Genomic DNA, 56,034 nt, shown 5'->3' with positions numbered 1-56,034 from the left:
TCGGCGCCAAGGCGCATCACTGGCAATGCCCGAGCTGCAAGAACTGGAGCACGATCCGCCCGATCCACGGTGTCGCCAGCGAGTGACATGAGCATGTACACGACCATCGGATGGTTGCTGAGCAGCTTCCTGATCAGCGTGCTGCTGGTGCGCGGCGCGATCGGCTACGCGCGCCGGCGCGGGATGCTCGACCAGCCCGGCCAGCGCCGCTCGCACAGTCTGCCGACCCCGCGCGGCGGCGGCATCGGCATCGTCGTGGCGATGCTGGTCTGCCTGCCGGGCGTGCTGTGGAGTCTGCCGGCGGCATGGCCGGCTGAGGTGATTGCAAGCCTGTGCGCCGCGCTCCTGCTGGTGGCGCTGGCCGGCTGGTGGGACGATCACCGCTCGCTGCCGGCGCTGCCGCGACTGGCTGTCCAGCTGCTCGGAGTCGGCCTGTTTTCATCGACCTTGCTGGCAACCGGCCCGTCGGTATGGTGGCTGCCGCTGCTGCTGCTCGGGGGTGCCTGGAGCATCAACCTGCACAACTTCATGGATGGCATCGACGGCCTGCTGGCGCAGCAGGCGATCTTCGTCGGGATCGGCATCGGCCTGCTGGCCTGGTCCTCGGCCCAACCGGCGCTGGCACTGGCGGCCGGCTTGCTGGCGGCGGCCGCGCTGGGCTTCTGGTGCTTCAACCTGCCGCCGGCGCGGATCTTCATGGGCGACGTCGGCAGCGGCAGCATCGGCTTGCTGGTCTTCGCTTTCAGCGCGATGCTGTGGCGGGTGGACCATGCTTTGCTGTGGCCGGCGCTGATCCTGTCCTCAGCCTTCGTGGCCGACGCCAGCCTGACCTTGCTGACACGCATGCGCCATGGACGGCGCTGGTACACTGCACACCGCGAACACCTGTACCAATGGCTGGTGCGTCGCGGGGGAACGCATGCCGGCGCGGGAGCGGCCTATCTGGGCTGGAACCTGCTGATCGCCGCACCACTGGCCTGGTTGGCGTGGAGTCATCTGTACATGGCGCTGCCGATTACCATAGCGCTTTATCTCGGCGCGACGGCCGCATGGCTGTCGCTGAAACGTCGCTGCCTGCGACGCCACCAGCCCAAGGGGCGTCATGTCGCTGCGTAGGTTCGTCGGCTTCATCCATCCGCGCATCGCCGTCGTGCTGCACGACCTGGTGGTGACTGCGCTCGCCTGGTGGATCGCCAAGATCCTGCGCTACGCGCTGAAGCCGGATGAGCTCGTCCACTTCAGTGCGCTGGAATTCCCCATCGTGTTGCTGGTGCAGGGCCTCATCTTCCGCTGGACCGGGTTGTACCGCAGCGTCTGGCGCTTCGCCAGTTTGCCGGATCTCTGGAACATCGCGCGCGCCGTGGTGATCGGCGCCCTGCTCATCGGGGTGGCGCTGTTTCTGCACAACCGCCTCGATGGCGTGCCGCGCTCGGTATTGGTGCTCTATCCCATACTGCTCGCGGTCCTGCTCGGCGCTCCCCGGCTGGCTTATCGCTACTGGAAGGACAGCCGCAACGACCTGCTGCACAACCAGTCGGTGAAGCGGGTGCTGATCGTGGGTGCTGATCGGGCCGGCGAAGTGCTTTCGCGCGACCTGCGCCGCGACAGCCGCTACGTGGTGGTCGGCTTCGTCGACGACGAGCCCAGCCTGCGCGGTGCCAGCATCAATGGGCATCCGGTACTGGGACGTTTCGAGCAGTTGCCCGAAGTGGCCCGCGAAGCCGCCGTCGACATGTTGCTGATCGCCTTGCCCGGGGCCACGACGGCCGAGATGCGGCGGGTGGTGGCCTTGTGCGACACCACCGATTTGCCGTACCGGACCGTGCCGCGGCTGGAGGACGTGGTGGCCGGCCGCGCCCAGTTCAACCAGATCAAGGAAGTGGCGATCGAGGACCTGCTCGGCCGCGACGCGGTGGAGCTGGACTGGACCGCGATCCGCGAAACCCTCAGTGGACGCCATGTGCTCGTCACCGGCGGCGGCGGTTCGATCGGCTCGGAACTGTGCCGCCAGGTTGCCCGTCTGGGTGCGCAATCGCTCACCGTGGTGGAGCAGAGCGAATACAACCTGTACCGGATCGGCCAGGAGCTCCGCGCGGATTTTCCCGAGATGGTCTTCGACGGCATCCTGGCCAACTGCGGCGACCAGACCGCGATGGAAAAGGCGTTTGCGGCCGCGCGGCCGCAGGTGGTGTTCCACGCTGCCGCGTACAAGCATGTACCGATGCTGCAGGGGCAGCTGCGTGCGGCGTTCCGCAACAACGTGCTGGGCACCTGCACGGTGGCCGATGCGGCTTGCGCGAACGGGGTCGAGTGCTTCGTGCTGATCTCCACCGACAAGGCGGTCAACCCGACCAGCGTGATGGGCGCCTGCAAGCGCGTTGCCGAGATCTACTGCCAGAATCTCGATGCGCACACCGATACGCGCTTCATGACGGTGCGTTTCGGCAATGTGCTGGATTCGGCCGGCTCGGTGGTGCCGCTGTTCCGCCGGCAGATCCGCGAAGGCGGCCCGGTCACCGTGACCCACCCGGAGATCTCGCGCTACTTCATGACGATCCCCGAGGCCTGCCAGCTGATCCTGCAGACCGCCAGCATCGGCAAGGGTGGCGAGATCTACGCGCTGGACATGGGCGAACCGGTGAAGATCCGCGACCTCGCCGAACAGATGATCCGTCTCGCCGGCAAGAAGCCGGGCAGCGAGATCCCGATCGTCTACACCGGCCTGCGCTCCGGCGAGAAGCTGTTCGAGGAGTTGTTCCACCCGCTGGAAAATTACAGCGCCACCGCCCACGCCAAGATCTTCCTGGCGCAGCACCGCGAGGTTTCGTGGGAGCTGCTGCGGGCACTGCTGTCCAAGGCCGCCGAGGCGGTCGACGAATTCAACGAAGAAGAGCTTCGCCGCTGCGTGTCCAGCCTGCTGCCGTCGTTCCGCTGGAGCGAATCGGCGCAGCCGGACAACGTGGTGTCGATCCGCCGCATCAACCCGGAGAGCAATGAGTGAGCAAGCCCCTGCGCAAAGTGGTGTTTCCCGTGGCCGGACTCGGCACGCGCTTCCTGCCGGCGACCAAGGTGGTCGCCAAGGAAATGCTGCCGGTCCTCGACAAGCCGCTGATCCAGTACGCCGTCGACGAGGCGGTGGACGCAGGCGCCGACACCCTGATCTTCGTCACCAACCGCTACAAGCACGCGATCGCCGACTACTTCGACAAGGCCTACGAGCTGGAGTCGAAACTGCATGAGAAAGGCAAGGCCGAACTGCTGGCACTGGTGCAGGGCACCTTGCCGCGTCATGTGCGGGCGATCTTCGTGACCCAGCCCGAGGCGCTCGGCCTGGGCCACGCCGTACTGTGCGCCAAGCCTGTGGTCGGCGACGAGCCGTTCGGCGTGATCCTGCCGGACGACCTGATCTGGAACGGTGCCGGCAAGAGCGCGCTGCGGCAGATGGCCGAGCTCGCCGATGCACAGCAGGCTGGCGTGATCGCGGTGGAGGAAGTTCCGCACGACCAGACCGACAAGTACGGCATCGTCGATGCCGTGCCGGTCGACGGGCGCAGCGCGCGGATCCGTCACATGGTGGAGAAGCCCAGGCCCGCGGACGCGCCGTCGAACCTCGCGGTGGTCGGTCGCTACGTGCTGCCGGGCCGCATCTTCCAGCTGCTGGAGCAGACCACGCCCGGCGCCGGTGGCGAGATCCAGCTCACCGACGCGATCGACGCGCTGCTGAAGGAACAGGGCAAGGTACTGGCCTATCGCTTCGAAGGCATCCGCTTCGACTGCGGCAACAAGGCGGGGCTGGTGCGTGCCACCATGCACATGGCGATGCAGGATCCGAAACTCGCGCCCACCGTGCGAGAATTCCTCGGCCAGCTTTGAGTCACCCGGGCTCGAGCGGCCCCACGGCATGAAATCCTCCGCCTCCGCGTCCTATTACCGCGCCACGGCGACGCCGTACGCGGCGTATGCGCCGCTGCAGGGCAACGCGCACGCGCGTGTCGCCGTGATCGGCGGCGGCTTCGCCGGCCTGAACACCGCACTCGGGCTGGCTGAGCGCGGCATGCGCGACGTGGTGCTGCTGGAGCGCGAGCAGGTCGGCTTCGGCGCCTCCGGCCGCAACGGCGGCTTCGTCTTCGCCGGCTATTCGCTGGGCGAACGGTCGCTGCTCGAGCAGTTGGGCGAGGCGCGCGCGCGAGCGTTGTTCAAACTCACCACCGAGGCGGTCGGGCGGATCCGCCAGCGCGTCGCCGATCATTCGATCGCCTGCGACATGGTCGACGAGGGGGTGATCTGGGCGAACTGGTTCCGCGATCCGGCCGTGTTGCGCCAGCGCCAGCAGTTGCTGGCCGACCATTACGGCGTGCATTGGCAGTGGCTGCCCGAGACCGAATTGCGCGCACGTATCCGCAGCGAGCGTTACCACGACGGCCTGTACGAGCGCGATGCGCTGCATCTGCATCCGCTCAATTATGCGATCGGCGTGGCCGCCGCGGCGGCCGCGCAGGGCGTACGCATCCACGAACACAGCGGCGTGCGCAGCCTCGTGCGCGAAGGCCTGCAGTGGCGCCTGCGCACGGCGCACGGCGAGCTGCTGGCCGACCAGGTGGTGCTGGCATGCGGTGGCTACCTGGCCGGCCTGCGCAAACCGATCGACCGGGCGATCCTGCCGATCGCCACCTACGTGATGGTGACCGAGCCGCTCGGCGCCCGCCTGGACGACTGCCTGCACACCCGCGCGGCGATCTACGACAGCCGCTTCGCCTTCGATTACTACCGTGCGCTGCCGGATACGCGGCTGCTGTGGGGCGGACGCATCTCGGTGCTCAACCGCTCGCCGCGCGGAGTGCAGCGGCTGCTGACGAAGGACCTGCTGCGGGTGTTCCCGCAACTGGAGGGCGTGCGAGTCGACCACGCCTGGTCGGGCCTGATGAGCTATGCGCGGCACCAGATGCCGCAGATCGGCGGTGACGGCCAAGGCCTGTGGTGGGCGCAGGCGTTCGGCGGGCACGGGCTGGCGCCGACCTGCGCCGCCGGCGAGCTGCTGGCGGCGGCGATCGCCGAAGGCGACGACCGCTGGCAACAGTTCGCCGGCTACGGCCTGGGCAACACCCATCGCCCATTCGGTTATCTTGCGGCACAGGCCAGCTACTGGTGGCAGCAGGGTCGCGACTGTCTGAAGACGAGGCTGGAAGGATGAGTGAAACGGACCACCCCGGGATCAGCTGGGCCGATTTCGAGAAGGTGCTGATCGTCGCCGGCACGGTGACGAAGGTGGAACCGTTCCCCGAGGCGCGCAAGCCGGCGTGGAAGGTATGGGTGGATTTCGGCCCCTACGGCGAGAAGAAGACCAGCGCGCAGGTCGCCGCGCTGTACCGGGCCGAGGATCTGCTGGGGCGGCAGGTCGTGGGCGTGATCAACTTCCCCGAAAAGCAGATCGGACCGTTCCGCTCGCAGTTCCTGCTCACCGGCTTTCCCACCGACGAGGGCGTGGTGGTCACCGCGATCGAACGCCCGGTACCGAACGGCACGCGGCTGGCCTGAACCGGCGGTGCGTTGCCCGCGATTTGCCTGCAATACGCCAGCGCAGGTTCGCCACCGTCCGCCACCATGACGGTTTCGTCCCCGCCATGGAGCCCTGCATGAACCCATTCATCCGCACAACGTTGATCGGCGCCAGCCTTTTCCTGGCCAGCCTGGCGCATGCGCAGGAGGCGAGCTGGAGCCAGCCGCAACAGCCATTTCGCATCTACGGCAACAGCTGGTACGTGGGCACGCGGGGGCTGAGCGCGATCCTGGTCACGTCGCCGCAGGGTCATGTGCTGATCGACGGCACGCTGGAAGATAATGCGGCGCAGATCGAGGCGAACATCCGCACACTCGGTTTCCGCCTGCGCGACGTCAGGCTGATCCTCAACTCGCATGCCCACTCCGACCACGCCGGGGCGATCGCCCGGCTGGCGCGCGACAGCGGCGCCACCGTAGCGGCCAGCGCGACCGGGGCGAGGGAACTGGGCCTCGGCGGTGACGATCCGGACGACCCGCAGTACGGCATGGCGCCGCGCTATCCGGCGGTCGCGCCGGTCGAGGTGGTCGCCGATGGTGCCGCCGTGCGGGTGGGGCCGATCGCGATGGTGGCGCACTACACACCCGGCCACACGCCGGGCAGCACCTCGTGGACCTGGCGTTCGTGCGAAGCGGGGCGCTGCCTGGCGCTGGCCTATGTCGACAGCCTCACCGCGCTCGGCCGCGACGGCTTTCGCTACGGCGATGAGCCGGCCCGGGTCGCCGCTTTCCGCCACTCCTTCGCGACTGTCGCCGGCCTGCCTTGCGACATCCTGATCACCCCGCATCCGGAGGCCAGCGGCTTCATGCAGAAGGTTGCCGCACGCGATCGCGGGCATTCGTCCGCCGCCCTGGTCGATCCTGGCGCCTGCCGCGCCTACGCCGCGGCGGCGGAGCCGCGCTTCGAGGAACGCCTGGCCAAGGAACGACAGGAAGCACGCACAACGGGCAAGTGAGCGTCTGCCGATCAGCGGTCCAGCCATACCTCCAGCCCCTGCGCGTTCAACTCGATGTCCATGCCCAGCAGCTGGCGCAGCGCGTCGCGGCTCTGCTGCCAACCATGGGCTTCGGCGCGGGCGGCGTAGAGATCGGTGAGCGATTCCAGCAGCGCGGCATGCCGGTCGGGCCGGCCGTGCGCGGTGCGGGCCAGCGCGACCATCGCGTCGATCTGCACGTGCAGGTCGGCCGCCAGCCGTCCGACGTCCTCCACCCGGCCATAGTGGGTGAGGTACATCGCGGCGGGCTGCAGCGCGAGCAACCGCTCGATCGACGCATGCAGCGCCGGCGGATCGAATTGCACCGGCGACGTGGTGGGCAGGATGAACGGGCCCTTGGCGGTATCGAAATCGCGATAGGAGAGGCCGAACACGTCGCCGGTGAAACACGCGGCGGCGCGCTCGTCGTACACGGTGAGGTGATGCTTGGCATGGCCGGGGGTGTCGATGCAGCGCAGCGGCCGGCCGGCCAGATCCACCACGTGCCCGTCCGGCGCCTCGGTCACCCGTTCGACCGGGACCGGACGCAGCCGGCCGTAGGTCTGCTCCATCACCGACTCGCCGTACACCGCACTGGCGCCTGCCCACAGCACCGAGGGGTCGACCATGTGCCTGGCACCTCGCGGATGCACCACCAGTTGCGCGTTCGGCAACTGCGCGATCAGCTCGCCGGCGCCGCCGGCATGGTCCAGGTGCACGTGGGTGAGGATCAGCCAGTCCACCGCCGCGGCGGAAATCCCGGCTTGGTCGAGTGCCGCCAGCATGCGCGGCACGGCGAAGTTCGTGCCGCAGTCGATGAAGGCGCCGCGGCCGTTCTCCACCAGCAGGTAGGCCGCATCGAACTGCGGCCGCACGAAGCCGGTGTCGATGGTGTGGATGCCGTGGGTATGTGCCATGCCTGCCTCGCGAACCGGACGATCCGTCGAGGGTAGCAAGCCGTAGCGGCGCGGGCACTTGCACCAAGGTCGAGTGGAGCTCGACCGAAAAGATCGAGTGGAGTGGCCGGTACCGGTTGGCCGTCAGCCTGCCGTCCGCCTGGCGGTCTTCGGCGGCCGCGGCACGCGCCACAGGTACCAGGCGGCTGCGGTGCGATGCGGACTCCATCTTGCGCCGATTGCCGCCAGCGCCTTTGGTGCGGGCGCCGTGTCCAGCGATTTCAGCAGGCGATAGCCCTCGCGTACGCCGAAGTCGTCCACCGGCAGGATGTCGGGCCGGCCCAGGCTGTAGATCAGGAACATTTCCACGGTCCAGCGGCCGATGCCTTTCAGTGCGCCGAGCCGGGCGACGAGCTCCTCGTCTGACAGCGCCAGCGCCGTGCCCAGGTCCGGCACCACGCCATCCTGCGCGGCGGCGGCGATGCCGCGGATCGTCTCGGTCTTGCGCGCCGAAAACCCGCAGCCGCGCATCGCGTCGATCCCGGCATCGAGCAATTGCGCCGGCAGCGGAAACGCCTGTTGCGGGTACAGCGCCAGCAGCCGGGCCAGGATCGCGTCGCCGGCTTTCACATGCAGTTGCTGGTAGGCCACCGCGCGCACCAGCGCCTCGTACGGCTCGCGCGTCGGTTTCGGTTCGTGCCCGCAGGGGCCGACCTGCGCGACGAGGCGCGCCCAGTCGGCGTCGATCGCAGCCAGGAAGGCCGCGGCGTCAGTCGGCACGACGGAACGTCAGGTTGATGCGGACATCGCCCAGCGCCGCGTGGTGGTTCGGCTTCAGCGGCAGCACGCCGTGGTAGCGCAGCCGCGCCGGGCCACCCCATACCACCACGTCGCCGTGCGCCAGCGGCACGCGCTGCGGACGATCGGAGCGTTGCAGTCCACCGAACAGGAACATCGCCGGGATGCCCAGCGAGACCGAGACGATCGGCTCGCCCATGTCGCGCTCGTCGCGGTCCTGGTGCAGGCTCAGCCGGGTGCCGGCTTCGTAGCGGTTGACCAGGCAGGCATCCGGCACGAAACCGGCAAAGCCGGCGTGCGCGGCGGCGGCATCGGCCAGTTGCAGGAAGGCCGGCGGCGTCGGCGGCCAAGGCCGGCCGCTGTCCGGATCGATCGGATCGTAGCGATAACCGCGGCGGTCGCTGATCCAGCCCAGCGACCCGGCATTGGTCATGGCCACCGACATGCGCAGGCCGCCGGGCGTGACCAGGTGGCGGAACGGTGCCTGTGCCGCGATGTCCGCGATGGCCTGCAGCAGTGGCGTCTCGCCGGCCAGCGCAAACCCGCGCAACACCACCGCGCCCTCGCACAGCGCTTCATCCCGACGGGCAGGGGCGGAGATGGCGGCGAACAGGTCGGCCGTGATCATGTGGCGTCGTGGAAGATGATGCCGAGCGTGTGCCGATGGCCGCTGCGCACACGGCTGACGCCGTGGCGCATGGTCACCCGGTAACTGCCGCGCGTGCCCTGCAGCGGCCGCTGGTGCACCGCGAACACCACCGCGTCGCCTTGCCGCAGCGGCACCACCTCGACACGCGACTGCATGCGCGGTCGCTGCTCGGTCAGCACGAACTCGCCGCCGCCGAAGTCGCGTCCCGGCTCGGACAGCAGGATGGCCAGCTGCAGCGGGAATACGTGCTCGCCGTACAGATCCTGGTGCAGGCAGTTGTAGTCGCCCGCACCGTACTGCAGCAGCAACGGGGTAGGGCGCCGTTGGCCGGCGGCATGGCAGCGTGCCATGAATTCGGCATGGCTGGCGGGGTAGCGTACGGGCAGCCCCATCGATGCGTTCCAGCGGTTCGCGATCGGCGCCAGCCGCGGGTAGGCCGCGCTGCGCAATTCCTCCACCAGTTCCGGCAGCGGATAGCTGAAATAGCGGTATTCGCCGCGGCCGAAGCCGTGGCGGCCCATCACCACGCGGCTGCGGAAACCCTCATCCCCGGCATACAGCCCGGCCAGCGCCGCGCATTCCTGCGGGCACAGCAGGGCTTCCAGCATCGCGCAGCCGTGCGTGTCGAGTTCGCCGGAGATGCGCGCCCAGTCGAAGGCCTGCAGCCGCGCGTCGGCTTCGGGGGCAGGGCGCAACTGCGCGTTCATGCCTGCGCCTCGCGATCCAGCAACGCGCGCTTGCGCGGCACGCCCCAGCGGTAGCCGGACAGGCCGCCGTCGTTGCGCACCACGCGATGGCACGGAATCGCCACCGCCAGCATGTTGCTGGCACAGGCCTGGGCCACTGCCCGCGTCGCCGTGGGCGAGCCGATACGCCGCGCGATCTCGCTGTAGCTGGCGGTGCTGCCGGCGGGGATCTCGCGCAGCGCCCGCCACACGCGCTGCTGGAACGCGGTACCGCGCACGTCCAGCGGCAGGTCCAGGCCGATGGCGGGGGCTTCGACGAAGCCCACCACCTGCGCCACCAACTTTTCATAGTTGCGATCGCCGCCGATCAGGCGAGCTTTCGGGAAACGATCCTGCAGGTCGCGGGCCAGCGCGTCGGGGTCGTCGCCGAGCAGGATCGCACACACGCCGCGTTCGCTCTGCGCGACCAGGATCGAGCCCAGCGAGCATTCGCCGATCGCGAAGCGGATTTCGCTGTCGGCGCCGCCGGCGCGATAGCTGGAGGGCGTCATGCCCAGCACCTCGCCAGCGCTTTCGTAGAAGCGGCTGCTGGCGTTGTAGCCGGCGTCGAAGATCGCCTCGGTCACGCTGTGGCTGCGCTCCAGCTCGTTGCGCACGCGACGGCTGCGATGTGCCGTGGCGTACTGCTTGGGAGTCACCCCGGTGACCGCCTTGAACACGCGGTGGAAGTGGAACGGGCTGAGCCCGCTCGGTTTCGCCAGTTGCTCCAGCGTGGGCTCTGTCTCGGCCTGCTCGATCGTGCGGCAGGCGGTAGTGACCAGTGCCGCGTGCTGCTCAGCCAGCGACGGCCGGTCGGGCCGGCAACGCTTGCACGGCCGGAAACCGGCACGCTCCGCCGCGGCGGCGGTGGCGTGGAACGCCACGTTCTCGGGCCGGGCCGGGCGCGCGGCGCAGGATGGGCGGCAGTACACGCCGGTGCTGCGCACCGAATAAAAAAAGCTGCCGTCGGCATGCGCGTCTCGCGCCCGTACCGCTACCCAGCGTGGGTCGGCGAGAGTGGTGGCACGTGCCGCCTGTTTGTCGAAGGTCTTCATGGCTGTTCCTTCCGTCGGATTATCGCTCAAGGCGCAATCTACGGACCGGCCACCGCCGTGGCACTCCGGGTCTTGCGGTCGAATTCGCGCCGGCTTGCCACGCCGGCACGAACCGGCCGCCATGCATGCTGTTTTCCATCGGCGCTTGCATCCGGGTCGCCGCGGCTGCGGGTCAATGGCATTGATTGGCACTGGCACGTGCGATATCAAGTTTCCCCAACACACGGGCGGAGGCTCGACACGTGTCTGTGGTCGCATTTACCGTTGCCCCGATCGCGTATACCTTCACGAAGCCGTTGCCACCGCAAATCCGCAACGACGCCACGATTCCACGGCCAAAGGTTTGCGCATGACGAAGCACAGGACGCGACCGGGCAGGCATGTTCTGCCGATTGCCGCGGTCACCCTGAACGGGCTCATGGCCGTGCTGGTCCTGTTCGCCGGCGCATGCCGTGCCGGCCCGGCCCCGGCAACCGACTCGCAGACGCTCGCGACAGGCTGGCATTTCCGCCTCGTGCCGGACTCTGCCGCCGTGCGCGCGCACCCGGAGGCGGCAGCATGGCGTACCGCCCATGTGCCGGGCAGCGTGCAGACCGACCTGCTGGCCGCCGGCGCGGTCGGCGACCCGTTCTGGCGCGCCAACGAGGCCGCGCTGCAGTGGATCGGCCTGGCCGACTGGCAGTATGAGCTGCCGCTCGCGATCGATGCGGCGACGCTGCGGCACGATCATGTCGAACTGGTGTTCGACGGCCTGGATACCTTCGCGGACGTTTCGCTCAACGGCCACCGGCTGCTGGCCGCCGACAACATGTTCCGGCGCTGGCGCGTACCGGTGAAGAACGTGCTGCGCGCGGGCGGCAATACCTTGCTGGTCACGCTGCATTCGCCGATCACCCGGATGCAGCCCTGGCTGCTGAGGCAGCCGTACGCGTTGCCGGGCGAATTCGATTCCGCGTTCGGCGACGAGCCGAAAGGCCGGCAGACGTCCAACTACGTGCGCAAGGCCAGCTACCAGTACGGCTGGGACTGGGGTCCGCGTTACGTCACCGAGGGCATCTGGCAGCCGGTGCGCCTGGAAACCTGGGACGACCTGCGGCTGGCGGATTTCCACATCGCCCAGCGGCACGTCGATGCGGACGTTGCGCAGTTGCTCGCGCAGTTCGATATCCGTGCCGACCACGCCGGCCAGGCCCGGCTGCGGCTGACGTGGAGCGGGCCAGACAACAGCCGTGGCAGCGTGATGCAGGAAGCCTCGCTGGCAGCGGGCGACAACCACCTCGAACTGCCCGTACGCATCGGGCACCCGCAACGCTGGTGGCCGGCCGGCTACGGCGCACCGAACCTGTACCGTTTCCGTGCCGATGTCATTGTTGCCGGCAAGGTCGTCGCCAGCATCGAGCGTGATACCGGGCTGCGCAGCGTGGAGCTGCGGCGGCAGCACGATCGCTGGGGCCGCAGCTTCACCTTCGTGGTCAACGGGGTGCCGATCTTCGCCAAGGGTGCCAACCTGATTCCGCTCGACAGTTTTCCCGAACGCGTCACCGGGGCGCGGATGCAGCAGGTCCTCGAGTCCGCGCGCGACGCCAACATGAATATGTTGCGGGTGTGGGGCGGCGGCTACTACCAGAGCGATGCGTTCTACGCGATGGCCGACCGGCTCGGCCTGATGATCTGGCAGGATTTCATGTTCGGCGGCGCCGTGCCGCCGTACGACGCGGCGTTCCGCGAGAATGCGCGGATCGAGGCGACCGAACAGGTCGTGCGCCTGCGCGACCATCCGAGCATCGTGCTGTGGTGCGGCAACAACGAGGTGGAGACGGGCTGGGAGTCCTGGCCCGACCGGAAGAAGTTTGCGCAGGCCATCGGGCCCACCGAGCGCGCGCGCGTCGAGCACGGCATGCGCACCCTGTTCGGCGAAACCCTGCGCGGCGTGGTGCGGCGCTACGCACCGGACGTGCCTTACTGGGCCACGTCGCCCGGTACGGATTTCGACGGACCGGCCAATGTGCCGGATGACGGCGACATGCACGTGTGGGACGTCTGGGCGGGCTCCGCGCCGATCGAGGACTACCTGAAGACCACGCCGCGCTTCCAGTCCGAATACGGGCTGCAGTCGTTCCCGGCGCTGGCGACGATCCGCAGCTTCGCCGCGCCGGCTGACCTGTCGCCGGATTCGCCGGTGATGCGCGCGCACCAGAAGTTCGACGGCGGCAACGGCAACCGGCGCCTGTTGTTCTACATCCGCAAGTACTACGGCGAGCCGAAGGATTTCGCTTCCTTCGTCTATCTCAGCCAGGTGATGCAGGCCGAGGGCATCGAGCTGGCCGCCGACCACCTGCGCAGCGCGCGGCCGCAAAGCATGGGCTCGCTGTACTGGCAGCTCAACGATGTGTGGCCCGGCGCATCGTGGTCCAGCATCGACTATTTCGGGCGCTGGAAGGCGCTGCAGTTCCACGCACGCCGCTTCTACGCGCCGCTGCGGGTGGTGCCGATCCGTCGTGGCGGACGTACCGAAGTATTCCTGGTGTCCGATCGCACCTCGCCGCTGCACGCGCGGTTGCGCACGCGCGTGATGGACATGGAGGGGCGGCTGCTGCACGAGCGGACAGACGAGGTGCAGGTGCCCGCGCTGGCCAGCACCCGCGCCGTTGGGCTGACCGATGCGGCGCTGCTGCAGGGTGCCGATCCGCACCGCAGCTTCGCCGTGTTCGAGCTGGTCGCGCAGGGCGGCCCGGTATCGCGCCATCTGCTTTTCTTCGAGCCCGCGCTCGCGCTGCAGCTGCCCGATCCTGGCTTGCATGCCGAGCTTGCCGACGACGGTCACGGCATCGTGCTGAGCCTGCGCGCGGAGCGCCTGGCGCGCGAGGTCTGGGTCGACTTCGGCCCGCTCGATGCGAAGGTTTCCGACAATGCGCTCGACCTGCTGCCCGGCGAACGTGTCGAACTGCGGGTCGGCAGCACAGCCGGCATCGCGTCGTTGCGCGATGCGCTGCATGTACATTCGCTGTTCGACGCCACGGCGCGCCACCGCGCGCCAACCACCCCGGAGAACGCACAGCCATGATCACCTCGCGCCGCTCCTTGTTGAAGTTGATGGCCGGCGCCGCCGGCGGCGTGATGCTGGGGCGCGTGCCGATGGCGCTGGCCGCACCGCGCTATGTGAGCCATCGGCCGCCGCCCGGCCAGCGCCGGTTCGTCAGCCCGGCGGTGGAGGCGCTGATCGCCCGAACCAAGGCGAAGATCGGCGACCCGGAACTGGCCTGGCTGTTCGAGAACTGCTACCCGAACACGCTGGACACCACGGTGCAGCTTGGCAGCCTGCGCGGCAAGCCGGATACCTTCATCGTCACCGGCGATATCGATGCGATGTGGCTGCGCGATTCTTCCGCACAGGTATGGCCGTATGTGCCGCTGGCAACACACGACGAACCACTGCGCCGGTTGTTCCGCGGCTTGATCCGGCGGCAGGCGCTGTGCATCTCGATCGATCCGTATGCCAATGCGTTCCTGCCCGACCCGAAGTCGAAGACACCGTTGTCGTGGGCGCAGCAGGATCTCACCGACATGCATCCAGGCGTGGCCGAGCGCAAATGGGAGATCGATTCGCTGTGCTATCCGATCCGGCTGGCGCATGCCTACTGGCAGGCCACCGGCGACCAGCAGCCGTTCGACGACGACTGGCGCGGTGCGATGCACGCGGTGCTGGCGACCTTCCGCGAGCAGCAGCGCAAGCATGGCCCGGGCCAGTACCACTTCCAGCGGCCCTCGGCCAACCCGACCGACACCCAGTTCCTCGGCGGCTACGGCAATCCGACCCGACCCGTCGGACTGATCCACGAGATGTTCCGCCCATCGGACGATGCGTGCATCTATCCGCTGTCGATCCCCGGCAACCTGTTCGCGGTGAGCTCGCTGCGACAACTGGCGGAACTGGCGGTGGCGGTGCACGGCGACCGCGCCTTTGCTTCCCAGTGCACCGCACTGGCCGACGAGGTCGAACAGGCGTTGCGGAAATTCGGCGTGATGCGCGACGAGCGCGGCAACGAGTTCTGGGCCTACGAAGTCGACGGCTACGGCAACCAGCTGTTCATGGACGATGCCAACGCGCCGGGGTTGTCGAGCCTGGCCTACCTGGGCTGCTGCCGCAGCGACGACGCGCGCTACCGGCGCAGCCGCGAACTGGCCTGGAGCCCGCGCAATCCGTACTTCTTCCGCGGCCGTGCGGCGCAGGGCATCGGCGGCCCGCACCAGGGCCTGCGCATGATCTGGCCGATGTCGATCATCATGCGCGGGTTGACCAGCGACGACGACGGCGAGATCCGCCAATGCCTGCACTGGCTCAAAACCACGCACGCCGGCACCGGCTTCATGCACGAGGCCTTCGATCAGGACGATCCGGCGCACTTCACCCGCGCGTGGTTCGCCTGGGCCAATACCCTGTTCGGCGAGCTGATCGTGCAACTGGCGACGCAGCGGCCGCAGCTGCTGCGGCGCGCATGATGGCCCGCAGCCATCCCGAATACGCAACGGAGAACGCAGCATGGTGACACGCAGACGTTTCCTGCAGGGCGCTGCCGCATTGAGCCTGCTCGGCAGTCGCCTCGAACCGCTGGCGGCGTCCGCGGCGCCCCGCCACGGCGAGGCGCCGTCGCCGGCACCGGAGCCCGACGGCTTTGCCCGACACGTCGATGTCTTCATCGGCACCGGTGGCCACGGCCACGTCTATCCGGGCGCCACGCTGCCGTTCGGCATGGTGCAGCTCAGCCCCGATACCCATGATGCGGGCTGGGATGCCTGCTCGGGCTATCACCAGGGCGACGGCTCGATCATGGGTTTTTCGCACACGCATCTGAGCGGCACCGGCGCCAGCGACATGCTCGACGTGCTGGTGATGCCGGCGCAGGGCCCGGTGCTGCTGCAGCCCGGCAGCCGCGGCCTGCCGGAACTGAACTACCGTTCGCGCCACGACGGCGCCGCCGGCATCGGGCTTCCCGCCGGCAGCGTGGCGCAGCCCGGGCCGGGCTACCGCTCACGTTACGACCATGAGCAGGCGCAGCCGGGCTACTACCGGGTGCACCTCAAAGACCACGACATCCTTGCCGAGCTGACCGCGACGTTGCGGGCAGGACTGCACCGCTACACGTTCCGGGGCGAGGGCGGTGGCCACCTACTGGTCGACCTCGCGCACGGCTACCACGATGACGCCACGGTGCCGTGCAAGGTCAGCGATGCGCAGCTGAAGCTGGTCGGCAACGACACCCTGGTCGGCGAGCGCCGCGTGCACCAGTGGGCTGGCGGCCGACACATCCATTTCGCGATGAGGCTGTCGCGCCCCATCGCCCAGGCCACCTTGTACAGCGAGGATGCGCCGCTCCCTGCGGGCACCCGCGAGGCGCGCGGCACGCACCTGAAGGCCGCGCTGCACGTCGCGGAGATCGCCGCTGCGCCGCTGCTGGTCAAGGTCGGCATTTCCGGGGTCGACGTCGCCGGTGCACTGCGCAATCTCGATGCGGAAATACCCGGCTGGGACTTCGAGCCGGTGCGCCAGGCCGCCGCCGCGTCATGGGAACGCGAACTCGGCCGCATCCTCATCGACACGGTGTCCGAGGATATCCGCCGCATCTTCTATACCTCGCTCTACCACACGATGCTCGCGCCGACCCTGTTCAGCGACGTCGACGGCCGCTATCGCGGCATGGACCTGGCCGTGCACCAGTTGCCAGAGGGTGCCAGCAACTACAGCACCTACTCGCTGTGGGACACCTACCGGGCGCAGCATCCGCTGCTCACCCTGTACCAGCCCGAGCGCGTGCCGGACCTGGTCAACGGCCTGGTGCGGATGGCCGGCGAAAGCCCCGACGGCCCGCCGGTATGGCCGCTGCAGGGCGTGGAAACCGGCTGCATGATCGGTTACCACTCCGCCGTGGTGGTGGCCGAGGCGCAGGCGAAAGGCTTCACCGGCATCGACTACGCGGCGGCGTGGCCGCTGTTTCGCAAGCGCGCCATGGATGACGATTACCGCGGCCTGCCGTACTACCGCAGGCTCGGCTACATCCCCAGCGACAAGGAAGGCGAGGCGGTCAGCAAGACCCTCGAATACGCCTACGACGACTGGGCCGTCGCGCATCTTGCCGCGGCCGCCGGCGCGCACGCCGATGCCACCCGGCTACGCCACCGCTCGCGCAATTACCGGCACGTATTCGACCGCAAGCTCGGCTTTGTGCGACCGCGCGCGAGCGACGGCCACTGGCTGGAACCGTTCGATCCTCGCGGCATGGGCCATGCCGCGAAGTGGCGCGACTTCACCGAGTCGAACGCGTGGCAGGCAAGCTTCCTCAACCAGCACGACCTGTACGATTACATGAAGCTGTTTGGCGGCGAGCGGGCGTTCGAACACAAGCTGGATGCGCTGTTCAGCACCAGCTCGGCGCTGCCGGCCGACGCGCCGCCGGACATCGCCGGCATGGTCGGCCAGTACGCGCACGGCAACGAACCCAGCCATCACGTGGCCTACCTGTATGCGTATACCGGTTCGCACCACAAGACGCAGGCGCGGGTACGCTCGCTGCTGGAAACCATGTACGAGGCGCAGCCGGACGGACTTGCCGGCAACGAGGACTGCGGCCAGATGAGCGCCTGGTACGTGATCAGCGCGCTGGGCCTGTACGCGGTCGATCCGGTCAGCGCGAACTACGTGTTCGGCAGCCCGCTGGTCGATCACGCGGAGATCGAGCTGGGCACCGGACGCAAGCTGACGGTCCTGGCGCCGGGCAACGGGCCCGGCAACCCGTACATCCAGTCGGTCAGCTGGAACGGCCGCCCATGGAGCCGCAGCTGGATCAGCCATGCCGAGCTGGCTGGGGGCGGCACCCTGGTGTTCCAGATGGGCAGTACGCCGAACCTGCAATTCGGCGCGGCCGCGGCGGATCGGCCGCCGTCGTTCGGCAAGGCTGCCGGCTAGCCTGACATGACGTAGCCGAGTCCGGACGTGTACCGGACCCGGCGCGTCGAAAAAGTGCAGAAGGACTTTTTCGATATTCTGCTAGGGCGCCGTGTCGACCAGCACCAGCTCGGCATCGTCGATCGCGGTGATGCGCAGCGTCGATTCGTTGCGGATCGCGGCGCCGTCGCGGGCGTCCAGCTTCACGCCGTTGAGGTCCACCTTGCCGGTGGCCGGCACCAGGTAGGCGTACCGACCGGGGCCCAGCGCGTACCCGGTGCTTTCACCGGCCTTGAGCGTGGCGCCCAGCACGCGCGCGTCGGTGCGCAGCGGCAACGCCTCGGTGTCCTCCTTGAAGCCGCTGGCCAGCGCCACGAAACGGCCGGAACGATCCCCCTTGGGAAACGGTCGCGCACCCCACGACGGCGGTTTGCCGTTCTCGTCGGGGATGATCCAGATCTGGAAGATGCGCGTGGTCACGTTCTCCAGGTTGTACTCGGCGTGGGTGATGCCGCTGCCCGCGCTCATCACCTGCACGTCGCCGGCCTCGGTGCGGCCCTCGTTGCCCAGGCTGTCCTTGTGGCTGATCGCGCCTTCGCGCACGTAGGTGATGATCTCCATGTCCGCGTGCGGATGCGGCGGGAAGCCGGTCTGCGGCGCGATGGTGTCGTCGTTCCACACGCGCAGCGCGCCCCAGCCCATGCGCTTGGCGTCGTGGTAGCTGGCGAACGAGAAATGATGCTTGGCGTCGAGCCAGCCATGGTTCGCCCCACCCAGGCTGGCGAAAGGTCTGCGTTCAATCACGGCGGTACTCCTCGATGTTCACTGCGCCAGCATGGCGCCGATGCAACATAAGGGTAGGCGTTCCCGCCTGAAACGGGCGCGAAGGAAACGGATTGTCGCCGCCGCCGAACGCCGCCGGCCGGCCGCCTACCAGTCGGTCGGCCGGTAGTCCTTCAGGAACTGGCCCCACACGTGCTCGCCGGTGTTGATGCCGTGGATGATCGGGTCGACGATGCGGGCGGCGCCGTCGACGATGTCCAGCGGCGGGTGGAAGCGTTCCTCCAGCACCTTCCTCGCGGCCAGCTCGGCCGGGTCCTCGTCGGTCACCCAGCCGGTGTCGACGCTGTTCATGTGGATGCCGTCGTTGTGGTAATCGGTGGCCGAGGTGCGCGTCATCATGTTCAGCGCGGCCTTGGCCATGTTGGTGTGCGGATGGCGGGTGGTCTTGAAGCTGCGGTAGAACTGGCCTTCCATCGCCGACACATTGACGATGTGCTTGTCGCGCTCGCCGGTGCGCAGCATCAGCGGCTTCAGCCGTGCGTTGATGATGAACGGCGCGATCGCGTTCACCAGCTGCACCTCCAGCAATTCCACCGACGGCACTTCGGCCATCAGCAGCCGCCACGAATTGCGCTGGCGCAGGTCTACCTGCTGCAGGTCCTGGTCCAGCCGGCCTTCGGGGAACAGGTGGCTCTGTGCCAGCAGTTCCTCCGGCAGCAGCGGCAGCTGGGACAGCTCGGCGGCGCGGGTCAGGCCCGGCAGGTTCGTCGCGGCGCCGGTCTCGGGCAGGATGTTCGAGCCGCGCAGGCCTTCGTAATGGCCGACGAGCCGGCGCACGTGCTCGGGCAGCTCGTGCAGCGCGGCGGTCTCGCCTTCCATCATGTGCGCGTAGAACTCCGGCGGCCGGCGCACGGTCTGGCAGGCGTTGTTGATGATGAAGTCCAGCCGCGGCCGGGTCGCTACCAGCTCCTGGCAGAACGCTTCGACGCTCGGCGTGTGGCGCAGGTCGAGGCCGTAGACCTGCAACCGGTGGCCCCAGTCGGCAAAGTCGGGCTCTTCCGCGTAGCGCGCCGCCGAGTCGCGCGGGAAACGGGTGGTGACGATCAGCTCGGCGCCGGCGCGCAGCAGCTTCAGCCCGGCCTGGTAGCCGATCTTCACGCGGCCGCCGGTGAGCAGCGCCACGCGACCGCTCAGGTCGGCCAGCTCGCCGCGCTTGGCGTAGTTGAACGCGGCGCAATCCGGGCACAACTGGTCGTAGAAGAAGTGGATCGCCGCGTATTTCTGCTTGCATACGTAGCAATGCTTCGGTTCGACCGACTCGCGCGGCTGCGCGGCATCGGCCTGGGGCGGGACATCGTGCGGCAGGAAGCCCTCCGGCACGAACACGTTCGGCGTGGTGAACACCGGCCTGCGGCGCAAGGTGCGGATGCCGGTCTGGTTCAGCACGGTTTCTTCGGCCTCCACCTTCGAGGCGTGGCGTGCCTTGTCGGCGGCCTTCAGCTTGATCCGGCGCGCCACCGGGTCGGGGTGGTAGACCTGCGCCACCGCCTGGTGCAGGCGCTGGCGATCCCCGGCCGGCAGCCGGTCCAGCAGTTGCCGGTCGGCCGCCACCGATTCCAGCAGCGTCGCCGCGGCGCGCAGGCGCTCCAGCAGATCGGTATCCGCGTCGTCGGGCGAGGGCAGGGGGCCGGGCTTGATGGTCAAGGAGGGATCCGTCGTGATGGGGCGAGGCGTCGCCAACCGCCTATTTTGCCTGTTTTGAACTGGTTTTCGGGGATCGCTGCGGTGGGGGTCATAGCCTTTGCCGGGTCACCAAGCAGAAACGGATTTTTGGAATTGGGATATTGCGCACACTTCGATGGCATGACTAATGCTGAACTAACACCGTAACCGCCTGGGCTGGGCGGTAGTGGTACCCGGGCAGAGTACGGCGCTGGCAGGATCGAGCGTCAGGCTGCCCACAGCAACGAAGGTCCCCGCGTGTCGATAGCAGCAAGTGCGCATATAGAAGAGGCCGCCACGGCCCGGTCGGTTGCTGTTTCCCTTCCCCCCGTCGATGCCCTGCTGGGTGACCTGCCCACGGCGCACCGTGCCCTGCCGATCGGCCACCGCGTGGCCGGGCAGGGTTGCCATGGCGCGAAAGTGGGCCACCGGTTACATGCGGCGGCACGCGTCCGCTTCGTCTACTTTCCGTCGGTGGACGGGGATGATGGTCGAGCGGTCTCCCACCCGCACCTGACGCTTGCCGAAGTCCTGCTGGACCGCGTGCTGGCTGCCCACGCCGCCGGCCTGCGGCCGATGGCTCCCTCGCTCGACTACGCCGCCGAGGCGCGCGCCACGGTGCGGCCGCCGCGCCGCATGTTCCACCCGGCCACGCTGGAGTACCGCCGCTGGTATCGCACGGATGGCAGCGCACGCACCCAGCCATTGACCCGCGAAGCGCTCGCGCTGCGGCTGGCGGCTACCGACGAGCTGTCGATGAAGGAGGCGCGGGCCCGCGTCGCACGGCGTTCGCATGCGCTGCCGGCAGCCGACCAGGCATGGCTGGTCGATCGCCGCCACACGCCGCTGGAGCGGCGCCCGCTCAACCAGGCGGAGTTCCGGATGCTGGTGAATGCCCTCGACGCCATCTGGGAGGCTTCGGGCGGCAGCTCGCACATGGACGGCGTGAACCGCCGGATCGCGTTGCGCGCGGTCGCCGTGCTGGGCAACCTGCTGGACGAGTACGTCGCCTCGCCATTCCAGTCCGCCGCGCTGGGTGACATCTTCAACGAGTACCACCTGGCGCACCTTTGCCGGACCATCGAGAACTCGCGGCAGGCCGAATCCGCCTCGTGCGTCCTGCTGGCCGGGCCCAAGGCCTGGTTCGCCGCCAAGTCGGCACGGATGCGCGCCGAACACCAGGTCGGCCTGGCCAAGTCACCGGCGGCTTCCGCCACGATGCGCCTGTCGGAGCGCCCGGTCGTCGCCGTGATCGGCGGCCGCCTGCACATGTTCGTGGGCGGCCGGCGACCTGGTGCCCTCGTAGCGCCGCCCGCACCGACCTACGCCACGTTCGGCTGAGCCGCCGGCACATCCACCGCTGAGCCAGCAACGCGCCGAGCTGACGTTGCCGGCCGCGGACGGCATCTAGGCCGTCAGCGGTTTCACTGATCCGGGATGAAGAAGAACGGCGCCGTATCACTACGGCGCCTTTCTCTTTCCCGCTGCCATCGCTCGCGGCTGGCCTGCGTTGATCGGTCTGGCCGCGAACAGACCGGAGCATTCATTGGACCCGCGTCGAAGCTCCTGCGCCGGGGCGGCGAACGTGGCCGGATCGGTCCGCTCACGGTCCGGCATGGTGCTCGCTGGCGGTTGGCCGGCTGCCTAAAGTGACGGCTCCCTCAACCATGGAGTCGCCCCATGCCTGATACCCCCGCCTTGTTGGTCATCGATGTGCAGCAGTCGTTCCTGCGTGCGCCGTACTGGCGTGAGGACGACGTGCCGGTGTTCCGCGAGAACTTGTTGAAGCTGATCGATGCGGCAGCCGCGCGCGGCTGGCCGGTGGTGCGCATCCTGCACGAGGACGGCGATGCGCATTTCACCGCGGCGTCGGGCCTGGTGAAGCCGATGGCGTGGGTGCCGGACGCGCACGACGTGGTGTTCCACAAGCAGGTGCACAACGCGTTTACCGGCACGAGCCTGGAGTCGTGGCTTCGCGAGCGCGGCATCGGCCGGGTGATCATCAGCGGCATCCGCACCGAGCAGTGTTGCGAGACCACCGCGCGGGTGGCCTCCGATCTCTGCTTTGCCGTGGACTATGTGACCGAGGCGACGCTGACGTTTCCGATGGTCCACGCCGGCAGCGGAAGCCACTACGATGCGAAGGACATCAAGCAGCGCACGGAACTGGTTCTGGATGGCCGCTTCGCCCGCATTCGCACCGTCGATGAAGTCCTCGCCGATCACTGAGGTGTGCTTCGTGCTGCCGCCGGCGCTGATCCTGCTGGATCTCGCCGGCGCCGCCGATGCGTTCCGCATCGCCGTCTCGATGGGCCTGCCGGTGCGCCTGCGCATGCTGGCACCGATTGCGGGCGGCGAAGCTGCCACGACGGCGCTGGGTTTGGGGTTGGCCGGCATCGAGCCGTTGCCGGCGCAGCTGGACGATCACGCGATGATCGTGGTGTGCGGCGCCACCGGCAGCGGCGAGGAGGTGTTGTCCTCGCCCGCCAGCAAGGCCCTGGTCGCATGGCTGCAACAACGTGGCGGCCACGGCCGGCGACTTGCCTGCGTGTGCTCTGGCGCATTACTGGCCGCGGCCGCCGGGTTGCTCGACGGTCGCCGGTGCACCACCCATCACAGCCTGCTCGACACGCTGCGCCTGCTGGCGCCGACGGCCGAGGTGCTGGACAGCCGCGTGTTCGTCGAGGACGGCGAGGTGTACACCAGCGCCGGCATCACCGCCGGCATCGATCTGGCGCTGCATCTGATCGCCGGCTTGGGCTCGTCGCGGCTGGCCGCCGCGGTAGCGCGCGAAATGGCCGTCTATATGCGGCGTGCGTCGGGCGATCCCGCGCTGTCGCCGTGGCTGGAAGGGCGCAACCACATGAACACGGCCATCCACCACGTGCAGGATGCGCTGACCAGGGCACCCGACCAGGAATGGCCGCTGGCGCGGCTGGCCGATATTGGCCATATGAGCGTGCGCAGCCTGACGCGGCATTTCCGCGAAGCCAGCGGCATGTCGATCAACCGCTACCATGCCCGCCTGCGGCTGGCGCTCGCCCGCCAGGCGCTGGCCAACGGCGACAGCGTGGAGCGCGCCGCCGAACGTGCCGGACTGGGGTCGGCACGCCAGCTACGCCGGTTGTGGTCGACCCATGCCAGCGACAGCCCGGCGTCGGCGCGTCGGCGTTGAGGGTGGCTGCGGCGTTCCACGGGCCGTAGCCGGAAACGGCGCCGTATCGCTACGGCGCCGTTCGTCGCTGCAGGCTTGTCAGGCGATTACAGCGCTTCGAACACGCCCGCCGCACCCATGCCGGTGCCGATGCACATCGTCACCATGCCGTACTTCTGCTTGCACCGGCGCATGCCGTGCACCAGCGTGGCTATGCGCACCGCGCCAGTGGCACCGAGCGGATGGCCGAGCGCGATGGCGCCGCCGAGCGGGTTGACCTTGGCCGGATCGAGCTTGAGGTCGCCGATCACGGCCAGCGCCTGGGCGGCGAAGGCTTCGTTGAGTTCGATCCAGTCGAGCTGGTCCTGGCTGATGCCGGTCTGCTTGAGCGCCTTGGGGATCGCTTCCTTCGGGCCGATGCCCATCACCTCGGGTTTCACGCCGGCGACGGAGAAGCCGACGAAGCGGGCCAGCGGTTGCAGGTTGTATTGCTTGATCGCCTTTTCGCTGGCAAGCAGCACGGCGCCGGCGCCGTCGGACATCTGGCTGGAGTTGCCGGCGGTGACGGTGCCGCCGAACTGGCCGTTGCGGAACACGGTCTTGAGCTTGGCCAGCACTTCCAGCGTGGTGCCTGCGCGCGGACCCTCGTCGTTCCCGATCAGGCGGCTGTCGGTGACGATGCCGCGGGTGGCGAGGTCGGGGTAGTGGTCGGCGAGCTGGAACGGGGTGATCTCGTCCTTGAATTCGCCAGCGGCCTGGGCGGCGAGCGCGCGACGGTGGCTTTCCACCGAGAACGCGTCCTGCTGCTCGCGGCTGACCTTCCACTGCTTGGCGACGTTCTCGGCGGTGATGCCCATGCCGTAGGCGATGCCGATGTGCTCGTTGTCGAAGATGGCCGGGTTCATCGCCACCTTGTGGCCCATCATCGGCACCATGCTCATGCTTTCGGTGCCGCCGGCGAGCATCAGGTCGTCCAGGCCCAGGCGGATGCGGTCGGCGGCCATCGCCACCGACTGCAGGCCGGAGGAGCAGAAGCGGTTGACGGTGACGCCGGGCACGGTGTCGGGCAGGCCGGCCAGCAGCAGGCCGATGCGCGCCACGTTCATGCCTTGCTCGGCCTCGGGCATGGCGCAGCCGATGATGACGTCGCCGATCTGGTGCGGGTCGATGCCGGGCGCCTGCGCCATCACGGCGCGGATCACGTGGGCGAGCATGTCGTCGGGGCGGGTGTTGCGGAACACTCCGCGCGGCGCCTTGCCGACCGGGGTGCGGGTGGCGGCGACGATGTAGGCGTCTTGGATTTGCTTGCTCATGGTTCTTGCTCCGTGGCGTCGCGCTTGATAGCGGCGACGCACTTCAGTTTTTGATCGTCATCCCTGCGCAGGCAGGGATCCAGTGTCGTAGACGTAAACCAAAGTCGCTGGGTCCCGGCCTTCGCCGGGACGACGAGCGGTCAGTTCCGCAGCGGCTTGCCGGTGGTCATGGTGTGGGCGATGCGGGCCTGGGTTTTCTCGGTTTTGGCGAGTTCCACGAAGTGCTTGCGCTCCAGCGCCAGCAGCCATTCCTCGTCCACCGCGGAGCCACGCTCGATCACGCCGCCGCACAGGGTGTCGGCGATGCGCCGGGCGATTTCCACGTCGTGTTCGGAGGCGAAATAGCCGGCTTGCAGGTTGGCCAGCGAGGCGCGGAAGGTGGCGGTGCCCACGTCGCCGGCCACCGGGATGGCGCGCTGGTACAGCGGCGGGCGGTAGCCGGATTCGGCCAGCGCATTGGCGACCTGCTTGGCCACGTAGAGCAGCTCGTAGGCGTTGAACACCACCACGTCGCTGTCGCGCAGCAGGCCCAGACTCTTCGCCTCGAACGCGCTGGCGGAGACCTTGGCCATCGCCACGGTCTCGAACACCTTCTTCAATTCCTCGAACGGATCGGCCGGATTGGCCTTCGCGGCGCGCACGGCCAGCTCGTGCAGGCCGCCGCCGGCCGGCAGCAGGCCGACGCCGGCCTCGACCAGGCCGATGTAGCTTTCGAGTGCCGCAACAGTCCGGGCGGAGTGCATCTGGAATTCGCAGCCGCCGCCGAGCGCCAGGCCGCGCACGGCGGACACCACCGGCACCAGCGCATGCTTGATGCGCATGCTGGTGCGCTGGAAGTTGGCGACCATCTTCTCGAAGTCGTCGAACCTGCCGGCCTGCAGCAGGCCCAGCGCGCCCTTGAGGTCGGCGCCGGCGGAGAACGGCTCGGAGTCCTGCCAGATCACCACCGCCTTGAGCTTCTCCTCGGCGATGCCGATGGCGTGCTGGATGCCGTCGAGCACCTGGTCGTTGACCGTGTGCATCTTGGTCTTGAACGAGATGATGCCGATGCCGTCGTCGCCCAGCATCCACAGGCGAATGCCGTCGTTCTCCCACACGGTGCTGCCGGTGTCGAACTTCTCGCCCAGGATCGGGTCGGGGAACAGCTGGCGCCGGTACACCGGGTGCTGCGAGCGCGGCTTGTCGGTGTTGGCGCTGGCCGAATACGAGCCGGCCTTGCCGTGCACGCCGCTGCGGCCGTCGGTGACCCAGGCGGGCAGCGGCGCCTTGCTCATGGCCTTGCCGGCGGCGATGTCCTCGGCGATCCAGCCGGCGACCTGCTGCCAGCCGGCGGCCTGCCAGGTCTCGAACGGCCCGAGTTTCCAGCCGTAGCCCCAGCGGATAGCGAAATCCACGTCGCGCGCGGTGTCGGCGATGTCGGCCAGGTGGTAGGCGGTGTAATGGAACAGGTCGCGGAAGGTGGCCCACAGGAACTGCGCCTGCTTGTCGCTACTGGCACGCAGCTTGGCGAACTTCTCGGCCGGATTCTTGATGGCGAGGATGGCGGCCACTTCGTCCGAGGCCTTCTGCTCGGAAACGCGGTAATCCTGCCTGGCCACGTCGAGCACGACGATGTCCTTGCCGGCCTTACGGTAGAAGCCCGCGCCAGTCTTCTGGCCCAGCGCGCCTTTCTCGATCAGGCCGGCCAGCCACACCGGCGCCTTGAAGTACGCGTGCCACGGATCGTCGGGCAGGGTGTCAGCCATGGTCTTGATGACGTGCGCCATCGTGTCGAGACCGACCACGTCGGCGGTGCGGTAGGTGGCGCTCTTGGGGCGGCCCACGGCCGGGCCGGTGAGCGCGTCGACCACGTCGAAGCCCAGCCCGAACTGTTCGGTGTGGTGCATGGTGGCCAGCATCGAGAACACGCCGATGCGGTTGCCGATGAAGTTGGGCGTGTCACGGGCGATCACCACACCCTTGCCGACGGTGGTGACGAGGAAGGCTTCGAGGCCGTCGATCACGTTCCGGTCGGTGAGCCGGGTCGGGATCAGCTCGACCAGGTGCATGTAGCGCGGCGGGTTGAAGAAGTGCACGCCGGAGAAGCGGTGGCGCATTTCTTCCGGCAGCGCCTCGGCCAGCGTGTTGATCGACAGGCCGGAGGTGTTGGAAGCGATGATCGCGGTCTTCGACAGGTGCGGGGCGATCTTCCGGTACAGGTCGAGTTTCCAGTCCATCCGTTCGGCGATCGCCTCGATCACCAGGTCGACATCTTTCAGGTGGTCCAGGTCGTCGTCGTAGTTGGCCGAGATGATCGCGCTGGCGAGGTTCCTGTCAGCCAGCGGCGCCGGCGACAGCTTGGCCAGGTTGGCGATGGCCTTCAGCGCGATGCCGCTCTTCGGGCCGTCCTTCGCGGGCAGGTCGAACAGGACAGTCTCGACGCCGGCGTTGGTCAGGTGCGCGGCGATCTGCGCGCCCATGACACCGGCGCCCAGCACGGCGGCCTTGCGGATGCGCAGCGCTGATGTGGGTGAGGATGCAGCGGTCATTGGCTTCTCCGAAATGGTGCAAGCGGGTTGGATCTGGGGATGAGGTCAGGGATGGCTGAGCCCGGCGACGGCAAAGCGAACCAGGTGCTGGACGGTCTGCTCGCGATGCGCGTGCTCGCTGACGTCGCTCTTGCGCTGGATCATGCCGAAGCCGGACATCGCGTGGGTCAGCGCGCCGGTGACGAGGTCGATGCGCCAGTACAGCTCCGGTTTGCTCAGCTGCGGCAGCAGGCGGGCGAATTCGGCGGTGAACTGGCGCATCACGTGGCCGTAGTTGGTGGACAGGAACTGGCGCAGGCTGTCGTCATGCTCGGCGAACGCGCGCGCCAGCACGCGCATGAAAAGCGCGCCGCTGTTGTCGTGGGACAGTTCGAGGGCAGGGCGGATGTAGGCCTCAAGCACGTCCTCGAGCGTGGTGCCCGGGGCGCCGGCGACCTTGGCCAGGGCAACCAGCCGGCTCTCGTTCAGTGCGTCCAGACGGCGCCGAAACACCTCCTCGACCAGCTTGTCCTTGGAGCCGAAGTGGTAGTTGACCGCCGCCAGGTTCACGCCCGCGGCGGCGGTGAGCTGGCGCAGCGAGGCGCCTTCGAAACCGCGCTGGGCGAACAGGAGTTCGGCGGCGCCGAGTATCCGTTCCTTGGTCGAGCCGGAGCTGTTCACGGGAGAACCATCCATCGGCCGCGGGCCGGTTCAAACGATCGTTTGAGCATACGCGGACAGTTCCGCGGTCGTCAAACGGTCGTTTGTTGCAAATACCCGCCGACTTGCGTATGAGTTAGAATCTGTCAAACTTTCGTGAGTTAAATCCGCAACCTCTGTCGGATTTAGCCGAATTCTCGCCGGCCGGGGGCCGGCCACGACCCCATTCCATCCATCCGTTTTCCCGGAGCAGACCCGCATGGCGCTGGAGCGCACCCTTTCCATCATCAAGCCCGACGCCGTTGCCAAGAACGTCATCGGCGAAATCTACGCTCGTTTCGAAAAGGCCGGTCTCAAGATCGTCGCCGGTCGGATGAAGCAACTGTCGCGCCTGGAAGCCGAAGGCTTCTATGCCGTGCATCGCGAGCGCCCGTTCTTCAAGGCGCTGGTCGAGTTCATGATCTCCGGCCCGGTGATGATCCAGGTGCTGGAAGGCGAGAACGCCGTGCTGGCCCATCGCGACCTGATGGGTGCCACCAACCCGAAGGAAGCCGCACCGGGCACGATTCGCGCCGACTTCGCCGATTCCATCGACGCGAATGCCGTGCACGGCTCCGACGCGGTCGAGACCGCCAAGGTGGAGATTTCCTATTTCTTCGCTGCGACGGACGTGTTGTCCAGGTAATTTTTGCGCTCGTCCGTGAGCGCGAAGATCAAAAAGCGGCCATCCGTGGCCGCACTCTTCAGAAAATCATGAATCAGGTCACTGCCACTTCATCCGGTCCGATGGCCGCCAAGGTCAACCTGCTCGATTTCGATCGCCAGGGCCTGCGTGATTTCTTCGCGCAGCTCGGCGAGAAGCCGTATCGCGCCGAGCAGGTGATGAAGTGGATCTACCATGATCTGGAAGACAACTTCGAGAACATGACCGACGTGGGCAAGGCGCTGCGCGCCAAGCTCACCGAGGCGTGCTACATCGGCGCACCGAACACCCTGCTGGACAAGGCCGCCACCGACGGCACGCACAAGTGGCTGCTGGGCATGGACAAGGGCAACGCGGTCGAGACCGTGTACATCCCCGAGCCGACCCGCGGCACCCTGTGCGTGTCCTCGCAGATCGGCTGTGCGCTGAACTGCCAGTTCTGCTCGACCGGCGCACAAGGCTTCAACCGCAACCTGTCCACCGCCGAGATCATCGGCCAGGTGTGGGTGGCGGCGAAGTACCTGGGCAACGTCACCCACCAGAACCGCCGCATCACCAACGTGGTGATGATGGGCATGGGCGAGCCGCTGGCCAATTTCGAGAACGTGGTGCGGGCGATGAAGTTGATGCGCGACGACCTCGGTTTCGGGCTGGCGTCGAAGCGGGTCACGTTGTCCACTGCCGGCATGGTGCCGTTGATCGACGAACTGTCCGATGCCATCGATGTGTCGTTGGCGGTGTCGCTGCACGCGGCCAATGACGAGCTGCGTACCGAACTGGTGCCGCTCAACAAGCGCTACCCGATCGCCGAACTGCTCGCGGCCTGCCAGCGCTGGATCGCGCGCAAGCCGCGCACCTCGATCACCTTCGAGTACACCCTGATGAAGGGCGTCAACGACCAGCCCGAGCACGCACGCCAGCTGATCAAGCTGATGCGCAAGCTGCCGACCTGCAAGGTCAACCTGATTCCGTTCAACCCCTTCCCGGGCACCCGTTTCGAGCGCTCGGACGCGGGCACGATCCACGAGTTCCAGACGCAGCTGCTCAATGCCGGCGTGCTGACCATGCTGCGGCGTACCCGCGGCGACGACATCGATGCGGCCTGCGGCCAGTTGGCCGGGCAGGTCACGGATCGCACCCGGCGCAGTGCCGGTCTGCGCAAACGGCAGGACGAGGGGACATTGCATGCGATTTGACCGGGCATTGCTGATTTGCCTGTCGCTGCTGCTGGCCGGCTGCGTCACCACGCGCACCGACAGCAGTTCGCTGGGCAAGAACATGCCGCAGGCCAGCAAGGCCGACCAGGCGCAGGATGCCGCCCGGATCCACACCGAACTGGGCCAGCGCTACCTGGCCTCCGGTGACCTGCAGACCGCCCTGGAAAAACTGACCAAGGCCCTGCAGTTCGACCCCAATTACGCGCCGGCGCACACCGTGATTGCGGTGCTGTACGAACGAATCAACAATTTGCCCGAAGCCGAGCAGCATTACCGCAGGGCTGTGGAGCTGGAACCGGCCAAGGGCGCGCCGAACAACAACCTTGGCGTGTTCCTCTGCCATGTGGGAAAGATCGCCGAGGCAAACGGCTATTTCCAGAAAGCCGTCGCCGACCCCTTCTACCAGACCCCGGACGTGGCGCTGACCAATGCCGGCGTGTGCCAGCTGCGCGCGCACGACGTCGCCGGGGCCGAAGCGAGTTTTCGTGACGCCATCGTGCGAAATCCGAAAAACGCAGAGGCACTCTTCCAGCTTGCCAACACGCTTTATCAGAACGGAAATGCGTTTCGCGCCAGGGCCTTCATCCAGCGGTTCGATGCGCTGGATCAGCCGACTGCCGCATCGCTCAAGCTAGGCCACGACATCGAATCCAGTCTGGGCAACACGGAAGGCGCCCACAACTACCGCAAGCGATTGCTCAGCCAGTTCCCGGACTCGGAGCAGGCGCACGCCCTTGACACTACCGCCAGCCAATGACTTCCATCCAGCCACATCCGACCGCGCAGGGTTCGAGTGAGCCCGAGTTGTTCGGCATCAATTTGTCCGACATGGATGTGTCGTCGACAAGCCCTCACACGGTAAGTTTCGGCAACCGCCTGCATGCGGCGCGTGAAGTTCGCGGCCTGGACCTGGAAACCTGCGCGCATCAGCTGAAACTGCCCGCCCGCGTGCTGCGCCGGCTCGAGCGCGACCAGTACGACGGCATCGATTCGAAGATCTACCTCGGCAGCTACATCGGCAAGTACGCCCGGCATCTCGGCCTCGACGAGGCGTCGGTCCAGGCCGAACTCGATCGCATCAAGCAGGTCGAGCCACCGCTGGTGGCCACCGGCGGCATTTCGCATTCGCGCTTCCTGCTGGATCGCTATGCCACGGCAGCGACCTATGTCGTGCTGACGGCGGTGATCGTTGTACCGATGATCTGGCTGGGCGTGCGCGGCACGCTGGATCGCGACCTCAGCCATTTTGCGCCGCTGGATGCCGCCCCGGTGGCACAGCTGGATGCGCCGTCGCCGCCCGCCGCCGCCGTCGATGGCGCCAGCAAGCCGGTGCTTTCGTCGCCGCCGAAGGTGACGCCGCCCGCTGAGCAGGATCAGCCGCTGCTGGCTTCGATGGCGCCGTTCCCGAATCTGGAAAACACCAATCTGGCCTCCGCCAAGCCCAGCAGCGCGCCGCCCACGCCGGCCGTCGATGCCGGCGCCGGCGGCCACAGTCTGAGCTTGCGCCTTTCCGCCGCCAGCTGGGTCGAGGTGGTCCAGGCCGACGGTTCGCGGTTGGAATACGGGCTGCTGCCGGCCGGCAGCAGCAAGACCTACCGCAGCGACCAGTCGCTGGACGTGCGCATCGGCAATGCAAGCGGCGCGCAGGTCAGCATCGACGGCGCATCGGTGGGCCTGGACGAATTCAGGCGCGCCAACGTAGCTCGTTTCCGCATGCAGATGCAGGACGGCAAGGCCTCCGCGGCCAGCCTCTGATCACCATCGGCGGCCGCTGCGGGCGGCCCATTTCGGTTATGCTTGCCCACTTGGTTCGCCCGGCAACGGGCGGGCACGACGGGCATTTCCTTTTTCTGTCCACCGCGCCGGCACGTGCACGCGTCCTCGGGTGCGCGGCCTCTTGAATGGTGATCGCATGGCATTTGAAGAATACGACAAGTACGAACAGAGCGAACTGGTTCAGAAGTGGCTGCGCGAAAATGGCATGTCGATCGTCGTGGGCATCGCGATCGGCCTGGTCGGCATCTTCGGTTGGCAGCAGTGGCGCAACCACCAGGCAAAACAGGAGGGTGACGCCGCGCAGCTCTATCAGCAGGCGCAGATCGCCACCGCCTCCGGCAAGCCGGACACCGCCGCGCAGCTGACCGACCGGCTGATGAAGGATTATGCCAAGTCGCCCTTTGCCGTATTTGCCGTCAGCGATCGCGCCAGGCAGCAAGTGCAGGCCGGCCAGCTTGACAAGGCCGAGGCATCGCTGGAGTGGGCCGAGAGCCATGCCGCGGCTCCCGAGCTGAAATCGCTGACGCTGCTGCGCATCGCCCAGGTGGAACTGGCGCGCGACAACGGCAAGCAGGCGCTGGCCACGCTCGACCGCATCCCGGCCGGCAGCTATCAGGGCCTGGCGCAGGAACTCCGCGGTGATGTGCTGGTCAAGCTTGGACGCTCCGACGAAGCGCGCAAGGCCTATCAGGCAGCCTTGTCGACGTTGGGCGAGGAAGCGCCGCAACGGGGTGCCTTGCAAATGAAACTCGATGATCTGGCCGTGGACGGGAAGCAGGGTGCATGAAACCTGAAATGATGAAACGTGTCTTGCTGATCACGCTGGCCTCATTGGTAAGCCTTGCCGGGTGTCATTCGTTCAAGAAGGAAAACGTCCAGCCGCCGACCCCGCTGGCGAAGGATTTCAAGCCCACCGTGCAGGTCACCCGCCTGTGGCGCAACAGCGTCGGCGATGGCGCCGGCACCAGCGGCGCGCGCCTGCGTCCGACCGTGGTGGATGGCGTGCTCTACGCCGACAGCACGGACGGCAAGCTGGCGGCGTTCGACGCCAGCAGCGGCAAGACGCTGTGGTCGAAGAGTTCGAGTACCCATGGCTGGTTCGGCTGGGGTGACAAGAAGCGCAAGGACGCGATGTACGCCGGCGGCCCTGCGGTCAATGGCGACCTGCTCGCCGTCGGCACGCTGGACGGCCACGTCTACGGCGTCAATGCGAAGGACGGCAGCCCGCGCTGGGAAGTCGAGGTGAATTCCGAGGTGCTGGCGTCGCCGGTGGTCGTCGACAATCTCGTGGTGGTGCGCACCAGCGATGGCCGTGTCTACGCGCTGGATGCCGCCAATGGCGAACGTCGCTGGGTGTACGACCAGGGCACCGTGCCGCTGCTCAGCCTGCGCGGCAATGGCGCGCTGCTGGTCGCCAACGGCGTGCTGTTCTTCGGCAGCGACGATGGCAAGCTGATTGCGCTGCGCCTGGACAACGGCACCAAGTTGTGGGAGCAGAAGCTCGCCAGCGGCGAAGGCCGCACCGAGATCGACCGCCTGAGCGACGCCGACGGCGCGATCTTGCTGGACGGCAGCACGCTCTACGGTGCCGCCTACCACGGCAACCTGATGGCGGTGGACGGCCCCAGCGGTCGCCCGCTTTGGTCGCACCCGTTCTCCAGCTTCGGTTCGCTCGCGGTCAGCGGAAATGCCGTGTTCGGCGCCAACGACGAGTCGGTGGTGTGGGCGTTCGACAAGAGCGGCGGTTCCGATCTCTGGAAGAACGATGCATTGAAGTACCGCTGGGTCACCGGTCCGGCGGTGCAGGGCAACTATGTCGTGGTTGGCGACCTGGAAGGCTACGTGCACTGGTTGCAGACCGGCGACGGCGCGCTGGCAGCGCGCGAGCGACTGTCGAAGAAGGCGATCCGCGCCCAGCCGCTGGTGGTGGGCGATGTCGTCTACGTCGAGGACGTTGAGGGCCGCATCGGCGCCTACCGTCTGTCCTCGCCCTGATTTTGCCTTAACGTAGTCCTCATCATGCTGCCTGTCGTTGCGCTGGTCGGTCGTCCGAATGTCGGTAAATCGACCCTTTTCAACGTGCTGACGCGCAGCCGTGACGCCTTGGTGGCCGACATGCCGGGCGTTACCCGCGATCGTCACTACGGCGTATGCCGCACCGGCGGGCGGCCGTTCGTGGTGGTCGACACCGGCGGGTTGTCCGGTACCGAAGACGCCATGGACGTGCTGACTGCGAAGCAGGTGCGGCTGGCGATCGAGGAAGCGAACGTGCTGGTGTTCGTGGTCGACGCCCGCGATGGCCTGCTGCCGCAGGACTACGTGATCCTCGGCGAGCTGCGGCGCAGCGGCAAGCCGATCGTGGCGGTGGTCAACAAGACCGACGGTCTCGACGTGCAGACCGTGCTGGCCGAATTCTCCGCCTTCGGCATCGGCAGCACCCTGCCGCTGTCTGCAGCGCACAATCGCGGCACCGATGAGCTGATTCACGTCCTGCTGCCGCTGCTGCCGGCCGACGAGGCAGGTGCAGCTGCCGAAGAGGGCGAGGACGACAGCATCCGCGTCGCCATCGTCGGCCGCCCGAACGCCGGCAAGTCGACCCTGATCAACCGGCTGCTGGGCGAGGAGCGGCTGATCGTTTCCGACGTGGCCGGCACCACGCGCGACCCGATCCGGGTGCCGCTGGAGCGCGACGGCAAGCGTTACACCCTGATCGACACCGCCGGCATCCGGCGCAAGTCGCGGGTCGAGGAGGCGGTGGAGAAGTTCAGCGTCATCAAGACGCTGCAGTCGATCGCCGCGGCCCAGGTCGTGGTGGTGATGATCGACGCCCGCGAGAACCTCGCCGACCAGGATCTCACCCTGATCGGCTACGCGATGGACGAGGGCAGGGCGCTGGTCATCGCGATCAACAAGTGGGACGACATGGATTCGTACCAGCGCGACGAGTGCCGCCGCGCGCTGGATCGCCGGCTGGTGTTCGTCGACTGGGCCAAGCAGGTGCAGATTTCCGCGCTGCACGGATCGGGCCTGCGCGAGCTGATGCGTGCGGTGGTGCGCGCGCATGCGTCGGCGACCAAGGTGCTGGTGTCTTCCGACCTCACCAAGACGCTGGAAAAGGCCTACGAGAGCTACCAGCCGCCGCTGGTGAACGGCCATTCGCCGAAGCTGCGCTTCGCCCATCCCGGCGGCACCAATCCGCCGACCATCGTGATCCACGGCACCCGCACCAAGCACATCGCGCCAGCCTACCAGCGCTACCTGGAAAACTTCTTCCGCAAGCGCTACAAGCTGGAAGGCACGCCGATCCGCATCGTGTTCCGCGAGGGCGAGAACCCGTATGCCGGGCGCAAGAAAGTGCTGACCAAGGAGCAGCAGCACAAGGCGCGGCGCCGTCTCAGCGAACTGATCAAGCGCACGCGCTGAGTCGCGCGGTGCCGCGAGCCGGCGGGTAAACTGGTGCGATGAGCGAATCGTTGAATCGCGAAACCTGGCTGGACGCATTGCGCGGTCGCATCGTCGAGATCGCGCCGGCCCAGGCGCTGGCCCGCCAGGCGCAAGGCGCCCTGCTGATCGACGTGCGCGAGGATGCCGAACGCGCCGCCGGCATGCCTGCCGATGCGCTGGGTCTGTCGCGGGGCTTCCTCGAGTTGCGCATCGAACAGGTCGAGGCGAGCCGCGACCGTCCGTTGCTGCTCCTGTGCGGCAGCGGCCAGCGCTCGCTGCTGGCGGCCGAAGCCCTGCAACGCCTCGGCTATCGCGAGGTCTGCTCGGTGGCTGGCGGTTTCCAGCGCTGGAAGGCCGAAGGCCTGCCGGTTTCCGCCAGCATGCTCGATGCGGACGCCGCCGAACGCTACGCCCGGCAACTGTGCCTGCCGCAGGTGGGGGAGGCCGGGCAGGCGCGTCTGGCAGCCGCGAAAATCGTCCTGCTCGGTGCGGGCGGCCTCGGTGCGCCGGCGGCGTTGTACCTGGCTGCCGCCGGGGTCGGCCAGCTCACCCTGATCGACGACGACAGGGTCGAGCGTTCCAACCTGCACCGCCAGGTGATCCATGCCGACGCCCGCGTCGGCATGGCCAAGACCGAGTCGGCGCGGATCACCTTGCAGGCGCTCAACCCGCGCGTCCGCGTCGAGCTGCGCAACGAACGCCTGCAGGCGGACAACGTGGAGCGCTTGCTGGCCGGCCACGACCTGCTGGTCGACGGCGCCGACAATTTTCCCGCGCGCTATCTGCTGGCTGCCGCCTCGCAGCGCCTGAAGCTGCCGATGGTCTACGGCGCAGTGGAACGCTTCAGCGGCCAGCTCAGCGTGTTCGATCCGCGCCGCGTCGATTCGCCGTGCTACCGCTGCCTGTTCCCCGAGCCGCCGGCCGCCGCCGACGCGCCGAATTGCAGCGAGGCGGGCGTGCTCGGCGTGCTGCCGGGCATCGTGGGCCTGCTGCAGGCCACCGAGGCGCTGAAGCTGATCCTCGGTCTGGGCGAGCCGCTGGTCGGCCGTCTGCTGGGCTTCGACGCGCTCGGCATGCACTTCCGCGAGACGCGCCTGCCACGCGATCCGGATTGCCCGGGTTGCGGCGCGGGTGCCGTATTCGGCGGCTACGCGGACATCGCCCGACTCTGCAGCGCGGCGGCCTAGCTAGCCCAGGTCCGTCGGGATCAGGCCGTAGACGCGGGCATCCTGCGCCTGTCCGCCCATCCACAGCCGTTGCCGCGCCACTCCCTCGAACCGCGCGCCGACCCGTTCGGCGGTGTGCTGGCTGGCGCGGTTGCCGGGCAGGATGACGATCTCGATCCGCACCAGCCCCAGCTGTTCGAAACCGAACCGTGCCACCAGGGCCGCGGCGGCGGCCGCCAGTCCTTTCCCCTGGCGTGACTGGCGCACCCAGTAGCCGAGATTGGCGCTGCGGTGAAGCGGATTGTGCTGGTTGAGGCCGATGCTACCCAGCAAGTGGCCGGAGTCCGCCTCGAACATCGCGAACGCCTGGATCTCGCCGGAGTGCCAGCCGGCCCGGCAGTGCGCTACCCATGCATCGGCGTCGTCCGCGCCGTAGCCGGCATGGCACCAAGGCAGCCAGCGGCCGACCGTCGCCACCGACTCGCGTGCCGCTTCGACGAGGGCATCGGCATCGCGCTCCTGCCAGGGGCGCAGGCGCAACCGGCCATCGGTCAGTTCCAGCATCGCGGGCAAGGTGCCGTCGGTGTCCATGCGTGCCGTTTGTGCGCTTCGGGCCAAGCCCGGATAATGGCGAACTTTACACGCAGGCACCGACATGAGCGCACGCATCCTCGACGGCAAACGCATCGCGCAGGAACTGCTCGAGCGCATCGGCTTGCGCGTCGCCCAGCGCGTCGCGCAGGGATTGCCTGCACCGGGGCTGGCGGTGGTGCTGGTGGGCAGCGATGCGGCGTCGTCGGTATACGTGCGCAACAAGCGCAAGGCCTGCCACCAGGTCGGCTTTCGCTCGTTCGACTACGACCTGCCGGCGACGACCAGCCAGGACGAACTGTTCGCCCTGATCGACCGGCTCAATGCCGACCCGGACGTGCACGGCATCCTGGTGCAGTCGCCGCTGCCGGAACATATCGACGAAGACGCGCTGGTCGATCGCATCGACCCGGCCAAGGACGTCGACGGTTTCCAGGCGATCAACGTGGGCCGCCTGGCTCTGCGCCGCTTCGGCCTGCGCCCGTGCACGCCGAAGGGCGTGATGACCCTGCTCGGGCACACCGATCGCCCGGTACGCGGCCAGCACGCGGTGGTGGTCGGCGTGTCCAACCACGTGGGCCGCCCGCTGGTGCTGGAGCTGATGATCGCCGGTTGCACCACCACCAGTTGCCATCGCTTCACCCGCGACCTGGAAATTTTCGTGCGCCAGGCCGACATCGTGATCGTCGCCGTGGGCAAGCCCGGGCTGGTGAAGGGCGAATGGATCAAGCCCGGTGCCGTGGTGATCGACGTGGGCATCAACCGGCTCGACGACGGCCGCCTGGTCGGCGACGTGGAATTCGCCCCGGCTGCCGAGCGCGCCAGCTGGATCACTCCGGTGCCCGGCGGCGTTGGCCCGATGACGGTGGCCACGCTGATGGAAAACACGCTGGAAGCCGCGGAGGCGCGCACGGCGCCGCACCGGGTCGCCTGACCGATCGATTGGTGCTGCATTCAGCCGCACGTCTGGCGAGCATGCCGGCAGGGCGCGTATAATCTCCTCTTTGCAGCGGGACTTTTCGCATGCGCATCCTCGCCGAGGCCCTGACCTACGACGACGTCTACCTCGTTCCGGGCCATTCCGTCGTGCTTCCCCGCGACGTCGACACTTCCACCCACTTCACCCGCAACCTGCGCCTGAACATCCCGATCGTGTCCGCCGCGATGGACACGGTCACCGAGGCGCGGCTCGCCATCACCATGGCGCAGAACGGCGGCATCGGCATCATCCACAAGAACATGACCGCCGAGCAGCAGGCCGCGGAAGTGCGCCTGGTGAAGAAGTTCGAGGCCGGCGTGATCCGCAGTCCGATCACCGTGGGCCCGGACACCTCGATCCGCGAGGTGCTGCGGTTGACCCACGCGCACAACATTTCCGGCGTGCCGGTGGTCGAGGGCAGCAAGCTCGTCGGCATCGTCACCAGCCGCGACATGCGCTTCGAGCGCAAGCCCGACGATCCGGTGCGCAACATCATGACCCGCCAGGACAAGCTGGTCACGGTGAAGGAAGGCGCCAGCCAGGACGAGGTGCTGCAGCTGCTGCACCGGCATCGCATCGAGAAGGTGCTGGTGGTCAACGACGCGTTCCAGCTGCGCGGGCTGATCACCGTGAAGGACATCCAGAAGGCGCGCGACAATCCGTATGCGGCCAAGGACAGCCATGAGGCGCTGCTGGTCGGCGCCGCGGTGGGCGTGGGCGGAGACACCGAGCAGCGCGTGGCCGCGCTGGTCGACGCCGGCGTCGACGTGCTGGTGGTGGACACCGCGCACGGCCATTCGCAGGGCGTGATCGAACGCGCCGGCTGGGTCAAGAAGCACTACCCGCAGGTGCAGGTGATCGCCGGCAACATCGTCACCGGCGAGGCGGCCCGCGCGCTGCTCGACGTGGGCGTGGACGCGGTCAAGGTGGGCGTGGGCCCCGGCTCGATCTGCACCACCCGCGTGGTCGCCGGTGTCGGCGTACCGCAGATCACCGCGATCGACCTGGTCGCCACCGCGCTGAAGGACGAGATCCCGCTGATCGCCGACGGCGGCATCCGCTACTCCGGCGACATCCCCAAGGCGCTCGCCGCCGGTGCGTCCAGCGTGATGCTCGGCTCGATGTTCGCCGGCACCGAGGAATCGCCGGGCGAGGTGGAACTGTTCCAGGGCCGCTCGTACAAGAGCTACCGCGGCATGGGCTCGATCGGCGCGATGCAGCTCGGCTCGAAGGATCGCTACTTCCAGGACGAGGCCGACGCCGACAAGCTGGTGCCGGAAGGCATCGAAGGCCGGGTGCCGTACCGCGGCCCGCTGCGCAACATCATCCACCAGCTGATCGGTGGCTTGCGCGCGTCGATGGGTTACCTGGGCGCGGCCACCATCGACGACGTGCGGCACAAGGCGCAGTTCGTCAAGGTGACTTCCGCCGGCGTCACCGAGGCGCACCCGCACGACATCCAGATCACCAAGGAAGCGCCGAATTACCGGCTCAACTCGTGAAGCGGGTTCCCGTCATTGGCTGGCCCGATTGAGCCGTCATTCCGGCTAAAGCCGGAATGACGCGCATGAGCTTCATCCTCAGGTCGGAGCGCGATGGCGTACCGACCTTTCTCATTTCAGACCCCGGATTTCCGCCGCCATGACCGATCTCCACAGCGACAAGATCCTCATCCTCGACTTCGGCGCGCAGTACACGCAGCTGATCGCGCGGCGCGTGCGCGAGCTTGGCGTGTACTGCGAGATCTGGGCGTGGGACCACGATCCTGCCGAAATTGCCGCGTTCGGCGCGAAGGGCATCATCCTGTCCGGCGGCCCGGAATCCACCACGCTGGAAGGCACGCCGAAGGCCCCGCAGCAGGTGTTCGACGCCGGCCTGCCAATCCTCGGCATCTGCTACGGCATGCAGACCCTCGCCGCCCAGCTTGGCGGTGCCACGGAAGCCGCCGACGCGCGCGAGTTCGGCCATGCCAGCGTGGACATCGTGGCGCCCAGCCGCCTGTTCGACGGTCTCAGCGATCGTGCCGGCAGCCACCAGTTGGACGTGTGGATGAGCCACGGCGACCACGTCTCGAAGGCGCCGCCGGGCTTTGCCGTCACCGGCCGTACCGACCGCATCCCCGTCGCGGTGATGGAGAACGAGGCCCGGCGCTGGTACGGCGTGCAGTTCCACCCCGAAGTGACGCACACGAAGCAGGGCGGGGCGCTGCTGAAGCGCTTCATCACCGAGATCTGCGGCTGCGCGACGTTGTGGACCGCGGCCAACATCATCGACGACCAGATCGCCCGCGTGCGCGCCCAGGTCGGCGACGACCACGTGTTGCTGGGGCTCTCCGGTGGCGTCGATTCCTCGGTGGTCGCTGCGCTGTTGCACAAGGCGATCGGCGACCGGCTGACCTGCGTGTTCGTCGACACCGGCCTGCTGCGCTGGCAGGAGGGCGACCAGGTGATGGCCACCATGGCCGCCGCTTCCGACGCGCATGGCATGGGCGTCAAGGTGATCCGCGTCAACGCCGCCGACCGCTATTTCCAGGCGCTCGAAGGCGTGGCCGACCCGGAAGCCAAGCGCAAGATCATCGGCGGCCTGTTCGTGGAGATCTTCGACGAGGAGTCCGCGAAACTCACCGCCGACGGCGGCAACGTGAAGTGGCTGGCGCAAGGCACGATCTACCCCGACGTGATCGAATCGGCCGGCAGCAAGACCGGCAAGGCCCACGTCATCAAGAGCCATCACAACGTCGGCGGCCTGCCGGCCCACATGAAACTCAAGCTGGTCGAGCCGCTGCGCGAGCTGTTCAAGGACGAGGTGCGCCGGATCGGCGTCGAGCTCGGCCTGCCGCGCGCGATGGTTTATCGCCACCCGTTCCCCGGCCCGGGCCTCGGCGTGCGCATCCTGGGCGAGGTGAAGCGCGAATACGCCGAACTGCTGGCGCAGGCCGATGCGATCTTCATCGACGAGTTGCGCAAGGCCGACCTGTACGACCGGACCAGCCAGGCGTTCGCCGTGTTCCTGCCGGTGAAGTCGGTCGGCGTGGTGGGCGACGCGCGCGCCTACGAATGGGTTATCGCGCTGCGCGCGGTGGAGACCATCGACTTTATGACCGCGCATTGGGCGCACTTGCCCTACGAGTTTCTTGGCAAGGTTTCAAACAGAATAATCAATGAGTTACGAGGTGTTTCTCGCGTAGTTTACGATATCAGCGGCAAGCCGCCTGCCACGATCGAGTGGGAGTAGATAAATCAATTGGTTACGCGCAGGAAGTGGAAGCCGGCGATATGCCGGCTTTCTCATGTAATGACCGTAGTGCATTGAAATGAATGAAGAAAAACGAGCAAGCTCAAGTAAATTCTCGACGACCGACGAGCAGTACATGCAGCGCGCGCTGCAACTGGCGGCGCACGCCCGCGATGCCGAGAATGAGGTGCCGGTGGGCGCCGTGCTGGTGCAGGGCGGGGAGATCGTCGGGCTGGGCTGGAACCGCAACATCACCCTGCATGATCCGACCGCCCACGCCGAGATCATGGCCATGCGCGCCGCCGGCGAGAAAGTAGCCAACCACCGCCTGTCCGGCGCCACGTTGTACGTCACGCTGGAGCCATGCGCGATGTGCGCGATGGCGATGATCCACGCCCGCCTCGGCCGCGTGGTCTACGCCGCCGCCGACCCCAAGACCGGCGCCGCCGGCAGCGTGTTCGACACCCTGGTGGATGCGCGCCACAACCATCGCATCGAAGTGGCTGGCGGCCTGCTCGCCGCGGAATCCGCCAGCATGTTGCGCGACTTCTTCCGCTCGCGCCGCTGAGTTTCAGTCGCTGCCGGACGGGGCGCCGACTGAAGCCATGGCGCCATCGGCGGAACCTTCTGCCTTGCTGCCCAGCAGTTGCAGGTGCAACCCCCAGGGCGATACGAAATCCAGAGCCAGGCGACCGGCCAGCGGGCCAGAGGTCAATCGGCGTGGCGCACCGTTCACGTCGACGCCTTCATGGCGCAGCCATTGGCCGGCGTGTGCCACGTCGTCCGTCACGAACTGCAACGTGCGGCTGGCCGGCTCCCGCGAAGGCCGCGTCGGGGCAGGGGAGGCGCCCCGTTCTTCGAACAGTTCGACGATCGAACCCGCGTCGCAGGCCAGCAGACTGGATTGCCGCGGATTGCTGCTCCTGCCAACAGCCGGGTCGATCGGGCGACAGTCCAGCACGTCCCGGAAAAATGCCACGGCCTGCCCGAGGTCCGGCACTCCGATCCTGGCGTAGTCGCCGCCGTACAGCGTGGCGGCATCGACAGCCGGCAGCGTGGCGACTGCGAAGCCGAGCAGCAGAAACAGCCGCGATAGTAATGATTTGCCCATGATCCAGTATCCGGATGCGCTTATGGGCAGCGATATGGGCGCCGGCCGTTCCCGGCAAAACCCTCCGCGGGTGATCGGCGAGTTTCCATGGGCGAACAATCCGGGGCGGGATCGTTCCGGGGCGGAGACGGAGCGATCTGCGAAGGATCGTTGATCCGTGGCCCGGCGGCCGGATATTCCCGATGTGTCCGCACGAACGGGCACGGCCCGGGTCGGGCCAGTCACATCACACTGCGGGAAATCATCGGAATGAAGCCTGGTTTCAGCTACTTGTCGCAACATTCACGAGGGCGGTTCGGCAGCCCGAGTCCCACCGGCCGCAACACGACCTCCGGGGGCACGGCGGCCGGTATCGACTTGCGTCCCGAGGATGGTTTCGACTGGTTGCACCGGATCAAGCCGATCCGGGCGCGTCAGCGCGCAGGGCGGTAGCAGACATGGCCACGGCACACTTCACGGAGTGTGTGATTGGTTGCCCGTGGGCCTCGCTCAGAAGAATTCGTACTCGACCTGGGCCAGCAGGGTGCGCCGCGGAGCGGCGGGATTGATGCCCAGGAGCAGTCCGATGCGGTACTCCACATTGCCATGCGTGCCCGGCACGTGCCATTCCCCGGTGGCCACGGGGCCGGCCTGGTAGGAGTTGTCGTCCGGCCGGCCGTACGCCTCGATGCCTGGCCGGAAGGCTGACGTCAATGCGTAGGTGCCCGCGTAGCTGTAGCGGAATTCGGTGGCATGCGATGCGCCACTGCCGATATGGCGTTCCCAGATCAGGTTGACGCGATGATCGAAGCGGCCGGCCGTCTTCTCGATCAAGGGGCCAAATTCGAGTTCACCGGGGCCGCCGCCCTTGGGATGCCCATAGGAGGCGAGCAGACCAACGTCGGCCCAGTAGCGCCCTGGCTCGGTGAACTGGAACGTATTCTCGAACTCGTAGCCCACCAGCTTCCCCTGTCCTCCAGGTTCCTTCTTGTATTCGGCTACGTAGATTTCGGGTTTCCACCAACTGGTGAATGCATGCGCGACGGAGAGCTCGGCTGCCCGCTCTCCGTTGATATCGGCGCGACCGTCGCTGAAGCCGTAGCCACGCAGTTCGATCTCGGTCTGGGTGGGAATCACGTGCGGCGAGTAGACGATGAAATCGTCCGCGTGCACGAGGCTGGCGCATCCCAGCAGGGCCAGGCCGAGAGCCGCCTGCAAAAGGCGTTGGGAATAAAGGGGGATTGAGCGATTCGCTTGCATGGAAAGTCCTTGGGGAGCATCGAGTCACGCAGCCGCCTGCGCCGCGAAGTTCCGGGCGTCACGGCGGTGCGGGATTGTTTGGATACTGAGGTGAAGCGGACAGCGCCATGGCGAACCGGCGGCGATGGCAGGCCGGTCCGTTGGTAGATCCTATTCCACGATCAGGCGGCCCAAGGCCGTATCCTGGTGGAAGTCGCCGAAGAAGCCATAGGTGCCTGCTCGGAGGGGACCGACGTAAACCGTGGCACTGCTGTTGGGCAATACCAGCTTCTCGCGATTGAAATCCGTACTCTCGAATTCCTCGGGCGTCGGATCCTGGTTGTGCACCACGATGCGCACCTTGGTATTGGCCGGCATCCTGATCTCGCTCGGCTGGTAGCGGTGGTTCTTGATGACCAGCGTGTATTCCGGCACGTCGCTGGCCGCAGCGGTTCCGGCGGCCGTCAGCAGGGCGACGGCGGCCAACATCAACAGGCGCTTCATTCGTGGATTTCCTCGGGTTTAGTAAATGCTACTCATTCTTATTTGAGGCGTCAACAAACCAGAGGCTTCCGGCCAGACGACCCGGCGCATGATGAGGAACGCTCTGGGGCAGCCGGCTGGCGGGTGCGAAGCAGCGGCATCGAGTCCGCCGCCCGCTCCGCAGATCTATCCAGAGCTGGGCATTGCACATGCCGAAGCTCGGCGTCGAGATTGCAGCCAGCGAAGGTGGGGAGCGCGTGGCTCAATCCACGCATCCGGCACCCAGGCTGCCTTGTTGTCGTGGCTTTCGCCATGCCAATCACGAGCTGAAAGGTATGCCGTGGCGTTCGTACACGAAACGGCCCAACGGCAGCGATCCGTCGGTCTACAGCCAGGATGACCTCAATCGGATTGCGCTGAGCTTCAACATGTGGCCACCAACGCATCCCAGTTCCGCACACGGGAGGTCTGCAACGACCATCTGGCACGCGTCCGGGCGTGCGCCGGAACTATTTAATGATCATGTCGCACGTGGCCCCTGGAACTGCCCGCCGTGGTCGGTCGATTCTGGACCGGGTGGCAGTCCCGGGATGGTGTTCCGGTTTGACGTGCGGCACTCCTCTCAGCGCAGGGCCGCGATCAGCGGACAGGACACATGGCCGGGCTTGCTGTGGCAGGCGTGGACCAGCTGGGACAGGGTCCGTTCCATGCGCTTCAGGTCCGCCAGTTTCTCGCGCACGTCCTTGAGCTTGTGTTCGGCCAGCACACTCGCCTCGCTGCAATGCGTGCCGTCCTCCAGCTGCAGCAATTCGGCGATCTCGTCCAGACTGAAGCCCAGTCGCTGGGCAGATTTCACGAACCGCACGCGCGCGACATCCACCTCGTCATAACGACGGATGCCACCGTAAGGTTTGTCCGGTTCGGACAGCAGGCCCCGTCGCTGATAGAACCGGACGGTCTCGACATTGACCCCGGACGCCTTGGCAAAGGCACCGATGGTCAGGCCTTTCTGGCTGTTCATCATGGTGCTTGATTCCGTACAGGACTACGGAAGCAGGTTAGCACCGCATGGCGATGATCGAGGGCTTGTCCGTGGCGGGCGTTATCCCGGCGGCGTCGCCCTCGCTGCGCCACGGCACCCGTCACGGTACCGGCCAGGTGCCCCCGCGCATGGCGGCTTGACTCCGTACTTAGGTACGTCCTTACGCTGTCCCTGTACGGTGAATCGGGTCGTCGCAATGGAAACGGAGCCACTCATGTCTGCATCAAAGAAACCCGGTGGCGTGCTGGCCGCCGGTGGCCTGGCCGCGATCCTGGCGTCCACCTGCTGCCTGGGGCCATTGCTGCTGGTCACCCTCGGGTTTTCCGGTGCATGGATCGGCAACCTGACCGTGCTGGAACCCTACCGTCCGTGGTTCATCGGGCTGGCGTTGGTCGCGATGTTCTTTGCCTGGCGACGCATCTTTCGTCCGGTAACTGCCTGCCAGCCGGGCGAGGTCTGCGCGATACCGCAGGTTCGGACCACCTACAAACTCATCTTCTGGATCGTGGCCGCGCTCGTCCTGGTCGCGCTCGGATTTCCCTACGTGCTTCCCTTGTTCTACTGATCTGGAGTTCGTCATGAAAAAGCTGGTTGCCGTTCTCGCACTCGCTGTCGTCGCTGCCCCTGCCTGGGCCGCCACCCGGACCGTCACGCTGTCGGTACCGGGGATGACCTGCGCTGCCTGCCCGATCACGGTGAAGAAAGCGCTTTCCGAAGTCGATGGTGTGAGCCGGATCGACGTGGTCCTCGACAGGCGCGAGGCCATCGTCACCTTCGACGACAGCAAGACCAGCGCGCTGAAACTGACCATGGCCACGGCCAGTGCGGGTTATCCGTCCACGGTTGGCAAATAAGAGATGGGTGGTGCGGAGAGAGTGACCGGTGCGGCATGGTCGCACCTGGACGATAAGGAGTGGCGGCAATGATCCGACTGGATATCGGGGGCATGACGTGCGGCGCCTGCGCCAGCCATGTTCGCGAGGCGCTGTGCGAGGTGCCGGGCGTCGAGAACGCGGAGGTCGACTATCCGACGGGCGTTGCCAGCGTGCACGGCAGCGGGCTCGACGCGCAGGCTGCGATCGCCGCGGTTGCCGCCCTCGGTTACAGCGCGAGCGAGGCCGCGGCGCCGACGCAGCAGAGCCCCGCTGATCCGTCGCATGCCGTACGCGGAAACGGCGGCGCGCTGCGTGTCGCCGTCATCGGCAGTGGCGGGGCCGCGATGGCCGCGGCGCTCAAGGCGGCCGAGCAGGGCGCGCAAGTCACGCTGATCGAGCGTGGTGTCCTTGGCGGAACCTGCGTCAACGTCGGCTGCGTGCCTTCGAAGATCATGATCCGCGCCGCCCACATCGCCCATCTGCGTCGCCAGAGTCCGTTCGATGACGGCGTGGCGGCGAGTGATCCGGTGATCGACCGCGCGCGATTGCTGATCCAGCAGCGTGCGCGTGTCGACGAACTGCGGCACACCAAGTACGAGAACATCCTGGACGGGAACCCGGCGATCACCGTGCTGCACGGCGAAGCACGCTTCAGGGATGGACATACCCTGATCGTGAATCCGGGCGACAGCGGCGAGCGCACGGTGGCATTCGACCGCTGCCTGATCGGCACGGGTGCCAGCCCGGCGGTCCCGCCGATTCCCGGCCTGAAAGAATCGCCCTACTGGACGTCGACTGAAGCGCTGGCGAGCGCATCGATTCCACCGCGGCTGGCGGTGATCGGATCGTCGGTGGTAGCGGTCGAATTGGCACAGGCGTTCGCAAGGCTGGGCAGCAAGGTGACCATCCTGGCCCGGCATACGCTGCTCTCTCGGGAAGACCCCGCCATCGGCGCGGCCGTCACGGCCGCTTTCCGTGCTGAGGGCATCGCGGTGCTGGAACACATGCAGGCGAGCCGGATCGTTCATGCGGAGAACGAATTCGTGTTCACCACGGAGCAGGGCGAGGTGCGCGCCGACCGACTGTTGGTTGCCACCGGACGGGTGCCCGACACGTCCGGGCTCGCGCTGCAGGCGGCTGGCGTCGAGGTCGATGCACAGGGGGCCGTCGTCATCGACAGGGGCATGCGCACGAGCAACCCGGATATCTACGCGGCCGGCGATTGCACCGATCAGCCGCAATTCGTCTACGTGGCTGCGGCCGGCGGCACCCGCGCCGCCATCAACATGTTCGGTGGCAACGCCACGCTGGATCTGCGCGCGATGCCAGCGGTGGTATTCACCGAGCCGCAGGTTGCCACCGTCGGCCTGTCGGAAGCGCAAGCGCGCGAAGCGGGTATTCCGACCGAGAGTCGCACGCTGAGCCTCGACAACGTGCCGCGCGCACTGGCCAACTTCGATACGCGTGGCTTCATCAAGATGGTGGTCGAAGCCGGCAGCGGCCGGCTGCTCGGCGTGCAGGCGGTGGCCGAGAACGCCGGCGAACTGATCCAGACGGCGGCACTGGCGATCCACCACGGCATGACGGCAGCGGACATCGCCAATCAATTGTTCCCCTACCTGACCATGGTTGAAGGACTCAAGCTGTGCGCGCAGACCTTCAGCAGGGATGTCAGGCAGCTGTCCTGTTGCGCCGGCTAGGCACGGTGTCGCTCACGGCATGCGCGCATCATCGGTGCGCTCCGGCCGGGCATTGATCGGATAGCTCTCCGTCGATCCGCGAAACGGCTGCCACAGCATCAGGTCCAGGCGCAGCTCGCGCGGGTCGCGGAACTGGTTGATGCCGAGGGTCATGTCGAGGTGGCCGTCGCGCGGCTGCGCACGATAGGTGCCAAACAGGCGATCCCACCAGGGCAGGTTGAAGCCGAAGTTGGAGTTGGTCTCGTCCGGATGCCAGGAGTGATGCACGCGATGCATGTCCGGCGTGACGAGGAATCGGCGCAGCAGACGATCCAGTGGCACCGGCAAGCGGACATTGCCGTGGTTGAACATCGAAGTGGCGTTCAGCAGTACCTCGAAAACCAGCACGGCAGTCGCGGGCGCGCCCAAGGCCACGATGACGCCCAGCTTGATGCCGAGCGACAGCAGGATCTCCAGCGGATGGAAGCGTGCGCCGGTGGTCAGATCGAATTCGAGGTCGGTGTGATGCATCCGGTGCAGCCGCCACAAGCCCGGCACCGCGTGGAACAACACGTGCTGCAGGTAGATGGCAAGGTCGAGCAGGAGCACCGATGCGCCAAACGCCAGCCAGTTGGGTGCTTTCAGCACATGCAGCAGCCCCCATCCATGGGTCTCGGCGAATAGCGCCACGCCGACGGCGGCGGTGGGAAAGAGCAACCGCACCAGCACGCTATTGAGCACGACGATGCCGAGATTGCCGGGCCAGCGCCGCCATCTACCGATCGCCTGACGCCGCCTGGGCGCCAGCGTTTCCCACAGCGCCATCACGGCGAAGATGCCGGCGAAGGCACCGAGCCGGATCGCGGGTTCGTGGGCGAGCAGAAACGGGGCCATCGTCGGGTGCCCTGGTCAGGAAGCCTGATCGATCGTCGAGGACATCATCCAGGCTTGTCCGGTTCCGCTCCGGTCTGGCGGGATATCAGGCCGAGATTGGCGACCGTGAACGGGGTCAGCAGATTCATGGCGATCCTGATCGCCAACTGTGCGTTCCATGGTCCGGCCAGCAACTGGTCGCCGAGGTTGAACGCGCTCAGCCACACGCCCACCAGCAGCGCCACCAGGCAGGTCCGTTTCAGATGGGGAGGGTGGAGCACCACCCTCGGGATTTGGCGCAGCGTCATCATGTCATGGTCTTTCCGGCAAGCCGGCATGGAACAGAACCCGGCTGCAGGTGGTGAAGGCTGGCCATGATGCACCAGGAACGCTTCATTTCCCGCGTCGAATGCCGCCCGGCAAACGACCCTGCTGCCGCGCAAGGCCGCGGTGCCCGATCGTCCTGCCAGGTGCCTGCATGAGAATGTCCATGGCGTCGGCTGTCAACCGCGGGGCAGTATCACTTGCCCGGTATCCGCGTGTCGGACGAAAGGGTGGCCGGGCTTGTGAATGGACCCGAATCCCGGGACGTCGGCGTGATCCCGCGGCATCATGTCGGACGGTGCCATGCCTCGCTGGAAAACTCGGCGTTGGTCCGGGTTTCGGTCAGGTGGTTGGCGTAGTTGCTGAGAGTCTTCATGGCGACGCCCAGCACGACTTCCAACGCCTGCTGGTGGGTGAAGCCGGCCTTGAGGAAGGCCTGCAGCGGCGCTCCGGCCACCCAGCCGCGCTCCTTCACCATGTGGCGGGTGAACGTGGCCAGGGCTTCGAGCCGGACGTCGGGCAGGGTGGTGCGGTTGCGCAACGCGTCGACGACGGCATCCGGAGCCTTGGCCACCTTGCGGGCGATCATCGAATGGGCGGCGACGCAGAATTCACATCCGTTTTCCACGCTGGCGGCCAGCAGTACCACCTGGCGCTCCACCGGGTTGAACGAGGTCTTGTCGAACTGCGCGGAAAGGCCGAAGTAGGCTTCCAGCGCCGCCGGGGCGTTGGCGAGGTTGGCATACAGGTTGGGCACGAAGCCCATCTTGTCGCGTGCGCCCCGCAGCAGGGCGCGTGCTGCTTCCGGGGCGGAGTCGGGATTCTGCAGGGTAAATTCGCTCATGGCTGATGTTCCTCTGATGGATTGGCGGGCGACCGGTCGAATGACGAACCGGTCATGGGCATACTTTGGCCCTCGACTGCGAACGCAACCATGTCCGCAACGCGCGCATGCTTGTCTCCGCGTCTTGATCTGGAGCCGTCGTGGACGAACTGAGTGAATTGATGCGGCACCTCCGCCTGCAGACGCGCGTGTTCCATCGGACCACGCATTGCGGGCAGTGGGTGGTCGATGGCGAATACGAGCGCAAGGCGATGTTCCACCTGGTGGCCACCGGACGCTGCGTGATGCGGCATGACGGCCGTGCCGGCGACATCCTGCTCCGGGCCGGCGACGCGGTACTGTTCAACCGACCGCTGGACCATTGCCTGATCGCCTCGCTGGACGCCGATGGTGAGGTTCCCACGCTGCTGCTGTGCGGCTACTTCGAGTTCGACTCGCCATTGTCGGAAGTGTTGCTGGCGTCGCTGCCGGCGCAGCTGCTGCTTCGGCACGATCCGCAGCCGGGCGACGGCGATTCCGGCGCTCCGGCGGCCCTGCTGCAGCTGATCGTCGCCGAGGCCGAGTCGAACGGTCCCGGCGCCATGACATTGATGGACAAGCTTTCCGATGCGCTGTTCATGTATGCGCTGCGGCAGTGCCTGGCCGCCGGTACGGTCGCCCAGGGGCTGCTGACCGCGATTTTCGATCCGCATCTCGGCCCGGCGTTGCTGGCCATCCATCGGGATCCGCAGCAACCCTGGACGGTGGCGATGCTCGCCGACAGGGTGCATCTGTCGCGGGCAGCGTTCGCCCGGCGATTTGCCCATTCGACCGGAGCCACCCCGATGGGGTATGTCACCGGCCTGCGCATGCAACAGGCGAAGTCGGCGCTGGCCGAGCGCGGCGTCAGCGTGGCCGAAGCGGCGGTGATCGCCGGCTATGCGACAGAGGCAGCCTTCAGCCGCGCCTTCAAACGCCTTCACGGAAACTCGCCGGGTGTCTCGCGGTCGCTTTGAAACTTCGTTGAATCTTTCGACCGGTCCGGTCCCTCTATCGGGTGAGGGCGTCGCGCGGCAGCGGAAAGTTCATGGCCATTCCCCCGTATCGGTGGCCATGGATTTCGAGCCTGCCCTGGCTGCCGCGCGCGTCTTCACCACTGACGGCAAACCGGCCGGCGAGTGCGAACGGCGGCAGTATCGGTTCCAGCCAACTGCAACGAGGAGAGACCCATGCGCGCGATGTGGCAAGGCAGCGTGATCGCCGAGAGCGAGCACACGATCGTGATTGAAGGCAATCACTATTTTCCGCCGGAGTCGCTCAGGCGCGAGCACCTGCGCGACAGCACCCGGCATTCGGTGTGTCCCTGGAAAGGCACGGCCAGCTATTTCGATGTCGTGGTCGACGACGAGGTCAATCCCGCCGCGGCGTGGTACTACCCGGAGCCCAAGCCGGAAGCGGCGGAGATCCGCGGGTACGTCGCGTTCTGGCACGGGGTCATGGTGTGTCCCTGAACAGGCGGCTGGGCGGCCACCTCGCGCCGGCAGCCACTCGATGGGCCGCTTGCAGCACGCACGAATCATGAATCCTTTGGCCCCCTGGGTGGCTCTATGAGGTGCCGGACGCCCCGGCTCACCTTACGGAGATACCCATCATGAACCACGACAACCTGCTCAAAATCGCCCTGGCCGGCGCGCTGGCCCTCGGCGTGGCATCGGTCGCCACCGCCAGCCCGGCGCCGAACGGCGCGAACGAGATGAAGTCGGCCAACATGGCGATGACCAAGTGCTACGGCATCAATGCGGCGCACAAGAACGACTGCAAGTCGCCGGGGCATTCGTGCGCCGGCCAGGACAGCAAGGCACGCGACGCCAATGCGTTCGTGGCCGTGCCGGCCGGCCTGTGCGAAAAGATCGACGGCGGTTCCACCACCCCGGCGGACAAGGCCTGATCCAGGCCATGAGCTTCCTGCTGCCACAGGCGCAGCGCCCGATCCCGGCAGCCGCCGGGATCGGCTTGCGCGCGCCGCACATCGCCCGGGTGTTGCAGGAGCGGCCGCCGGTGCCGTGGTTCGAAGTGCACAGCGAGAACTATTTCGCTGCCGGCGGTCCGATGCATGCGGCGCTGGAGCGCATCCGCGCCGACTATCCCCTCAGCCTGCACGGCGTCGGCCTGTCACTGGGTTCGTCCGATGCGTTAGACGTTGCACACCTGGCCAGCCTGCGGCGGCTGGTCGACCGCTATCAGCCCGCGCTTGTCTCGGACCACATCTGCTGGGGCGCGATCGGCGGCATCCATCTGAACGATCTGCTGCCGCTGCCGTATACCGCGGAAGCCCTGGCCCTGATGGTCTCGCGCGTGCAGCAGGTGCAGGACGCGCTGGGGCGCGAGTTCCTGGTCGAGAACGTCTCAAGCTATCTCAGCTTCCGTCACGCCGACATGCCGGAGTCGGCCTTCGTCGCCGAACTGGTACGCCGCAGCGGCTGCGGCCTGCTGCTGGACGTGAACAATGTTTACGTCAACAGCGTCAATCACGGCTTCGACCCGGGCGAGTACCTGCGCGCCATGCCGCATGCCTCGGTGCGCGAGATCCATCTCGCCGGCTTTCTGCGCAAGGACCGGCTGCCGGTGCCGCTGCTGATCGACAGCCACAGCCGTCCCGTCGCCGACGAGGTGTGGGCGCTCTACCGCGAGGCGCTGGAACTGTGCGGACCGCAGCCGACGCTGATCGAATGGGACCAGGACATTCCCGAACTGGAGGTGCTGCTGGCCGAAGCCGCCCGTGCCGAGGAGGAGCTGCATGCCTGCCGCACCGCGATTGCATGAACTGCAGCAAGGCTTCGCTGCGGCCGTGCTGGGCCGCAGCGACGACGTGGCGGCATGGGTCGACGGCGCCGGGCTGGATCCGGCGGCGCGGCTGCGCATCTACCGCAACGCGGTGGCCGCGACCCTCGATGCGGCCCTGCACGACGCTTTCCCCACCGTGCATGCGCTAGTGGGCGAGGATTTTTTCGAGGCGATGGCCGCGCGTTACCGGGAGCAACACCCCTCCACCTGCGGCAACCTGCAGTCATTCGGCGGCGCGCTGCCCGGGTTCATCGAGGCGATACCACGGGCCCGCTCACTGGGCTACCTGGCGGACATCGCGAGGCTGGACTGGTTGCGCCAGCTGACCGTGCTGGCGCCGGATGCGGCGCCTGCCGATGCCCGCGCCGCCGCCGACGCGGCTGCGGTGGAACCGCGCCGGCTGCACCTGCGCTTGCATCCGAGCCTGCATCTGCTGCACAGCCGCTGGGCCGTGCTCACCTTGTGGCAGTGGTGCCAGTCGCCCGGCGGGCCCGCTCCGCGTCCCGATCGGGGTGGCGAGAGCGTCCTGCTGTGGCGTGATGGCGGCGAGGTGGCCATGGCTGCCGTCGACCCCGCCACGTTCCACTGCATCGAGGTGCTGGCCGCGGGCGGCGATGTGGCTGCGGCCCATCGGGCGGCCATGGACCTGGATGCCGCTTTCGATCTTCAACCCTGTCTGCGGGACCTGCTCGTGCAGGGCCTGGTCGTGGCGTTCAACAACCAAGAGGGCTGCACATGAACAAGCTGCTGTGGCGCACGAGTGGTCATTACCGGCAACTGGCGGAGGCATTGTCGAGCCTGGGGCCGGTGGTGCTGTTGTTGTTCCGGGTGTGGGTGGCACTGGCGTTCTGGCACGCCGGCGTGGTGAAGCTCGACGACCCGGCGGGTACGTTCTACCTGTTCAACAACGAATACCACGTGCCGCTGTTGTCCGGCGACGCCGCGGCGTTTCTCGGCACCTGGATCGAGCTGGTCGCGCCGTGGTTCCTCCTGCTGGGGCTGGGCGGGCGGGTGACCGCGGGGTTCCTGTTCGTCTACAACATCATGGCCGTCGTTTCCTACCCGGATCTGTGGCCGCACGGTTTCTGGGTCGGCCTGATCGGCAACGATTTCAGCGACCACAAGGTCTGGGCGATGATGCTGCTGGCGGTGATCGCCTGGGGGCCGGGTTCGTTCTCGCTCGATCGGATCCTCGATCGATTCCGGCCCATGGACAAGCGGGGCGACGGCACGGATGCCGCGGTACGGGCAGGGTAGCTGGCCGTGCCGGCCAATCCGCTTGAATCCTTTGATGCGCCGGAGTCCTCTATGGGGCGAGAGAACCGGAATCCCCGCCACTGCACCACCGAGCAACCACGCAAAGGTTCCCCCCATGCGACATGACCCGATCCTCCTGGAATCCGCGCGGCAGGGCGACCTCGCCGCGGTCGAACGGCTGCTGACCGCGTGCCGGCCGGACCTGCGGCGCATCGCCCAGTCGCAATGCGCCAGCAGCGTGGACCCGGACGATGCGGTGCAGGAATCGTTGCTGCTGATCTACCGCCGGCTCGGCACGCTGCGCACGATCGCCTCGTTTCCCGCCTGGGCCTTTTCGATCGTGCGCCACGAATGCCACCGGTTGCTGCGCGCGATGCGCGGGCAGGTCGCGTTGCCGGATCCGGATCACGCCATTTTTGTCTATGTCGAGCATTTCGATCTGCGCTCGGACCTGGCCGCCGCCATCCAGTCGCTGCCGGAAAAATACCGGGAGGCGATCATCCTTCGCGATTTCGAGGAGTACTCGATCAGCGAGATCGCCGGCCAGCTCCTGCTGACGCGGGAGGCGGTCAAGAGCCGCATCCATCGTGGCCGCCAGATGGTCCAGGAATATCTCAGGGACTGAGCACTGCCGACCGGATTCCGTACCCATGAAAAATCGCACCACGATCCTCCGCTGGCTGATCGTCATCGGCCTGTCCGGTGCGGTCGCCGTGTTCTTCGCGTTGGGCTGGCAGCACCAGTTCACGCTGGCTGCGCTGAAGGCGCACCTGCTCGCGCTGGACGCTTTCCGGCAGGCCCATCCGTGGCTGCTCGGCGGCGGTTTTTTCCTGCTGTATGTGGCGGTCACCGCGTTGTCGCTGCCGCTGGCCACCTTGCTGACCCTGGCCGGCGGCGCGATGTTCGGCCTGCTGGAAGGCACACTGCTGGTGTCGTTTGCCTCGAGCATCGGCGCGACGCTGGCCTTCCTCGCCAGCCGGTTCGTCTTTCGCGACATGGTACAGCGGCGCTTCGGCCAGCGCCTGCACGCGGTCGACGAGGGCATCCGGCGCGAAGGCGCCCTGTACCTGTTCACGCTGCGGCTGGTTCCGGTGATCCCGTTCTTCGTGGTGAACCTGCTGATGGGGCTGACTAGGTTACCGATACGCACGTTCTACTGGGTCAGCCAGCTCGGCATGCTGGCGGCGACCGTGGTGTTCGTGAATGCCGGCACCCAGCTGGCCCGCCTGCACTCGCTGTCGGGCATCGTCTCGCCCCGGATCGCCGGCTCGCTCGTCCTGCTGGGGGTGTTCCCGTGGCTGGCGCGCTGGAGCGTGGCGCGGGTGAGGCGGCGGCGCCTCCATGCAGGCTGGCCGGCGCCGAAGCGCTTCGATCGGAACCTGGTGGTGATCGGCGCCGGTTCGGCGGGACTGGTCAGCGCCTATATCGCCGCCGCCGTGCGCGCAAAGGTCACCCTGGTGGAAGGCGGCGCCATGGGCGGCGACTGTCTCAATACCGGCTGCGTGCCATCGAAGGCGCTGATCCACGCGGCGCGGCTGGCGGCACACGTGCGGGGCGCGACGCGCGTCGGGGTGGATGCCGGTGACATCAGGGTCGATTTCCACGCCGTGATGGGCAGCGTGCGGCGCGCGGTGCAGGCCGTGGCGCCGCACGACTCGGTGGAGCGCTACCGCGGGCTGGGCGTGGAGGTGCAGCATGGCCATGCACGCATCGTGTCGCCGTGGACGGTCGAGATCGATGGCAGGCCCGTCACCACGCGTGCCATCGTGATTGCCACCGGCGCCGAACCCGTGGTGCCGGATCTGCCGGGGCTGGCCGAAGCGGGCTATCTCACCTCCGAAACGCTGTGGCAGCTGCAGGACCCGCCCGGGCGCCTGCTGATACTGGGCGGCGGCCCGATCGGCTGCGAGCTTGCGCAGGCATTTGCCCGACTCGGTACGCCGGTCGTTCAGGTGCAGAGCCACAGGCGCCTGCTGATGCGCGAGGACGACGAGGTATCCGTCTTCGTGCGGGCGCGCCTGTCGGCCGATGGCGTGGACGTGCGTACGGACTGCCGTGCCGTGGCAGTCGAGCGGCATGGCGGGCAATACGCGCTGGTCTGCGAGCATGAGGGCCGGCGCGCAAGGATCCCCTTCGACACGCTGCTGGTGGCGGTCGGGCGCAAGCCGCGCGTCACCGGCTTCGGGCTGGAGGAACTGGGCATCCCTGTGACCGGGACAGTGGATACGGATGCGTGGCTGGCCACGCTGTACCCGAACATCTACGCCTGCGGCGACGTCGCCGGGCCCTACCAGTTCACCCACGTCGCCGCCCACCAGGCGTGGTACGCCGCCGTCAATGCGCTGTTCGGCTCGATCTGGCGTTTTCGCGTCGACTACGCGGTGATTCCGGCGGTGACGTTCGTCGATCCGGAGGTGGCGCGCGTCGGCCTCAACGAGCGCGAGGCGAAGGCGCAGGGCATTCCGTTCGAGACCACGCGCTATGAACTGGACGATCTGGACCGGGCGATCACCGAGGATCAGGCGCATGGCTTCGTGAAAGTGCTGACCGCACCAGGCAAGGATCGCATCCTGGGCGCAACCATCGTGGGCCAGCATGCAGGCGAGATGCTGGCCGAGTTCGTGCTGGCGATGCGCCATGGGCTGGGACTCAACAAGATCCTT

General features: G+C 67.3%; 54 protein-coding genes (2 of these 54 running past the window's edge). 36 read left to right on the top strand and 18 right to left on the bottom strand.

Annotated elements, in window-relative coordinates; genetic code table 11:
- The 7 genes from lapB to bla form a co-directional block, all read left to right on the top strand.
- On the top strand, positions 1 to 86 hold the end of the coding sequence (lapB, locus tag DEO45_RS02790; RefSeq protein WP_114340801.1) for a lipopolysaccharide assembly protein LapB. The gene continues 1,087 nt to the left of window position 1, outside the view; the window shows 86 of its 1,173 coding nt (coding positions 1,088-1,173); its start codon lies off the left edge, out of view; the stop codon is at positions 84 to 86.
- A 7-nt stretch (positions 87 to 93) separates the two neighbouring features.
- Positions 94 to 1,116: an MraY family glycosyltransferase gene (locus DEO45_RS02785; protein WP_114341291.1), complete on the top strand. Its 1,023-nt coding sequence runs from the start codon at positions 94 to 96 to the stop codon at positions 1,114 to 1,116.
- A complete protein-coding gene (locus DEO45_RS02780; protein ID WP_114340800.1) occupies positions 1,103 to 3,001 on the top strand; it encodes a polysaccharide biosynthesis protein in 1,899 nt (632 codons plus the stop codon). Before DEO45_RS02785 ends, DEO45_RS02780 begins: the two co-directional genes overlap by 14 nt.
- Positions 2,998 to 3,873: a UTP--glucose-1-phosphate uridylyltransferase GalU gene (gene galU / locus DEO45_RS02775; protein ID WP_114340799.1), complete on the top strand. Its 876-nt coding sequence runs from the start codon at positions 2,998 to 3,000 to the stop codon at positions 3,871 to 3,873. Before DEO45_RS02780 ends, galU begins: the two co-directional genes overlap by 4 nt.
- A gap of 28 nt (positions 3,874 to 3,901) precedes the next feature.
- On the top strand, positions 3,902 to 5,191 hold the full coding sequence (locus DEO45_RS02770) for an NAD(P)/FAD-dependent oxidoreductase (protein WP_114340798.1): 1,290 nt from the start codon (positions 3,902 to 3,904) through the stop codon (positions 5,189 to 5,191).
- Positions 5,188 to 5,535 carry a tRNA-binding protein gene (locus DEO45_RS02765; protein WP_114340797.1) on the top strand — a complete coding sequence of 116 codons (348 nt, stop codon included), beginning with the start codon at positions 5,188 to 5,190 and terminating at the stop codon, positions 5,533 to 5,535. Before DEO45_RS02770 ends, DEO45_RS02765 begins: the two co-directional genes overlap by 4 nt.
- A gap of 98 nt (positions 5,536 to 5,633) precedes the next feature.
- Positions 5,634 to 6,512, top strand: coding sequence for a subclass B3 metallo-beta-lactamase (gene bla, locus DEO45_RS02760; protein WP_114340796.1), 879 nt, complete (start codon positions 5,634 to 5,636; stop codon positions 6,510 to 6,512).
- An 11-nt stretch (positions 6,513 to 6,523) separates the two neighbouring features.
- Here bla and DEO45_RS02755 read toward each other — a convergent pair whose 3' ends face one another.
- The 5 genes from DEO45_RS02755 to ada all read right to left on the bottom strand — a co-directional run bounded on the left by DEO45_RS02755 (position 6,524) and on the right by ada (position 10,653).
- The gene (locus DEO45_RS02755) at positions 6,524 to 7,447 is read right to left on the bottom strand and encodes an MBL fold metallo-hydrolase (RefSeq protein WP_114340795.1); all 924 of its coding nucleotides are present in this window, start codon (positions 7,445 to 7,447) and stop codon (positions 6,524 to 6,526) included.
- A gap of 123 nt (positions 7,448 to 7,570) precedes the next feature.
- The gene (locus DEO45_RS02750) at positions 7,571 to 8,206 is read right to left on the bottom strand and encodes a DNA-3-methyladenine glycosylase family protein (RefSeq protein ID WP_114340794.1); all 636 of its coding nucleotides are present in this window, start codon (positions 8,204 to 8,206) and stop codon (positions 7,571 to 7,573) included.
- Positions 8,196 to 8,852 carry a DNA oxidative demethylase AlkB gene (gene alkB, locus DEO45_RS02745; protein WP_114340793.1) on the bottom strand — a complete coding sequence of 219 codons (657 nt, stop codon included), beginning with the start codon at positions 8,850 to 8,852 and terminating at the stop codon, positions 8,196 to 8,198. Before alkB ends, DEO45_RS02750 begins: the two co-directional genes overlap by 11 nt.
- Positions 8,849 to 9,580: a 2OG-Fe(II) oxygenase gene (locus DEO45_RS02740; RefSeq protein ID WP_114340792.1), complete on the bottom strand. Its 732-nt coding sequence runs from the start codon at positions 9,578 to 9,580 to the stop codon at positions 8,849 to 8,851. The genes alkB and DEO45_RS02740 overlap by 4 nt, the downstream gene beginning before the upstream one ends.
- A complete protein-coding gene (gene ada / locus DEO45_RS02735; protein WP_114340791.1) occupies positions 9,577 to 10,653 on the bottom strand; it encodes a bifunctional DNA-binding transcriptional regulator/O6-methylguanine-DNA methyltransferase Ada in 1,077 nt (358 codons plus the stop codon). Before ada ends, DEO45_RS02740 begins: the two co-directional genes overlap by 4 nt.
- A gap of 418 nt (positions 10,654 to 11,071) precedes the next feature.
- Here ada and DEO45_RS02730 point away from each other — a divergent pair, with 418 nt between their 5' ends.
- The 3 genes from DEO45_RS02730 to DEO45_RS02720 are packed head-to-tail and all read left to right on the top strand — an operon-like array spanning position 11,072 to position 17,614.
- Entirely contained in the window at positions 11,072 to 13,717 is a 2,646-nt protein-coding gene (locus DEO45_RS02730; RefSeq protein ID WP_114340790.1) for a beta-mannosidase, read from the top strand.
- Positions 13,714 to 15,153, top strand: coding sequence for a glycoside hydrolase family 125 protein (locus DEO45_RS02725; protein ID WP_114340789.1), 1,440 nt, complete (start codon positions 13,714 to 13,716; stop codon positions 15,151 to 15,153). The genes DEO45_RS02730 and DEO45_RS02725 overlap by 4 nt, the downstream gene beginning before the upstream one ends.
- Before the next feature lie 40 nt (positions 15,154 to 15,193).
- Positions 15,194 to 17,614 carry a GH92 family glycosyl hydrolase gene (locus DEO45_RS02720; RefSeq protein ID WP_114340788.1) on the top strand — a complete coding sequence of 807 codons (2,421 nt, stop codon included), beginning with the start codon at positions 15,194 to 15,196 and terminating at the stop codon, positions 17,612 to 17,614.
- Positions 17,615 to 17,695: 81 nt separating this feature from the next.
- Here DEO45_RS02720 and DEO45_RS02715 read toward each other — a convergent pair whose 3' ends face one another.
- Positions 17,696 to 18,397, bottom strand: coding sequence for a pirin family protein (locus DEO45_RS02715; protein ID WP_114340787.1), 702 nt, complete (start codon positions 18,395 to 18,397; stop codon positions 17,696 to 17,698).
- 126 nt (positions 18,398 to 18,523) lie between these two features.
- Positions 18,524 to 20,080 carry an SDR family NAD(P)-dependent oxidoreductase gene (locus DEO45_RS02710; protein WP_114340786.1) on the bottom strand — a complete coding sequence of 519 codons (1,557 nt, stop codon included), beginning with the start codon at positions 20,078 to 20,080 and terminating at the stop codon, positions 18,524 to 18,526.
- A gap of 276 nt (positions 20,081 to 20,356) precedes the next feature.
- Between DEO45_RS02710 and DEO45_RS02705 the strand changes: the two genes are divergently transcribed.
- The 3 genes from DEO45_RS02705 (at position 20,357) to DEO45_RS02695 (ending at position 23,273) form a co-directional block, all read left to right on the top strand.
- The gene (locus DEO45_RS02705; RefSeq protein WP_223250764.1) at positions 20,357 to 21,439 is read left to right on the top strand and encodes a hypothetical protein; all 1,083 of its coding nucleotides are present in this window, start codon (positions 20,357 to 20,359) and stop codon (positions 21,437 to 21,439) included.
- Between the two features lie 339 nt (positions 21,440 to 21,778).
- On the top strand, positions 21,779 to 22,327 hold the full coding sequence (locus tag DEO45_RS02700; RefSeq protein ID WP_114340785.1) for a cysteine hydrolase family protein: 549 nt from the start codon (positions 21,779 to 21,781) through the stop codon (positions 22,325 to 22,327).
- Complete coding sequence (locus DEO45_RS02695) at positions 22,275 to 23,273, top strand: GlxA family transcriptional regulator (protein ID WP_223250763.1); 999 nt, start codon at positions 22,275 to 22,277, stop codon at positions 23,271 to 23,273. The genes DEO45_RS02700 and DEO45_RS02695 overlap by 53 nt, the downstream gene beginning before the upstream one ends.
- 86 nt (positions 23,274 to 23,359) lie before the next feature.
- On the opposite strand, the gene DEO45_RS02690 is transcribed toward DEO45_RS02695, so the two are convergent.
- The 3 genes from DEO45_RS02690 to DEO45_RS02680 all read right to left on the bottom strand — a co-directional run bounded on the left by DEO45_RS02690 (position 23,360) and on the right by DEO45_RS02680 (position 27,753).
- Complete coding sequence (locus tag DEO45_RS02690; RefSeq protein WP_114340783.1) at positions 23,360 to 24,565, bottom strand: acetyl-CoA C-acyltransferase; 1,206 nt, start codon at positions 24,563 to 24,565, stop codon at positions 23,360 to 23,362.
- A 140-nt stretch (positions 24,566 to 24,705) separates the two neighbouring features.
- Positions 24,706 to 27,093, bottom strand: a complete 2,388-nt coding sequence (locus DEO45_RS02685; protein ID WP_114340782.1) for a 3-hydroxyacyl-CoA dehydrogenase/enoyl-CoA hydratase family protein — start codon at positions 27,091 to 27,093, stop codon at positions 24,706 to 24,708.
- 45 nt (positions 27,094 to 27,138) lie between these two features.
- A complete protein-coding gene (locus DEO45_RS02680; protein WP_114340781.1) occupies positions 27,139 to 27,753 on the bottom strand; it encodes a TetR/AcrR family transcriptional regulator in 615 nt (204 codons plus the stop codon).
- Positions 27,754 to 27,991: 238 nt separating this feature from the next.
- On the opposite strand from DEO45_RS02680, the gene ndk reads away from it, so the two are divergent.
- The 8 genes from ndk to moeB all read left to right on the top strand — a co-directional run bounded on the left by ndk (position 27,992) and on the right by moeB (position 36,059).
- Positions 27,992 to 28,417, top strand: coding sequence for a nucleoside-diphosphate kinase (gene ndk / locus DEO45_RS02675; RefSeq protein WP_114340780.1), 426 nt, complete (start codon positions 27,992 to 27,994; stop codon positions 28,415 to 28,417).
- A 68-nt stretch (positions 28,418 to 28,485) separates the two neighbouring features.
- Complete coding sequence (rlmN, locus tag DEO45_RS02670; RefSeq protein ID WP_114340779.1) at positions 28,486 to 29,631, top strand: 23S rRNA (adenine(2503)-C(2))-methyltransferase RlmN; 1,146 nt, start codon at positions 28,486 to 28,488, stop codon at positions 29,629 to 29,631.
- Positions 29,621 to 30,409 (top strand): type IV pilus biogenesis/stability protein PilW, encoded by a 789-nt coding sequence (gene pilW / locus DEO45_RS02665; protein ID WP_114340778.1) that lies wholly within the window; start codon positions 29,621 to 29,623, stop codon positions 30,407 to 30,409. The genes rlmN and pilW overlap by 11 nt, the downstream gene beginning before the upstream one ends.
- The gene (locus tag DEO45_RS02660) at positions 30,406 to 31,407 is read left to right on the top strand and encodes a helix-turn-helix domain-containing protein (RefSeq protein WP_114340777.1); all 1,002 of its coding nucleotides are present in this window, start codon (positions 30,406 to 30,408) and stop codon (positions 31,405 to 31,407) included. Before pilW ends, DEO45_RS02660 begins: the two co-directional genes overlap by 4 nt.
- A gap of 157 nt (positions 31,408 to 31,564) precedes the next feature.
- Positions 31,565 to 32,215: a YfgM family protein gene (locus tag DEO45_RS02655; protein WP_114340776.1), complete on the top strand. Its 651-nt coding sequence runs from the start codon at positions 31,565 to 31,567 to the stop codon at positions 32,213 to 32,215.
- Positions 32,216 to 32,223: 8 nt separating this feature from the next.
- On the top strand, positions 32,224 to 33,423 hold the full coding sequence (bamB, locus tag DEO45_RS02650) for an outer membrane protein assembly factor BamB (RefSeq protein ID WP_114340775.1): 1,200 nt from the start codon (positions 32,224 to 32,226) through the stop codon (positions 33,421 to 33,423).
- A 24-nt stretch (positions 33,424 to 33,447) separates the two neighbouring features.
- A complete protein-coding gene (der, locus tag DEO45_RS02645) occupies positions 33,448 to 34,851 on the top strand; it encodes a ribosome biogenesis GTPase Der (protein ID WP_114340774.1) in 1,404 nt (467 codons plus the stop codon).
- 38 nt (positions 34,852 to 34,889) lie between these two features.
- Entirely contained in the window at positions 34,890 to 36,059 is a 1,170-nt protein-coding gene (moeB, locus tag DEO45_RS02640; protein ID WP_114340773.1) for a molybdopterin-synthase adenylyltransferase MoeB, read from the top strand.
- On the opposite strand, the gene DEO45_RS02635 is transcribed toward moeB, so the two are convergent.
- A complete protein-coding gene (locus DEO45_RS02635; RefSeq protein ID WP_223250761.1) occupies positions 36,060 to 36,629 on the bottom strand; it encodes a GNAT family N-acetyltransferase in 570 nt (189 codons plus the stop codon).
- A 64-nt stretch (positions 36,630 to 36,693) separates the two neighbouring features.
- Here DEO45_RS02635 and folD point away from each other — a divergent pair, with 64 nt between their 5' ends.
- The 4 genes from folD to tadA all read left to right on the top strand — a co-directional run bounded on the left by folD (position 36,694) and on the right by tadA (position 41,410).
- Positions 36,694 to 37,563 (top strand): bifunctional methylenetetrahydrofolate dehydrogenase/methenyltetrahydrofolate cyclohydrolase FolD, encoded by an 870-nt coding sequence (gene folD / locus DEO45_RS02630; RefSeq protein ID WP_114340772.1) that lies wholly within the window; start codon positions 36,694 to 36,696, stop codon positions 37,561 to 37,563.
- An 89-nt stretch (positions 37,564 to 37,652) separates the two neighbouring features.
- Positions 37,653 to 39,110 carry an IMP dehydrogenase gene (gene guaB, locus DEO45_RS02625; protein WP_114340771.1) on the top strand — a complete coding sequence of 486 codons (1,458 nt, stop codon included), beginning with the start codon at positions 37,653 to 37,655 and terminating at the stop codon, positions 39,108 to 39,110.
- Between the two features lie 139 nt (positions 39,111 to 39,249).
- Positions 39,250 to 40,842, top strand: coding sequence for a glutamine-hydrolyzing GMP synthase (guaA, locus tag DEO45_RS02620; protein WP_114340770.1), 1,593 nt, complete (start codon positions 39,250 to 39,252; stop codon positions 40,840 to 40,842).
- A gap of 79 nt (positions 40,843 to 40,921) precedes the next feature.
- Positions 40,922 to 41,410, top strand: coding sequence for a tRNA adenosine(34) deaminase TadA (gene tadA, locus DEO45_RS02615; RefSeq protein WP_114340769.1), 489 nt, complete (start codon positions 40,922 to 40,924; stop codon positions 41,408 to 41,410).
- A 3-nt stretch (positions 41,411 to 41,413) separates the two neighbouring features.
- On the opposite strand, the gene DEO45_RS02610 is transcribed toward tadA, so the two are convergent.
- The 4 genes from DEO45_RS02610 to merR all read right to left on the bottom strand — a co-directional run bounded on the left by DEO45_RS02610 (position 41,414) and on the right by merR (position 44,675).
- The gene (locus DEO45_RS02610) at positions 41,414 to 41,953 is read right to left on the bottom strand and encodes a VOC family protein (RefSeq protein WP_114340768.1); all 540 of its coding nucleotides are present in this window, start codon (positions 41,951 to 41,953) and stop codon (positions 41,414 to 41,416) included.
- A gap of 489 nt (positions 41,954 to 42,442) precedes the next feature.
- The gene (locus DEO45_RS02605) at positions 42,443 to 43,192 is read right to left on the bottom strand and encodes a hypothetical protein (RefSeq protein ID WP_114340767.1); all 750 of its coding nucleotides are present in this window, start codon (positions 43,190 to 43,192) and stop codon (positions 42,443 to 42,445) included.
- 150 nt (positions 43,193 to 43,342) lie between these two features.
- A complete protein-coding gene (locus DEO45_RS02600) occupies positions 43,343 to 43,675 on the bottom strand; it encodes a cupredoxin domain-containing protein (protein ID WP_114340766.1) in 333 nt (110 codons plus the stop codon).
- 601 nt (positions 43,676 to 44,276) lie between these two features.
- Positions 44,277 to 44,675: an Hg(II)-responsive transcriptional regulator gene (gene merR / locus DEO45_RS02595; protein ID WP_428992419.1), complete on the bottom strand. Its 399-nt coding sequence runs from the start codon at positions 44,673 to 44,675 to the stop codon at positions 44,277 to 44,279.
- Positions 44,676 to 44,910: 235 nt separating this feature from the next.
- On the opposite strand from merR, the gene merT reads away from it, so the two are divergent.
- From merT to merA, 3 genes are all read left to right on the top strand, one after another.
- On the top strand, positions 44,911 to 45,261 hold the full coding sequence (merT, locus tag DEO45_RS02590; RefSeq protein ID WP_114340764.1) for a mercuric ion transporter MerT: 351 nt from the start codon (positions 44,911 to 44,913) through the stop codon (positions 45,259 to 45,261).
- A gap of 13 nt (positions 45,262 to 45,274) precedes the next feature.
- Positions 45,275 to 45,550, top strand: a complete 276-nt coding sequence (gene merP / locus DEO45_RS02585; RefSeq protein ID WP_114340763.1) for a mercury resistance system periplasmic binding protein MerP — start codon at positions 45,275 to 45,277, stop codon at positions 45,548 to 45,550.
- Between the two features lie 68 nt (positions 45,551 to 45,618).
- Positions 45,619 to 47,271 (top strand): mercury(II) reductase, encoded by a 1,653-nt coding sequence (gene merA / locus DEO45_RS02580; RefSeq protein ID WP_114340762.1) that lies wholly within the window; start codon positions 45,619 to 45,621, stop codon positions 47,269 to 47,271.
- 12 nt (positions 47,272 to 47,283) lie between these two features.
- Here the strand turns inward: merA and DEO45_RS02575 are convergent, their stop codons facing one another.
- From DEO45_RS02575 to DEO45_RS02565, 3 genes are all read right to left on the bottom strand, one after another.
- Positions 47,284 to 48,075 carry a sterol desaturase family protein gene (locus DEO45_RS02575; protein WP_223250760.1) on the bottom strand — a complete coding sequence of 264 codons (792 nt, stop codon included), beginning with the start codon at positions 48,073 to 48,075 and terminating at the stop codon, positions 47,284 to 47,286.
- A 113-nt stretch (positions 48,076 to 48,188) separates the two neighbouring features.
- Positions 48,189 to 48,434 (bottom strand): hypothetical protein, encoded by a 246-nt coding sequence (locus DEO45_RS02570; RefSeq protein ID WP_114340760.1) that lies wholly within the window; start codon positions 48,432 to 48,434, stop codon positions 48,189 to 48,191.
- A 299-nt stretch (positions 48,435 to 48,733) separates the two neighbouring features.
- Complete coding sequence (locus DEO45_RS02565) at positions 48,734 to 49,291, bottom strand: carboxymuconolactone decarboxylase family protein (protein WP_114340759.1); 558 nt, start codon at positions 49,289 to 49,291, stop codon at positions 48,734 to 48,736.
- Positions 49,292 to 49,431: 140 nt separating this feature from the next.
- Between DEO45_RS02565 and DEO45_RS02560 the strand changes: the two genes are divergently transcribed.
- The 8 genes from DEO45_RS02560 to DEO45_RS02525 all read left to right on the top strand — a co-directional run.
- The gene (locus DEO45_RS02560) at positions 49,432 to 50,286 is read left to right on the top strand and encodes an AraC family transcriptional regulator (protein WP_114340758.1); all 855 of its coding nucleotides are present in this window, start codon (positions 49,432 to 49,434) and stop codon (positions 50,284 to 50,286) included.
- Between the two features lie 213 nt (positions 50,287 to 50,499).
- The gene (locus tag DEO45_RS02555) at positions 50,500 to 50,781 is read left to right on the top strand and encodes a DUF427 domain-containing protein (protein ID WP_114340757.1); all 282 of its coding nucleotides are present in this window, start codon (positions 50,500 to 50,502) and stop codon (positions 50,779 to 50,781) included.
- A 140-nt stretch (positions 50,782 to 50,921) separates the two neighbouring features.
- On the top strand, positions 50,922 to 51,218 hold the full coding sequence (locus DEO45_RS02550; RefSeq protein WP_114340756.1) for a BufA1 family periplasmic bufferin-type metallophore: 297 nt from the start codon (positions 50,922 to 50,924) through the stop codon (positions 51,216 to 51,218).
- Positions 51,219 to 51,226: 8 nt separating this feature from the next.
- Positions 51,227 to 52,093, top strand: coding sequence for an MNIO family bufferin maturase (bufB, locus tag DEO45_RS02545; RefSeq protein WP_114340755.1), 867 nt, complete (start codon positions 51,227 to 51,229; stop codon positions 52,091 to 52,093).
- The gene (locus DEO45_RS02540) at positions 52,068 to 52,853 is read left to right on the top strand and encodes a DNA-binding domain-containing protein (protein ID WP_114340754.1); all 786 of its coding nucleotides are present in this window, start codon (positions 52,068 to 52,070) and stop codon (positions 52,851 to 52,853) included. The genes bufB and DEO45_RS02540 overlap by 26 nt, the downstream gene beginning before the upstream one ends.
- On the top strand, positions 52,850 to 53,371 hold the full coding sequence (locus DEO45_RS02535) for a DoxX family protein (RefSeq protein ID WP_114340753.1): 522 nt from the start codon (positions 52,850 to 52,852) through the stop codon (positions 53,369 to 53,371). The genes DEO45_RS02540 and DEO45_RS02535 overlap by 4 nt, the downstream gene beginning before the upstream one ends.
- A 115-nt stretch (positions 53,372 to 53,486) precedes the next feature.
- Entirely contained in the window at positions 53,487 to 53,996 is a 510-nt protein-coding gene (locus DEO45_RS02530; RefSeq protein WP_114340752.1) for an RNA polymerase sigma factor, read from the top strand.
- Positions 53,997 to 54,021: 25 nt separating this feature from the next.
- Positions 54,022 to 56,034, top strand: partial view of an FAD-dependent oxidoreductase gene (locus DEO45_RS02525; protein ID WP_114340751.1) — the 5' portion only. It continues 129 nt past the right edge of the window; the window shows 2,013 of its 2,142 coding nt (coding positions 1-2,013); it begins with the start codon at positions 54,022 to 54,024; its stop codon lies beyond the right edge, outside the window.

The organism is Rhodanobacter denitrificans (genome assembly GCF_003335105.1).
In the GTDB taxonomy this organism is placed as follows: domain Bacteria; phylum Pseudomonadota; class Gammaproteobacteria; order Xanthomonadales; family Rhodanobacteraceae; genus Rhodanobacter; species Rhodanobacter denitrificans_A.
The sequence above is the reverse complement of the archived record's forward strand: the minus strand, read 5'-3'. Positions and strand labels throughout refer to the sequence as shown.

Bases quoted from the DNA above. Each gene is read 5' to 3' on its own strand.
- DEO45_RS02565 (WP_114340759.1), bottom strand. From the start codon at position 49,291: ATGAGCGAATTTACCCTGCAGAATCCCGACTCCGCCCCGGAAGCAGCA.
- DEO45_RS02725 (WP_114340789.1), top strand. From the start codon at position 13,714: ATGATCACCTCGCGCCGCTCCTTGTTGAAGTTGATGGCCGGCGCCGCC.
- DEO45_RS02740 (WP_114340792.1), bottom strand. From the start codon at position 9,580: ATGAACGCGCAGTTGCGCCCTGCCCCCGAAGCCGACGCGCGGCTGCAG.
- guaA (WP_114340770.1), top strand. From the start codon at position 39,250: ATGACCGATCTCCACAGCGACAAGATCCTCATCCTCGACTTCGGCGCG.
- DEO45_RS02610 (WP_114340768.1), bottom strand. From the start codon at position 41,953: ATGGGCAAATCATTACTATCGCGGCTGTTTCTGCTGCTCGGCTTCGCA.
- DEO45_RS02660 (WP_114340777.1), top strand. From the start codon at position 30,406: ATGACTTCCATCCAGCCACATCCGACCGCGCAGGGTTCGAGTGAGCCC.
- DEO45_RS02635 (WP_223250761.1), bottom strand. From the start codon at position 36,629: ATGGACACCGACGGCACCTTGCCCGCGATGCTGGAACTGACCGATGGC.
- pilW (WP_114340778.1), top strand. From the start codon at position 29,621: ATGCGATTTGACCGGGCATTGCTGATTTGCCTGTCGCTGCTGCTGGCC.
- DEO45_RS02700 (WP_114340785.1), top strand. From the start codon at position 21,779: ATGCCTGATACCCCCGCCTTGTTGGTCATCGATGTGCAGCAGTCGTTC.
- DEO45_RS02695 (WP_223250763.1), top strand. From the start codon at position 22,275: ATGGCCGCTTCGCCCGCATTCGCACCGTCGATGAAGTCCTCGCCGATC.
- DEO45_RS02755 (WP_114340795.1), bottom strand. From the start codon at position 7,447: ATGGCACATACCCACGGCATCCACACCATCGACACCGGCTTCGTGCGG.
- DEO45_RS02555 (WP_114340757.1), top strand. From the start codon at position 50,500: ATGCGCGCGATGTGGCAAGGCAGCGTGATCGCCGAGAGCGAGCACACG.
- bamB (WP_114340775.1), top strand. From the start codon at position 32,224: ATGATGAAACGTGTCTTGCTGATCACGCTGGCCTCATTGGTAAGCCTT.
- DEO45_RS02575 (WP_223250760.1), bottom strand. From the start codon at position 48,075: ATGGCGCTGTGGGAAACGCTGGCGCCCAGGCGGCGTCAGGCGATCGGT.
- DEO45_RS02550 (WP_114340756.1), top strand. From the start codon at position 50,922: ATGAACCACGACAACCTGCTCAAAATCGCCCTGGCCGGCGCGCTGGCC.
- rlmN (WP_114340779.1), top strand. From the start codon at position 28,486: ATGAATCAGGTCACTGCCACTTCATCCGGTCCGATGGCCGCCAAGGTC.
- DEO45_RS02780 (WP_114340800.1), top strand. From the start codon at position 1,103: ATGTCGCTGCGTAGGTTCGTCGGCTTCATCCATCCGCGCATCGCCGTC.
- merP (WP_114340763.1), top strand. From the start codon at position 45,275: ATGAAAAAGCTGGTTGCCGTTCTCGCACTCGCTGTCGTCGCTGCCCCT.
- moeB (WP_114340773.1), top strand. From the start codon at position 34,890: ATGAGCGAATCGTTGAATCGCGAAACCTGGCTGGACGCATTGCGCGGT.
- folD (WP_114340772.1), top strand. From the start codon at position 36,694: ATGAGCGCACGCATCCTCGACGGCAAACGCATCGCGCAGGAACTGCTC.
- ada (WP_114340791.1), bottom strand. From the start codon at position 10,653: ATGAAGACCTTCGACAAACAGGCGGCACGTGCCACCACTCTCGCCGAC.
- DEO45_RS02530 (WP_114340752.1), top strand. From the start codon at position 53,487: ATGCGACATGACCCGATCCTCCTGGAATCCGCGCGGCAGGGCGACCTC.
- DEO45_RS02655 (WP_114340776.1), top strand. From the start codon at position 31,565: ATGGCATTTGAAGAATACGACAAGTACGAACAGAGCGAACTGGTTCAG.
- bufB (WP_114340755.1), top strand. From the start codon at position 51,227: ATGAGCTTCCTGCTGCCACAGGCGCAGCGCCCGATCCCGGCAGCCGCC.
- ndk (WP_114340780.1), top strand. From the start codon at position 27,992: ATGGCGCTGGAGCGCACCCTTTCCATCATCAAGCCCGACGCCGTTGCC.
- DEO45_RS02540 (WP_114340754.1), top strand. From the start codon at position 52,068: ATGCCTGCCGCACCGCGATTGCATGAACTGCAGCAAGGCTTCGCTGCG.
- merA (WP_114340762.1), top strand. From the start codon at position 45,619: ATGATCCGACTGGATATCGGGGGCATGACGTGCGGCGCCTGCGCCAGC.
- merT (WP_114340764.1), top strand. From the start codon at position 44,911: ATGTCTGCATCAAAGAAACCCGGTGGCGTGCTGGCCGCCGGTGGCCTG.
- DEO45_RS02535 (WP_114340753.1), top strand. From the start codon at position 52,850: ATGAACAAGCTGCTGTGGCGCACGAGTGGTCATTACCGGCAACTGGCG.
- DEO45_RS02570 (WP_114340760.1), bottom strand. From the start codon at position 48,434: ATGATGACGCTGCGCCAAATCCCGAGGGTGGTGCTCCACCCTCCCCAT.
- guaB (WP_114340771.1), top strand. From the start codon at position 37,653: ATGCGCATCCTCGCCGAGGCCCTGACCTACGACGACGTCTACCTCGTT.
- DEO45_RS02720 (WP_114340788.1), top strand. From the start codon at position 15,194: ATGGTGACACGCAGACGTTTCCTGCAGGGCGCTGCCGCATTGAGCCTG.
- DEO45_RS02685 (WP_114340782.1), bottom strand. From the start codon at position 27,093: ATGACCGCTGCATCCTCACCCACATCAGCGCTGCGCATCCGCAAGGCC.
- DEO45_RS02600 (WP_114340766.1), bottom strand. From the start codon at position 43,675: ATGAAGCGCCTGTTGATGTTGGCCGCCGTCGCCCTGCTGACGGCCGCC.
- DEO45_RS02730 (WP_114340790.1), top strand. From the start codon at position 11,072: ATGGCCGTGCTGGTCCTGTTCGCCGGCGCATGCCGTGCCGGCCCGGCC.
- DEO45_RS02690 (WP_114340783.1), bottom strand. From the start codon at position 24,565: ATGAGCAAGCAAATCCAAGACGCCTACATCGTCGCCGCCACCCGCACC.
- tadA (WP_114340769.1), top strand. From the start codon at position 40,922: ATGAATGAAGAAAAACGAGCAAGCTCAAGTAAATTCTCGACGACCGAC.
- bla (WP_114340796.1), top strand. From the start codon at position 5,634: ATGAACCCATTCATCCGCACAACGTTGATCGGCGCCAGCCTTTTCCTG.
- alkB (WP_114340793.1), bottom strand. From the start codon at position 8,852: ATGATCACGGCCGACCTGTTCGCCGCCATCTCCGCCCCTGCCCGTCGG.
- der (WP_114340774.1), top strand. From the start codon at position 33,448: ATGCTGCCTGTCGTTGCGCTGGTCGGTCGTCCGAATGTCGGTAAATCG.
- DEO45_RS02770 (WP_114340798.1), top strand. From the start codon at position 3,902: ATGAAATCCTCCGCCTCCGCGTCCTATTACCGCGCCACGGCGACGCCG.
- DEO45_RS02785 (WP_114341291.1), top strand. From the start codon at position 94: ATGTACACGACCATCGGATGGTTGCTGAGCAGCTTCCTGATCAGCGTG.
- merR (WP_428992419.1), bottom strand. From the start codon at position 44,675: ATGAACAGCCAGAAAGGCCTGACCATCGGTGCCTTTGCCAAGGCGTCC.
- DEO45_RS02765 (WP_114340797.1), top strand. From the start codon at position 5,188: ATGAGTGAAACGGACCACCCCGGGATCAGCTGGGCCGATTTCGAGAAG.
- DEO45_RS02605 (WP_114340767.1), bottom strand. From the start codon at position 43,192: ATGCAAGCGAATCGCTCAATCCCCCTTTATTCCCAACGCCTTTTGCAG.